Origin of the sequence: Bacillus sp. MYb56 (assembly GCF_002976445.1) — a bacterium.
GTDB classification, from domain to species: domain Bacteria; phylum Bacillota; class Bacilli; order Bacillales; family Bacillaceae_G; genus Bacillus_A; species Bacillus_A mycoides.
The window spans coordinates 1-57,671 of the sequence record NZ_PCOH01000015.1 but is presented as its reverse complement, the minus strand read 5'-3'; the positions used below and the strand labels follow the sequence as shown (position 1 = coordinate 57,671).

General features: G+C 36.9%; 51 protein-coding genes, 1 rRNA gene and 3 riboswitches (1 of these 55 running past the window's edge). Of the genes, 13 read left to right on the top strand and 39 right to left on the bottom strand.

Translation table 11 applies throughout. The features are described 5' to 3' along the window. Positions 1–835, bottom strand: the 5' portion of a protein-coding gene (locus tag CQ058_RS18185) for a hypothetical protein (protein WP_002191785.1). It extends 443 nt beyond the left edge of the window; 835 of the gene's 1,278 nt are visible here — the first part of the coding sequence; its start codon is at positions 833–835; its stop codon lies off the left edge, out of view. Between the two features lie 93 nt (positions 836–928). On the opposite strand from CQ058_RS18185, the gene CQ058_RS18180 reads away from it, so the two are divergent. Both CQ058_RS18180 and CQ058_RS18175 read left to right on the top strand, forming a co-directional pair. Further along, positions 929–2,038: a mandelate racemase/muconate lactonizing enzyme family protein gene (locus tag CQ058_RS18180; RefSeq protein WP_002191784.1), complete on the top strand. Its 1,110-nt coding sequence runs from the start codon at positions 929–931 to the stop codon at positions 2,036–2,038. A 14-nt stretch (positions 2,039–2,052) separates the two neighbouring features. Next, the gene (locus tag CQ058_RS18175) at positions 2,053–2,748 is read left to right on the top strand and encodes a hypothetical protein (RefSeq protein WP_002193403.1); all 696 of its coding nucleotides are present in this window, start codon (positions 2,053–2,055) and stop codon (positions 2,746–2,748) included. Positions 2,749–2,817: 69 nt separating this feature from the next. On the opposite strand, the gene CQ058_RS18170 is transcribed toward CQ058_RS18175, so the two are convergent. From CQ058_RS18170 to rlmD, 5 genes are all read right to left on the bottom strand, one after another. Next, complete coding sequence (locus CQ058_RS18170) at positions 2,818–3,525, bottom strand: M48 family metallopeptidase (RefSeq protein WP_002191782.1); 708 nt, start codon at positions 3,523–3,525, stop codon at positions 2,818–2,820. Positions 3,526–3,619: 94 nt separating this feature from the next. Next, complete coding sequence (locus tag CQ058_RS18165) at positions 3,620–4,138, bottom strand: YehS family protein (protein ID WP_002191781.1); 519 nt, start codon at positions 4,136–4,138, stop codon at positions 3,620–3,622. Positions 4,139–4,513: 375 nt separating this feature from the next. Then, positions 4,514–6,532 (bottom strand): GAF domain-containing sensor histidine kinase, encoded by a 2,019-nt coding sequence (locus CQ058_RS18160; protein WP_002191780.1) that lies wholly within the window; start codon positions 6,530–6,532, stop codon positions 4,514–4,516. A gap of 213 nt (positions 6,533–6,745) precedes the next feature. Beyond that, entirely contained in the window at positions 6,746–7,735 is a 990-nt protein-coding gene (locus CQ058_RS18155; protein ID WP_002091313.1) for a tRNA dihydrouridine synthase, read from the bottom strand. A gap of 201 nt (positions 7,736–7,936) precedes the next feature. Then, positions 7,937–9,313, bottom strand: a complete 1,377-nt coding sequence (gene rlmD, locus CQ058_RS18150; protein ID WP_002124913.1) for a 23S rRNA (uracil(1939)-C(5))-methyltransferase RlmD — start codon at positions 9,311–9,313, stop codon at positions 7,937–7,939. A gap of 120 nt (positions 9,314–9,433) precedes the next feature. Then, positions 9,434–9,535, top strand: a riboswitch (purine riboswitch). A 197-nt stretch (positions 9,536–9,732) separates the two neighbouring features. On the opposite strand from rlmD, the gene CQ058_RS18145 reads away from it, so the two are divergent. Next, on the top strand, positions 9,733–10,929 hold the full coding sequence (locus CQ058_RS18145) for a NupC/NupG family nucleoside CNT transporter (RefSeq protein WP_002191779.1): 1,197 nt from the start codon (positions 9,733–9,735) through the stop codon (positions 10,927–10,929). A gap of 46 nt (positions 10,930–10,975) precedes the next feature. Here the strand turns inward: CQ058_RS18145 and CQ058_RS18140 are convergent, their stop codons facing one another. Next, positions 10,976–11,683, bottom strand: coding sequence for a hypothetical protein (locus CQ058_RS18140; RefSeq protein ID WP_002191778.1), 708 nt, complete (start codon positions 11,681–11,683; stop codon positions 10,976–10,978). A 505-nt stretch (positions 11,684–12,188) separates the two neighbouring features. Here CQ058_RS18140 and CQ058_RS18135 point away from each other — a divergent pair. Together CQ058_RS18135 and CQ058_RS18130 are read left to right on the top strand one after the other, a co-directional pair. After that, positions 12,189–13,271, top strand: coding sequence for a polysaccharide deacetylase family protein (locus CQ058_RS18135; RefSeq protein ID WP_002167040.1), 1,083 nt, complete (start codon positions 12,189–12,191; stop codon positions 13,269–13,271). A 116-nt stretch (positions 13,272–13,387) separates the two neighbouring features. Continuing rightward, positions 13,388–14,617, top strand: coding sequence for an aminopeptidase (locus tag CQ058_RS18130; protein ID WP_002010058.1), 1,230 nt, complete (start codon positions 13,388–13,390; stop codon positions 14,615–14,617). Positions 14,618–14,657: 40 nt separating this feature from the next. Here the strand turns inward: CQ058_RS18130 and CQ058_RS18125 are convergent, their stop codons facing one another. From CQ058_RS18125 to CQ058_RS18080, 10 genes are all read right to left on the bottom strand, one after another. After that, complete coding sequence (locus CQ058_RS18125) at positions 14,658–14,981, bottom strand: DMT family transporter (protein WP_002029495.1); 324 nt, start codon at positions 14,979–14,981, stop codon at positions 14,658–14,660. 47 nt (positions 14,982–15,028) lie between these two features. Continuing rightward, positions 15,029–16,480 (bottom strand): NADP-dependent succinate-semialdehyde dehydrogenase, encoded by a 1,452-nt coding sequence (gene gabD / locus CQ058_RS18120; RefSeq protein WP_002191777.1) that lies wholly within the window; start codon positions 16,478–16,480, stop codon positions 15,029–15,031. Beyond that, positions 16,473–17,840 (bottom strand): sigma-54 interaction domain-containing protein, encoded by a 1,368-nt coding sequence (locus tag CQ058_RS18115; RefSeq protein ID WP_002029493.1) that lies wholly within the window; start codon positions 17,838–17,840, stop codon positions 16,473–16,475. Before CQ058_RS18115 ends, gabD begins: the two co-directional genes overlap by 8 nt. 307 nt (positions 17,841–18,147) lie before the next feature. Continuing rightward, positions 18,148–19,512 carry a 4-aminobutyrate--2-oxoglutarate transaminase gene (gabT, locus tag CQ058_RS18110; protein ID WP_002191776.1) on the bottom strand — a complete coding sequence of 455 codons (1,365 nt, stop codon included), beginning with the start codon at positions 19,510–19,512 and terminating at the stop codon, positions 18,148–18,150. Between the two features lie 155 nt (positions 19,513–19,667). After that, positions 19,668–20,414: an HAD family hydrolase gene (locus CQ058_RS18105; protein WP_002191775.1), complete on the bottom strand. Its 747-nt coding sequence runs from the start codon at positions 20,412–20,414 to the stop codon at positions 19,668–19,670. Between the two features lie 193 nt (positions 20,415–20,607). Further along, positions 20,608–21,513, bottom strand: a complete 906-nt coding sequence (locus CQ058_RS18100; protein ID WP_002010051.1) for a diacylglycerol kinase — start codon at positions 21,511–21,513, stop codon at positions 20,608–20,610. Between the two features lie 559 nt (positions 21,514–22,072). Further along, positions 22,073–23,500, bottom strand: a complete 1,428-nt coding sequence (gatB, locus tag CQ058_RS18095; protein WP_002191774.1) for an Asp-tRNA(Asn)/Glu-tRNA(Gln) amidotransferase subunit GatB — start codon at positions 23,498–23,500, stop codon at positions 22,073–22,075. A 14-nt stretch (positions 23,501–23,514) separates the two neighbouring features. Further along, positions 23,515–24,972, bottom strand: a complete 1,458-nt coding sequence (gene gatA / locus CQ058_RS18090; RefSeq protein WP_002010048.1) for an Asp-tRNA(Asn)/Glu-tRNA(Gln) amidotransferase subunit GatA — start codon at positions 24,970–24,972, stop codon at positions 23,515–23,517. 14 nt (positions 24,973–24,986) lie between these two features. Then, the gene (gene gatC / locus CQ058_RS18085; protein WP_000086999.1) at positions 24,987–25,277 is read right to left on the bottom strand and encodes an Asp-tRNA(Asn)/Glu-tRNA(Gln) amidotransferase subunit GatC; all 291 of its coding nucleotides are present in this window, start codon (positions 25,275–25,277) and stop codon (positions 24,987–24,989) included. A gap of 141 nt (positions 25,278–25,418) precedes the next feature. Continuing rightward, positions 25,419–25,655 (bottom strand): YiaA/YiaB family inner membrane protein, encoded by a 237-nt coding sequence (locus CQ058_RS18080; protein WP_002029490.1) that lies wholly within the window; start codon positions 25,653–25,655, stop codon positions 25,419–25,421. A 230-nt stretch (positions 25,656–25,885) separates the two neighbouring features. Between CQ058_RS18080 and CQ058_RS18075 the strand changes: the two genes are divergently transcribed. From CQ058_RS18075 to CQ058_RS18060, 4 genes are all read left to right on the top strand, one after another. Beyond that, positions 25,886–26,368, top strand: a complete 483-nt coding sequence (locus tag CQ058_RS18075; protein WP_000942491.1) for a MarR family winged helix-turn-helix transcriptional regulator — start codon at positions 25,886–25,888, stop codon at positions 26,366–26,368. Between the two features lie 76 nt (positions 26,369–26,444). Next, a complete protein-coding gene (locus tag CQ058_RS18070) occupies positions 26,445–27,626 on the top strand; it encodes an ArsA family ATPase (RefSeq protein WP_002140199.1) in 1,182 nt (393 codons plus the stop codon). After that, complete coding sequence (locus tag CQ058_RS18065) at positions 27,619–27,810, top strand: DUF3926 domain-containing protein (protein ID WP_002091335.1); 192 nt, start codon at positions 27,619–27,621, stop codon at positions 27,808–27,810. Before CQ058_RS18070 ends, CQ058_RS18065 begins: the two co-directional genes overlap by 8 nt. A gap of 63 nt (positions 27,811–27,873) precedes the next feature. Continuing rightward, on the top strand, positions 27,874–28,356 hold the full coding sequence (locus CQ058_RS18060; RefSeq protein WP_002091337.1) for an HXXEE domain-containing protein: 483 nt from the start codon (positions 27,874–27,876) through the stop codon (positions 28,354–28,356). A 167-nt stretch (positions 28,357–28,523) separates the two neighbouring features. On the opposite strand, the gene CQ058_RS18055 is transcribed toward CQ058_RS18060, so the two are convergent. From CQ058_RS18055 to CQ058_RS18045, 3 genes are read right to left on the bottom strand one after another with little or no spacing between them, the layout of a single operon-like run. After that, a complete protein-coding gene (locus CQ058_RS18055; RefSeq protein ID WP_002029488.1) occupies positions 28,524–29,378 on the bottom strand; it encodes a MetQ/NlpA family ABC transporter substrate-binding protein in 855 nt (284 codons plus the stop codon). Positions 29,379–29,399: 21 nt separating this feature from the next. Continuing rightward, positions 29,400–30,065, bottom strand: coding sequence for a methionine ABC transporter permease (locus CQ058_RS18050; protein WP_002091343.1), 666 nt, complete (start codon positions 30,063–30,065; stop codon positions 29,400–29,402). Next, positions 30,055–31,074 (bottom strand): methionine ABC transporter ATP-binding protein, encoded by a 1,020-nt coding sequence (locus CQ058_RS18045; RefSeq protein ID WP_002029486.1) that lies wholly within the window; start codon positions 31,072–31,074, stop codon positions 30,055–30,057. The genes CQ058_RS18050 and CQ058_RS18045 overlap by 11 nt, the downstream gene beginning before the upstream one ends. A gap of 126 nt (positions 31,075–31,200) precedes the next feature. Next, positions 31,201–31,305, bottom strand: a riboswitch (SAM riboswitch). A gap of 240 nt (positions 31,306–31,545) precedes the next feature. On the opposite strand from CQ058_RS18045, the gene CQ058_RS18040 reads away from it, so the two are divergent. Beyond that, positions 31,546–32,091: a cysteine hydrolase family protein gene (locus CQ058_RS18040; protein ID WP_002191773.1), complete on the top strand. Its 546-nt coding sequence runs from the start codon at positions 31,546–31,548 to the stop codon at positions 32,089–32,091. Between the two features lie 312 nt (positions 32,092–32,403). Here the strand turns inward: CQ058_RS18040 and pruA are convergent, their stop codons facing one another. The 6 genes from pruA to pcrB all read right to left on the bottom strand — a co-directional run bounded on the left by pruA (position 32,404) and on the right by pcrB (position 41,141). Further along, on the bottom strand, positions 32,404–33,951 hold the full coding sequence (gene pruA, locus CQ058_RS18035) for an L-glutamate gamma-semialdehyde dehydrogenase (RefSeq protein ID WP_002029484.1): 1,548 nt from the start codon (positions 33,949–33,951) through the stop codon (positions 32,404–32,406). A 153-nt stretch (positions 33,952–34,104) separates the two neighbouring features. Then, entirely contained in the window at positions 34,105–34,875 is a 771-nt protein-coding gene (locus tag CQ058_RS18030) for a TSUP family transporter (RefSeq protein ID WP_002191771.1), read from the bottom strand. A 94-nt stretch (positions 34,876–34,969) separates the two neighbouring features. Then, on the bottom strand, positions 34,970–36,166 hold the full coding sequence (locus CQ058_RS18025) for a CamS family sex pheromone protein (protein WP_105589919.1): 1,197 nt from the start codon (positions 36,164–36,166) through the stop codon (positions 34,970–34,972). Positions 36,167–36,182: 16 nt separating this feature from the next. After that, a complete protein-coding gene (gene ligA / locus CQ058_RS18020) occupies positions 36,183–38,192 on the bottom strand; it encodes an NAD-dependent DNA ligase LigA (protein WP_105589918.1) in 2,010 nt (669 codons plus the stop codon). Between the two features lie 15 nt (positions 38,193–38,207). Continuing rightward, positions 38,208–40,439 (bottom strand): DNA helicase PcrA, encoded by a 2,232-nt coding sequence (pcrA, locus tag CQ058_RS18015; protein ID WP_002010031.1) that lies wholly within the window; start codon positions 40,437–40,439, stop codon positions 38,208–38,210. A gap of 12 nt (positions 40,440–40,451) precedes the next feature. Beyond that, positions 40,452–41,141, bottom strand: a complete 690-nt coding sequence (gene pcrB, locus CQ058_RS18010; RefSeq protein ID WP_002124878.1) for a heptaprenylglyceryl phosphate synthase — start codon at positions 41,139–41,141, stop codon at positions 40,452–40,454. A 482-nt stretch (positions 41,142–41,623) separates the two neighbouring features. On the opposite strand from pcrB, the gene CQ058_RS18005 reads away from it, so the two are divergent. From CQ058_RS18005 to CQ058_RS17995, 3 genes are all read left to right on the top strand, one after another. Further along, positions 41,624–42,007: a YgaP family membrane protein gene (locus CQ058_RS18005; RefSeq protein ID WP_002167052.1), complete on the top strand. Its 384-nt coding sequence runs from the start codon at positions 41,624–41,626 to the stop codon at positions 42,005–42,007. 220 nt (positions 42,008–42,227) lie between these two features. After that, complete coding sequence (locus CQ058_RS18000; RefSeq protein WP_002063557.1) at positions 42,228–43,073, top strand: SPFH domain-containing protein; 846 nt, start codon at positions 42,228–42,230, stop codon at positions 43,071–43,073. A 15-nt stretch (positions 43,074–43,088) separates the two neighbouring features. Then, complete coding sequence (locus tag CQ058_RS17995) at positions 43,089–43,253, top strand: type II toxin-antitoxin system antitoxin (RefSeq protein ID WP_001085171.1); 165 nt, start codon at positions 43,089–43,091, stop codon at positions 43,251–43,253. A 37-nt stretch (positions 43,254–43,290) separates the two neighbouring features. On the opposite strand, the gene purD is transcribed toward CQ058_RS17995, so the two are convergent. The 13 genes from purD to rrf all read right to left on the bottom strand — a co-directional run bounded on the left by purD (position 43,291) and on the right by rrf (position 57,579). Continuing rightward, the gene (gene purD / locus CQ058_RS17990; protein WP_078175978.1) at positions 43,291–44,562 is read right to left on the bottom strand and encodes a phosphoribosylamine--glycine ligase; all 1,272 of its coding nucleotides are present in this window, start codon (positions 44,560–44,562) and stop codon (positions 43,291–43,293) included. Between the two features lie 535 nt (positions 44,563–45,097). Next, entirely contained in the window at positions 45,098–46,633 is a 1,536-nt protein-coding gene (gene purH / locus CQ058_RS17980) for a bifunctional phosphoribosylaminoimidazolecarboxamide formyltransferase/IMP cyclohydrolase (RefSeq protein WP_002167054.1), read from the bottom strand. Positions 46,634–46,657: 24 nt separating this feature from the next. Further along, positions 46,658–47,245 carry a phosphoribosylglycinamide formyltransferase gene (gene purN / locus CQ058_RS17975; protein ID WP_002124872.1) on the bottom strand — a complete coding sequence of 196 codons (588 nt, stop codon included), beginning with the start codon at positions 47,243–47,245 and terminating at the stop codon, positions 46,658–46,660. Next, entirely contained in the window at positions 47,242–48,282 is a 1,041-nt protein-coding gene (gene purM / locus CQ058_RS17970; protein WP_002010019.1) for a phosphoribosylformylglycinamidine cyclo-ligase, read from the bottom strand. Before purM ends, purN begins: the two co-directional genes overlap by 4 nt. Before the next feature lie 100 nt (positions 48,283–48,382). After that, complete coding sequence (purF, locus tag CQ058_RS17965) at positions 48,383–49,798, bottom strand: amidophosphoribosyltransferase (protein WP_002124870.1); 1,416 nt, start codon at positions 49,796–49,798, stop codon at positions 48,383–48,385. Beyond that, positions 49,783–52,002 carry a phosphoribosylformylglycinamidine synthase II gene (gene purL, locus CQ058_RS17960; protein ID WP_002191767.1) on the bottom strand — a complete coding sequence of 740 codons (2,220 nt, stop codon included), beginning with the start codon at positions 52,000–52,002 and terminating at the stop codon, positions 49,783–49,785. Before purL ends, purF begins: the two co-directional genes overlap by 16 nt. Continuing rightward, the gene (purQ, locus tag CQ058_RS17955) at positions 51,986–52,669 is read right to left on the bottom strand and encodes a phosphoribosylformylglycinamidine synthase subunit PurQ (RefSeq protein WP_002140189.1); all 684 of its coding nucleotides are present in this window, start codon (positions 52,667–52,669) and stop codon (positions 51,986–51,988) included. Before purQ ends, purL begins: the two co-directional genes overlap by 17 nt. Further along, positions 52,666–52,920, bottom strand: coding sequence for a phosphoribosylformylglycinamidine synthase subunit PurS (purS, locus tag CQ058_RS17950; RefSeq protein ID WP_000278823.1), 255 nt, complete (start codon positions 52,918–52,920; stop codon positions 52,666–52,668). Before purS ends, purQ begins: the two co-directional genes overlap by 4 nt. Next, a complete protein-coding gene (gene purC, locus CQ058_RS17945; protein WP_002029482.1) occupies positions 52,913–53,632 on the bottom strand; it encodes a phosphoribosylaminoimidazolesuccinocarboxamide synthase in 720 nt (239 codons plus the stop codon). The genes purS and purC overlap by 8 nt, the downstream gene beginning before the upstream one ends. Positions 53,633–53,720: 88 nt before the next feature. Beyond that, positions 53,721–55,028, bottom strand: a complete 1,308-nt coding sequence (purB, locus tag CQ058_RS17940) for an adenylosuccinate lyase (RefSeq protein ID WP_002124866.1) — start codon at positions 55,026–55,028, stop codon at positions 53,721–53,723. Further along, on the bottom strand, positions 55,025–56,176 hold the full coding sequence (gene purK, locus CQ058_RS17935) for a 5-(carboxyamino)imidazole ribonucleotide synthase (RefSeq protein WP_002191766.1): 1,152 nt from the start codon (positions 56,174–56,176) through the stop codon (positions 55,025–55,027). The genes purB and purK overlap by 4 nt, the downstream gene beginning before the upstream one ends. Next, positions 56,173–56,658 carry a 5-(carboxyamino)imidazole ribonucleotide mutase gene (gene purE, locus CQ058_RS17930; RefSeq protein ID WP_002010008.1) on the bottom strand — a complete coding sequence of 162 codons (486 nt, stop codon included), beginning with the start codon at positions 56,656–56,658 and terminating at the stop codon, positions 56,173–56,175. The genes purK and purE overlap by 4 nt, the downstream gene beginning before the upstream one ends. Positions 56,659–56,768: 110 nt before the next feature. Then, a riboswitch (purine riboswitch) is annotated at positions 56,769–56,870 on the bottom strand. A 593-nt stretch (positions 56,871–57,463) separates the two neighbouring features. After that, positions 57,464–57,579: ribosomal RNA gene (rrf, locus tag CQ058_RS17925) — 5S ribosomal RNA — on the bottom strand. Between the last annotated feature and the right edge of the window lie 92 nt (positions 57,580–57,671).

Here is a 57,671-nt window from a genome sequence, read left to right as displayed (position 1 = left end):
ATCCAATAGATACTGCGCCTTCTATATTCATAAATAAACGATATATCGTATTTGTTTTTATACTCAATTCAATATCACCACGAGTTGTATACAAAATAAAAGTCATTTCATCAACTTGTTTAAATGAACCACGTAATTTTTTTGAAATTACATTTAATTGTTCAAGCGAGCTTTCTTGTAACTCTATAAAGGATATAATACAAGCACCAACAGTAGCTGAATGGCTTTTTGCTAACTCAGCTTTTATTTTTGCATCTTTTAACCCATGTATAATTGATTGCGTTGGATCTATCATACGCTCTGAAGGAATCCCTATTTTTTGAAGTTCATCGTAGACAGCGTGAATACTAGTTAAAGCTAAATCAACCTCTCCAGATTGATATTTAGCTAAATGAAAATCAATGATTCTCTTAATTTCATCATTACTCCATAACATATTTTCATAATCCATCACTTGCGGCGTTTCTTTCAGACCGATGTCATGGAACACATTTGTAATAAACGAACGATCTACTAAATCAATTGAAATTTTATGAGGTTGAATACTTTGATGGTATATTATAGAAAGGAGTGAAGATGCGACAGTTGTCTCGTCTTGCTGCAAATATACACTTGGAATTGGTAATTGTTCTCTTATTTCTTTTGCCATATAATAAGGTAGGGCACCCGAGAAAAAGATAGCATCACAAGGTTTTAAACGCTTTAATAGTTCAGAAGATTCTGCCGGATGAAGGTAAATATATGGATCAATCTCTATTTCTTCTAGTTTATGAGCAATAGGTAAAAGATTCTCCATAAACTCTTTTGAACCGACAACTGCAATTTTTATCATCATTTTCTCTAACTCCTTATCATTAATTAACGACTATTTAACGTCAACTATATCAAATGTACAAAACCATTGTAAACAGGAAGGGGTCTTTATTCAATGAAAATTACAGCTATTCATCTTTACGCAATTCGTTTACCACTTCGCGATCCGTTTGTTATTAGTTATGGTTCTTATTCTGATATGCCTTCTATTATCGTCAAAATGGAAACAGATGAAGGCATTATCGGTTACGGTGAAGGCGTTGCTGATGATCACGTTACAGGTGAATCATGGGAAAGTACTTTCCATGTTTTAAAACATACACTAGCTCCTGCTCTAATTGGGAAAAATCCAATGAATATCGAAAAAATACACGATATGATGGACAATACAATTTACGGTATTCCTACTGCGAAAGCTGCGATTGATATCGCTTGTTTTGATATACTGGGTAAAAAACTAAATCAACCTGTATATCAATTAATTGGAGGACGCTACCATGAAGACTTTCCTGTCACTCACGTCTTAAGTATCGCCGATCCAGAAGACATGGCTGAAGAAGCTGCTTCCATGATTCAAAAAGGTTACCAATCTTTCAAAATGAAAGTCGGTACGAATGTAAAAGAAGATGTAAAAAGAATTGAAGCGGTACGTGAACGTGTAGGAAATGATATTGCGATTCGCGTTGATGTAAACCAAGGATGGAAAAATAGCGCCAACACATTAACGGCACTTCGTTCATTAGGTCATTTAAACATCGATTGGATTGAGCAACCTGTTGTCGCAGACGATATTGACGCAATGGCTCACATTCGTTCGAAAACAGATCTTCCGCTTATGATTGATGAAGGACTAAAAGGCTCTCGTGAAATGCGCCAAATTATTAAATTAGACGCAGCTGATAAAGTGAATATAAAACTAATGAAATGCGGCGGCATATATCCAGCTGTAAAACTCGCTCATCAAGCTGAAATGGCAGGCATTGAATGCCAAGTTGGATCCATGGTCGAATCATCTGTTGCCTCTTCCGCAGGATTCCATGTCGCTTTCTCAAAAAAAATCATTACTAGCGTCGAGCTAACAGGACCATTAAAATTCACGAAAGACATCGGAAACTTACATTACGACGTACCATTTATTCGCTTAAACGAAAAGCCGGGACTCGGCATTGAAATAAACGAAAATACATTACAAGAATTAACCGTCTTTCAAGACGTTGTACGCTAAAGGAGGACTAACGCATGACGATTCTTTACGAAGGAAAATTAAAACAAAACAACGATTCATTTCACGTTACATTACTATCTTTAGAACATATGGAACAAATTTTATCATTACAAAACGTTATAGTTGAAGCGCTAGAAGATAAAGGTCGTTTACAACCACTCTTGCTAGAAGAATTTCAATACATTCTAGAAGGAAATGGCATGATGATCGGTGCGTTTATACAAAACGAGCTCATCGCATTTCGTGCCCTACTAGTCCCTCCTATCGACGATGAACATTTAGGGCTTGATATTGGTCTACCAGAAAGTCAGCTACACCGCGTCATCTATCAAGAAATCTCAAACGTTCATCCAAACTGCCGAGGAAATGGCATGCAAAAAATATTAGCCACAGTTATCATGGATGAATTACAAAAAGAAGACAGCCAGTACGACTATGTTTGCTGCACCGTTGCACCTTTTAACATTCCTAGTTTAAAGGATAAGTTCGCGCAAGGTATGGAAATTGTTGCATTGAAGGAGAAGTATGGCGGGAGTATGCGGTATGTTTTTGTGAAGGAATTGCGTGGGGATAAGAAAAGAGATTGGTCCGATGTTAAGAGCGTTCCGATGAGTGATGCTGGTGGACAGCAGGCGTTGCTTTCGGAGGGGTATCGTGGGTATGCGATGGAGAGAATAGACGATACTTTCACTGTGAAGTTTGGACGATAATCTATGTACAAAGAGAACCCTAATTCATTAGGGTTCTACTTTATTTCATTCCACAATCTAAAGTAATAACTAAACCATCATCTTCCAACTAGATAACGCTAACCAGTTTTCCATTTCCTTATAATCAGGCATTATCTTCCCAACAAGACGCCAAAAAGAACGATCATGATTTAAATGAACCATATGACACATTTCATGAACAACTACATAATCAATTACCCTCTGAGGTGCCATTGCTAACTTCCAATTGAATGTTAACTGTAAATTCGAATCACAAGTTCCCCACGTACGACTACTATCTGTAATACGAATAGAACGCGGCTTTGTTTTAAAGTTACTTTGATGTGCTTTAATACTCTTCTCTACTAATGCTTTGCACTGCTTATAGTAAAATCGTTTTAAAGCTTGTTGTATTTTCTCATCCTTAAGCTCATTCACATAAATATGTAGCTTATCCCCTTCAAAAACTGCATTGTCCTGTGTAATACTTGCATCTTGAGAAATCTGTATCGGATACGTATTCCCTAAATACAGAAAGCCCTCGCCTTGATCATAATCCTTTTCCTGTGGACCAAGCGCTCGCTCCTGCATTTCCTTACGTGTTTTCTGAATCCAATCCCATTTCTCCTCTAACAATTGGACTAAGTATTCAACAGGCGTTCCCTTTGGAGCTTGCACTTCCACATTTCCGTACGAATCTACAAAAAGACGCACCGACTTTTTCTTCTTATAAGTTATATGAAAATTAATTGTCTCACCTAAATATGTATGTACCATTTCATCACCTAGTGTATTATTTTACAAATAAAAAAGAATAGGACACAAACGCCCTACTCTACCTATTATATCATTTACTGCTTTAACAAACTTATTACCCTCTATACTTTACAGCCAATCCCTTAATGAAATTCCTTGCGTATCTATCGCCGCACTCTTTGTAATGCTTATGGCCTTTCTTTCTTAATAAAGCGCCTAATTCTCCTTTTGTTACGATAACTCCTACGCTGTCTAATATATCAAGCACATCTTCACTCGTTAAAGATAGTGCTATTTTCATTTTCTTTAAAAGAAGGTTATTGGCACTCTCCTTGCTCTGTACAGGTGCCGGTTGCCCTGGTTTCGGATCTTGCTTCCCTCTTTTTAAAGTAATAAATCCATTTAAAAATGCCTCTAGCATCATCATGTCGCATGTTAATACGTACTCATCTTCGATTACATCATCATTTTCAGCCTCATGCTGAGGAGATTTCTTTATTTTTGTAAGCATATCAACTACGTCTTCTTTCGTTACTTCCATCCCGCCAAGTTTAAAGATTTCCACCATATCTATATCTTTTATATCTAAAGCGTATCTTACTCTTTTTAATATATCGTTGTTGCTCATTGCCATTGTATTTCCTCCTGAAATGTTGATTATAGTAATGCTTTTAGCATGTATAAATTAATATCGTTAAGTTACTACTTTAACATTTTAGAGGTAGGTTTTGTAGTCTTAGGTGGATTAATGCTTTTGGGGATGATTTTAAAACAGCAAAAAGGATGGGATAATCGCGCAAAATTACGGATGGGGATTTACTATTAATTAACACACTTAAAAATGGACTAACCTGATATAGGTTAGTCCATTTCTTTTTATGCAACTCTACTTTAGTGGGCAACTCAAACATGAATGTTACGCAAAATTCAGGTGAAATATATTGATTGTGTTTACTTAGGTTTTCCTTTTTATTTGTGGTACGGTTCACCGTAACTAATCTAAATGAGGTTATTGTTCATTATTTTCATAATTAAATTTAACAAAAAAGGTAGTGCCTTCCGAGCCTGTTTGAATTTCTATTTTCGCATTATGCCGGGCAGCAATGGCATAACATATGCCTAATCCCAATCCAGTTCCATTATCTTTGGTCGTGTAAAATGGAGTACCCAGTTTCTCTAATACTTCAGGCCTGATACCTTTTCCTTGATCCCGCACTGCAAGCACCACACAATTTTGACATTCCTTGTAGGTGCTAATGGTTAGAATTTTCCCTGTGCTCATCGCTTCTAAGCCATTACGGTATAGGTTTATTAATAATTGCCGTATCTCATTACGATTTAAAAGTAATTCCGGAATGTCATTTGTATCGACTTGAATATATTTATTTTGATTATACGTATCAATCTTTATTAAAGGAATAATATCGTGGATAATTGAATTTAAATCTAACATCTGCAAATCCGATTTCCTTGTATTACCGATTGAGAGAAATTCAGTAATAATAGAATTGGCACGGTCAAGTTCTTCAATCATTAATTTAAAGTACTTATTATGTTTCTCATAGGTGTGCTCTTCTTTTAATAACTGCAAAAACCCTCGTACTGTTGTCATTGGATTTCTGATCTCATGGCTGATACCTGCTGCCATTTGTCCTATTAAATCTATGTTGGATAACCTTTTCAATTCCTGCTCATATTGCTTTTTTTCCGTTATGTTTTTAAAAATACAACAAATACCATCATCATACGGGTATGCAATAACTTCGTGCCAATATTCATCAGAGATAGAAAAAAATTCGAAATGAACTGTAATTCGCTCTGACATTGCACGATGAAATTCCTTATACATAACTGCGTCGACGCTACTCGGGAAAACCTCCCATATATTCTTACCTAATACATCTTTTGCTGTTTTTCTTTGTGGAAAATATTGATGCTTATTTACGTACGTGAATTCCCATTTATTATTCAAAGTAAAGAATCCATCCGTAATAATTTCAATCACACTTGTAACTTTTTCACTAGCAGTAGCTAGTTCTCTCGTTCGCTCTTCCACCATGCTTTCAAGTTGATCCATATATAACAAGTTTGAAAACGTAGGAGCTGTGGCATCAACGATAGATTTTGCCAGTTGAATTTGGGAATTATCGTAATTGTGAGCTTTTCCCTCTTTGTCCACGACGATTACCCCTAATACTTCTCCCATTGAAACCAATGGAATCATCAGTAGACCCTTACTATCTATATTTTTTGCTTGAATAACCTCTTGGATCTTGGCTTCATAGCTTTTCTCCATCCAATCCGCTTCTGTCCAATCACAGTCCTTGCTTAACTTCGTTGTTTTAATCGTTGTTTTGTCTATCGGGTCTAAAAGGTGGGCAGCCATGTTTTTACTCTCTAAAATCTGTCCTAAGTAAAAAAAACATTTATCAAAACTCTCCTGTATCGAGGAACACATTGATAAATCACGGGTAACATCTAGTAACAGCTGCTTCTCGGCAATAAGGTTTTCCTTTTGTGTTAAATTATTTGCGTTTTGAATTGCGACCGCAGCCATATTTACATAAGCTTCAACACTTTGAATTTCTGAATCTGTTAAGTTCATTGGAGCTCCATAATCAAATAAAAAAACCAGACCAAATAACTCTTGCCCAAATGAGATAGGCAAGGCTAATAAGGACTTAATTTTGAACGCATCAACTGGTCTCGGATCCGGCCGATGATCCTTTGAGGTATCAGGGATATAGATGGTTTTTTTTGTTTCAATAACTTCTTTTGCCAGTAAGTCTATTTCAGGATCAATTACCTGAGTATCGAGCGTTACGCCATTTATGGTCTCTGGTTTCCCTGCAAACCCTCTAAATGTTCCATCTTCCTGGGGTAAATAAATTCCAACAGCGTTGCACCTAACAATCTCCTCTGATATCGCCATTGTTACACGCTGCAATACTTCACGTAGTTCTAATTTTGTATTTATTATTTTTGTTATATTCGCGAGCCTAGAATATCTCGTCTGATCACTTAACATTCACATAGCCTCCAAGTTATAGGCATAATAAAATAAACATGATAATATCAGTGAAAATCAAGACCAACCTGCCATTTTCAATTTTCTCCTGTATTCTTTTCTTACCCGTGTTTTACATAGAATACCTCACTTACTTATGATACGGTTCACCTTAATTAAAATGGAACAAACACTCATAAAATCGCTACACCCTATCCCTCTAACTTTCAAAAGTTACACTGTTTCACTATCTCCATCCTTATCAACACTCGCCTCAAACTTATCAAGCAACGCACGCACTTCATCAGTTGATTTCGTGTTCATCAATTGATTTCTTAGTTCAGCAGCTCCAGGGAATCCTTTTACATAAATTTTGAAGAAGCGATGAAGCCCTGTGATTGAGCGTGGTAGTACTTCTGCATATTGATCTTGAAGATCAAGCTGTAGTCTTAGAAGATCAAGGTGTTCTTTACTGCTATGTTCTCTTGGCTCTTTTTCAAAAGCAAATGGATTTTTAAAGATACCTCGTCCAATCATAACGCCATCAATACCGTATTTTTCAGCAAGTTCCATTCCAGTTTGACGATCAGGAATGTCTCCATTGATTGTTATTAGCGTATTTGGTGCGATACGGTCACGTAATTTTTTAATTTCCGGAATTAGTTCCCAGTGCGCATCTACTTGACTCATTTCTTCTCTTGTACGTAAGTGAATAGAAAGGTTCGCAATATCTTGTTTGAAAATGTGCGTTAGCCAATCCTCCCACTCACTTAACTCTTTAAAGCCAAGTCGTGTTTTTACGCTGACAGGTAGTCCGCCCGCTTTTGCTGCTTGAATAAGTTCTGCCGCAACGTCTGGACGTAGAATAAGGCCACTACCTTTTCCTCTTGATGCTACATTCGGTACAGGGCAGCCCATATTAATATCGATACCTTTAAATCCTAGCTCTGCCATACCAATACTCATTTGGCGGAAATATTCAGGAGTATCTCCCCAAATATGCGCGACTATCGGCTGTTCATCTTCTGTAAAAATTAAACGGCCACGTACACTTTTCATACCTTCTGGATGACAATAGCTATCCGAGTTTGTAAACTCTGTGAAAAATACATCTGGGCAACCAGCTTCACTTACTACGTGACGAAAAACAACATCTGTCACATCTTCCATTGGTGCAAGTACGAAAAACGGTCGTGGTAAATCATTCCAAAAATTATCTATCATTTCAAATTCAAATCCTCTCAATATGAATACAATTTCAAACTCTCAATTTAAAAATATAAAGCCAAATAGCAAAAGTACATTTGGACATTTATATTTTGTGAAAATCAGCAATATTCATTTTAACTAAAATCGTTGCTGAATGGTATTTTTATAAACCAAAAAGCAGATGGTATAGATTTTTCTATATCAACTGCTTTTTTATTATACCAACTTAAGCCAAGTCACACACTCTACATGAGTCGTATGCGGGAACATATCAACAGGCTGTACTTCCTGTGTTTTATATCCGCCTTCTTCTAGCACTTTTAAGTCGCGTGCTAATGTTGCTGGGTTACACGATACATATACGACGCGCTTTGGCTTCATGTCGATGATTGTGTTTAGTAATGCTTCATCACAGCCTTTACGCGGTGGGTCTACGACCATTGTGTCGGCGATTACGCCTTCTTTGTACCATTTTGGAATGACTACTTCTGCTTCTCCTACGCCAAATTCAGCGTTTGTCATGTTGTTTAGTGCTGCGTTTCGGTTTGCGTCTTCGATTGCTTCTGGGACGATTTCAACGCCGTACACTTTTTTCGCTTTTTGTGCTAGGAATAAGGAGATTGATCCAATTCCGCAATAGGCATCAATTACTGTTTCGTTACCATTTAATTTTGCGTATTCTAACGTTTTATCGTATAGCACTTTCGTTTGTTCTGGGTTTACTTGATAGAATGAACGTGCTGAAATCGCGAATTTAATGTCACCGATAAAGTCATAAATATATTCTGATCCGTACAGTACTGTCGTTTTGTCTCCGAAAATAACGTTTGTACGTTTCGTGTTTACGTTTTGAACGATTGATTTTACTTCTGGGAATTTCGCTGCGATTTCTTCAATGATTGCTTCTTTATTTGGCAATTCAGCTGTACGTGTAATAAAGACAAGCATAATTTCCCCTGTTACTTGTCCGTAGCGAGCCATTACGTGGCGAAGTGTTCCTTTGTTACGCTCTTCATTGTAAGCCGAAATACCGTGCTTTTCACAAATACGTTTTACTTCTTGAATTAATGTATCGTTTTCTTCCGCCTGAATTAAGCATGATTCCATATTAATGATGTCATGCGTTCCTTGACGATAGAAACCAGCTACAAGTCCACCTTCACGTTCTCCAATTGGCACTTGTGCTTTATTGCGGTATACCCACGGGTTTTTCATTCCAAGTACAGGATGAACAGGAACATCACTTAATCCACCGATGCGCTGCATAACGTCACGTACTTGTTTTTCTTTCGCTTTTAATTGTCCTTCATATGTTAAGTGCTGAAGTTGACAACCTCCGCACTCGTTGTACACGGGGCATTCTGCATCTTTACGATATGGACTTTCTTGATGAAGCTTCATTAAACGACCAAACGCGAAATTTTTCTTCACTTTAATAATTTTAATTTGCGCTTCCTCACCTGGTAATCCGTTTTTTACGAAAATAGGATATCCCTTCACTTTCGCAACACCGGCACCATCATGTGTTAAATCTTCAAACACTACATCTATAAACTCGTTTTTTTCAACTGGTGGCGTCATTTTTATACTCATTTTCCGACCTCTCTTTTTCATAACACTGCGTTACATTTTATCATACTTATATGGTCTATTTCTATTGGAAGAAAAAAAGCTATTGACGATAGTTCTCTAGTAATGTTACGCTACTACTAATTTAATACGGACGATGTACCTCATATATAGTCGATAATATGGATCGAGAGTTTCTACCCGGCAACCTTAAATTGCTGGACTATGGGGAAAACTAATGAATATTAGCCTATGTATAAAAAAGACTCCTATTGATTAGCTTTCTCTCATAGATGAAAGTGAATCCATAGGGGTCTTTTTTTTATTTTTCAAAAAGGTCAGACATCTTACGTATGACATGAAACTTCCATTACTTTATTTTTAGTAATATAACGAGCGTTTTATGTAAAAACTTTATACGAACTTCTGAAAGGGGCAACTACATGCAATATGTAATGAGCATTATCGGTATTCTTGTCGTTTTAGGTTTATGCTTTGCTTTGTCAAACAATAGAAGTAAAATCAACTTCCGTGCAATTGCTATTATGATTGGTTTCCAAATTTTAATCGGTTGGTTTATGTTTGGCACAAAGATCGGACAGCAAATTATCATCTTCATTAGTAAAGTTTTCAACAAACTAATTAAACTTGGTACGACAGGTGTCGATTTTCTCTTTAATGGAATTCAAAGAGATTTTGTTTTTTTCTTAAACGTATTACTAATTATCGTATTTTTCTCAGCACTACTTTCTATCTTTAGTTATTTAGGTGTTTTACCATTCATCGTTCGTATTGTCGGCGGTGCACTTTCAAAAATTACTGGTTTACCACGCGTTGAATCATTCCACGCAGTAAATTCTGTATTCTTTGGTTCAAGTGAAGCGTTAATCGTTATTAAAAATGATTTACAACATTTTAATAAAAACCGTATGTTTATCATTTGTTGTTCTGCAATGAGCTCAGTTTCTGCCTCTGTTACAGCATCATACGTTATGATGTTAGATGCGAAATATGTATTAGCGGCTCTTCCGCTAAACTTATTCTCAAGCTTAATCGTTTGTTCATTATTAACACCAGTTGATACGAAAAAAGAAGACGAAGTGGTTCAAAAATTTGATAGAAACCTATTCGGAGATAGCCTTATCGGCGCTATGATTAACGGTGCGCTTGATGGTTTAAAAGTAGCTGGTATCGTTGCTGCGTTAATGATTGCCTTTATCGGTGTTATGGAAGTTGTAAACTACGTAATTAGCGCTGCTTCAGGTGCAATGGGATATGCTGTTACTTTACAACAAATCTTCGGTTATATACTTTCTCCATTCGCATTCTTAATGGGTATTCCAACTCAAGATATTATCCCAGCTGGTGGTATTATGGGTACGAAGATTGTATTAAACGAGTTTGTAGCAATCCTTGATTTAAAAGGCGCTACTGCAACATTAGCTCCACGTACAGTTGGAATCGTTACAGTATTCTTAATTAGCTTCGCAAGTATTAGCCAAATTGGTGCGATTGTTGGTACAATCCGTGCCCTTTCTGAAAAACAAGGAAGCATCGTATCAAAATTCGGTTGGAAAATGCTATTTGCATCAACACTTGCTTCTATTTTATCTGCAACAATCGCTGGATTGTTTATTTAATAAAAAATCACCTTACGCTTTTAAGTAAGGTGATTTTTTTGATTCCTTATGAAATAGAACGGAATTCAATTACTTCCTCTTTACTAATAAGTTTTCCTTCGTGTATACCTTTTACTGAAATATCAATAATGGTTTTATCCTCTCCTTCAAGCTTACCCAAAGAAAATATATAAATTAAATTTTCTTCTTTTAGCATCCATTGCTTGCCATGCCAGGGCCCCGTTATCTTTTGTTCCAAAGATGTTTTTTCTTCTCCAACATACTGACATTCTCCAAATGAAGTTTTTACTATATTTTTCTCCGTATCAATTACTATATTTCGAAATAGCTCTAAGTTTTTGCTTGAAACAATTTCTATCTCATGGTTACTTTTTTGTTTAAATTGCAGTTTTCCATCACTTGTATTAGATAAACTACTATTCTCAACGGCGTTCCTAAAAAAGTTATATTCTTCTTCTGTAATACCAAAATTAGGATGATATGGCTTCACCTGTTTATCTATATGCCCCGATATGTAGTTTACATACCACTCTTTATCATTTTTCACATGATCACTCATTTTTTTAGCAATAACCTCTACTTTTTTTAAGGTATCACGATCCATTTCAATCGTCATAATATCCGCCGTTACTTCCGCATTCATAAGGTGCGGTGGAATATACTCCTCCACACCATTCGCTTTACTCACTTCACTTTGACAACCGACTATGAATAGCGATATGAAAAGGATATATACTAGTTTTTTATATTTCATTTCTGTTCTCCACTCCGTACATCATTCTTACTTACATTTATAGCGGTTCTTATTATAGTCCAAGATCCTGATATTTTAATAGAAACTACTCTACATATGCAAAATTGCATATTAATAAACCTTTCTCTTACTTTAAAATCAACTTAAATTTTTTACCAAAATATACAAATTAAAAATGAACAATGTTATAATTTGTAAAAAATATATTGGAGGATATTATGAAAGCTCACGCCCTTTTCGACTTCTTACACTTACTAGTTTTAAGCATGAAAAGCTATTATGTATGGGGAATGCCAATCTATGTATTCATTATCCCTCTTATTTTTGTAGTAGGTTATATCATTATCAAATCAAATAAGAAACGCAAGAATACCTCTATTCAAAGTCACTAACCTACCATTCACCTAAAAATGATATGATGAACAAGGGTATATCCCCACCTCTCTTATAGCGGTGGGGATTTTAATGTAAGCATGCAACATAATACACAATAGAAGGTGATTTTATGAGAAAATACGCAGCGATTGCTTTATGTACATCTGCTATTCTAGTAGGCTGTAATACTAGCAATGTAAGCCAAGAACCTAAAAAAGAGAAAAAGGTACAAGAGGTCAAAAAACAAGAAGAGACGGTGCGGGAACAAGGTAAAATTTCTTATAATCCAATTACGCACGAATCTACAAACGCAAATATTCATATTACAGACATAAAAGATTCTTTAACCGAAGTACAATATAAAATTTGGCGCACTGCTGATGGAAAGGAAAGTGCTAAATCCTTTTCTTCTAAAGAGAAAAATCAACAATTTACACTTCCCTTTGATATAAAAGAATTTGAAGGAAAACGCGGTGAATATCAAATTGAAGCTACAGGAACAACAGAGGGCGGAAAAACTATTCCACTTACGAAATCTACTATTACTTTCGAGCAAAAAGTTCCTGTTCTTATGTACCACGCAATTGATGATTATCATGGACAAGGTATTAAAGATTTATTCGTATCGCCTGCTAACTTTGAAGCACAAATGAAGTATTTAAAAGAAAATGGTTATACTTTGTTAACGTTTGAACGCTGGGGCGATATAAATAAAGTAAACAAGCCGATTTTCGTTACATTTGATGACGGTATGAAAAATAATATGAATGCATTTCATGTTTTACAAAAACTAAAAGACGATACATTTAAACCAGCGGCAACAGAATATATGATTGTTGATAACGTTGATGTAGAAGGAGCTCTTTCTACATCTGAAATAAAAGAAATGGTTGATTCAGGTATTTTTTCTGTACAATCTCACACAGCAACACACGCAGACTTGCCGAAAATTACAAACTATGATGAAGAGTTAAAAGGATCAAAAGAAAAGCTAGAGAAAATAACAGGTAAGCCTGTTATCGCAATTGCTTATCCTTTCGGTCATGTAGATGATAAAGTTGTCGCAGAAACAAAGAAACACTATCAATTTGCAACAACAACGAAGCCTGGACAATTCATTACGAAGGGTGAACCTGATGAGCTGTTAAAAATGAAGCGTGTTCGCATACACCATACAACGACTGTAGAACAATTTGCTTCTTCGATTAAATAACTATTAGAGCTCAATACATTTTGAGCTCTCTTTTTACGTTATATTTATATATATTTTTAGAATTTTCTTGTATTATATATAGTAAGAAATCTTTCAAACTAAAGGAGATTATACATATGTCATTTGAACAAACGTTAGAGAAATATGCTGCCCTTGCAGTCAATGTTGGTGTTAATATTCAACCCGGACAAACTTTATCAATCAGTGCACCTCTTGAGGCTGTACAGTTTGTACGCCTAGTTACAGAAAAAGCATATAAATCTGGTGCAAAACACGTATATGTTGATTGGAATGATGAGACGTTAACACGCTTAAAGTTCGATCTAGCTCCTGAAGAAGCTTTCTCTGAATTCCCTTCTTGGAAAGCACATGCTCGTGAAGAATTAGCAAAAGAAGGCGCTGCATTTATGTCCATCTATGCAGAGAATCCTGATCTATTAAAAGGTGTAGAACCAAAGAAAATTGCAACAGCTCATAAAGTAGCTGGAGAAGCGATGAAAGTATACCGTGATTATGTACAAGCAGATAAAGTAAGCTGGTGCGTAATTTCTGTTCCTACGAAAGAATGGGCTGCAAAAGTATTCCCTGACGTAGCGCCAGAAGAACAAGAAACAAAACTATGGGATGCTATCTTCAAAGCTACTCGTGCTGATTTAGAAAATCCTGTGGAAGCATGGAAAGAACATGATGAAACACTACATACAAAAGTAGATTACTTAAACGAAAAACATTATAAAGCTCTTCACTATACAGGCCCTGGAACAGACTTAACAATCGAACTTCCAGAGAAGCATGTATGGGCTGGTGCTGGTAGCTTAAATGAAAAGAACGTAGCATTTATGGCTAACATTCCAACTGAAGAAGTATTTACAATGCCTCTTAAAACAGGTGTGAACGGCCAAGTATCTAGCACAAAACCGTTAGCATTTGCAGGTAACATTATTGATAACTTCACGTTAACATTTGAAAACGGACGTATCGTAGACTATAAAGCTGAATCTGGTGAAGAGGCTTTAAAACATTTAGTAGAAACAGATGAAGGTTCTCACTTCTTAGGCGAAGTAGCTTTAGTACCTCATGATTCACCAATTTCAAACACAAATATTTTATTCTACAATACGCTATTTGATGAAAATGCATCTTGCCACCTTGCAATCGGAAATGCTTATGCATTTAACTTAGTTGGCGGAAAAACAATGTCTAAAGAAGAACTTGCCGAAAATGGCGCAAACGCTAGTATTACACACGAAGACTTCATGATTGGATCAGCTGAGCTTGATATCGACGGCATTACAGCTGATGGAAGACATGAGCCGATCTTCCGTAAAGGTAACTGGGCGTTTTAATAAAAATAAAAGGCTATCTTCCACGCCGGAAGATAGCCTTTTATGATGCCGATGACACTTTCAGTCCAATTACTCCTAAAACAATAAAGAGAATACAAAATGCTTGGAATAAATTAATATGCTCTTTAAAAAAGTACACACTAATGATTGTAATAAGTAGCGTTCCCACACCAGACCAAATTGCATAAGCAATGCTTAAATTAATCTTTTTAACAACGATAGCAAACACGCTGAAACAAATTCCATAGAATACGAAAATAAGTACACTTGGAACAAGCTTTGTTAAACCGTTCGATAACTTCATCGCAATCGTTCCAGCTACTTCAAAAATAATTGTTACGAGTAATAATAGCCAATATACCATACTAGAATCTCCTTCTCTGTTACCTTATAGAGATTCTAGTATACTACTTATAGTCCTAACGAAATATATTTAATTTCTAAATATTCCTCGATACCGAAATGGCCTCCTTCACGGCCGATACCACTTTCTTTAAAGCCTCCAAATGGTGCTTGTGCAACTGATGGAAGGCCATCGTTTAAGCCGATAATTCCGTACTCTAACGCTTCACTAATTTGGAATGCTTGGCTAATATCTTTTGTGAAAATATAAGCAGCCAAGCCATATGGTGTATTATTTGCTCGTTCGATTACTTCTTCAACTGTTTTAAATTTCGCAACTGGTGCAACCGGTCCAAATGTTTCTTCATTCATACAAAGCATCTTGTCATTTGCCAATCCAATTACTGTTGGCTGAATGAAATAACCATCTAACTCTGCAAATTTATGGCCACCGTATAAAACTTCTCCGCCCTTTTGAATTGCATCTTCAATATGTTCTTGTACTTTCGAAACTGCATTCGCATCAATAAGTGGACCTACAGTTGTTCCTTCGCCGAATCCATCTCCGACTTTAAGCTGCTCTACAGCTGTTGTGAACTTCCCTGCAAATTCTTCATACACTTCTTCTTGAACAAAGATGCGGTTTGTACATATACACGTTTGTCCTGCGTTACGGAATTTCGAACCAATTACCGCTTCTACCGCCTTATCTAAATCAGCATCATTCATAACAATAAATGGAGCGTGACCACCTAATTCAAGCGAAACCTTTTTCATCGTTTGCGCAGCGCTAGCCATTAATTCTTTTCCAATTTCAGTTGATCCTGTAAAGGAAACTTTTCGAACGCGCTCATCTTCCATCCACGTATCAGCAATTGCTTTTGCACTACCTGTTACAATATTTATTACACCTTTTGGAATATCTGCTTCATGTGCTAATTCAACTAACTTCAATGCAGTTAATGGCGTTTGACTCGCTGGTTTCACAACTGCCGTACAGCCTGCTGCAAGTGCTGGAGCTACCTTTCTCGTAATCATAGCAGCCGGGAAATTCCAAGGCGTAATAGCTGCCATAACCCCAACTGGTTGCTTCATAACTAAAATACGCTTATTCGGATGAGAAGCAGGAATCATTTCACCGTATATTCGCTTTCCTTCTTCTGCGTACCATTCAACAAAACTATTTGCATAATTCACTTCACCAAGTGCTTCTGCAAACGGCTTCCCTTGCTCTCTCGTCATGATTGCTGCAATTTCTTCTTTATTTTCATCAATGAGCGTGAACCATTTTTTCAACTTTACTGCGCGATCCGCTGCCGTTAATTTTGACCATAATTTAAAAGCCTCATGTGCAGCATCAACTGCTTGCTTTGCCTCTGTAATCCCGCCCTTTGGTACAGTTGCAAATACTTCCTTTGTCGCTGGATTATTCACTTCGATTTGTTCTTGCAGTGTAATCCACTCACCATTTATATACATCGCTTTTTTCTCTAAGTTTACGAACGTCGCTTTTTTATCCAATGTTTTCTTCCTCCTCTATGAACTTCTTAATCTTCCTAGTGGCAGCAGATTGACTTATTTGTAAAAACTCAGCCACTTTATAACTTGATCCATACGTTTTATACGCTTTAAGAATAATATTTCTCTCTACCTCTTCCAGCATTCTATAAAGACTTTGTCCGGATTGTTCAACTGTGGCCTCTTGCATAGATAGTGGCAAATCTTCTACCGTTACAAAATCATCAGCAGTGATAACAATTCGTTCAATTACATTTTCAATCTCTCTATTATTTCCTTCCCAAGGGTACCCTACAAACATTTGTAACGTACTAGGAGCTAACTTTACATCCCGTCCGTACTTTTTATTAAAATGCTGTAAATAATGATAGATGAGCGGCAAAATGTCTTCTGTTCTCTCCCGAAGTGGCGGAATTGAAATTGGAATGACATTCAGACGATAGTATAAATCTTTCCGGAATGTTCCTTGTTTCACCATCGTACTTAAATCTCTATTTGTTGCCGCTACAATTCTAACGTCCACCTTTTTTAATTCTCTTCCGCCTATAGGACGAAACGTTTTTTCTTGCAATACTTGCAAAAGCTTCGCTTGAATTTCAAGCGGCATTTCACCAATTTCATCTAAGAAAAGAGTTCCTTTATGCGCTGATTCTAATAGCCCCTTTTTCCCTTCACGATTTGCACCTGTAAAAGACCCACCTGAATATCCAAAAAGCTCAGATTCGATTAAATTCGTCGGCAATGCCGCACAATTAATTTCATAGAAACTTTCATTCTTCCGGTGACTCACTTCATGCAAATGGCGTACTAATCGGCTTTTCCCCACTCCAGTCTCACCTAATACGAGAACAGTACTATCTACTACTGATACTTTTTTTATTGTTTCGATTATTTTTTGCATAGCGATACTTTTAAAAATAAGTCCTTCGTGTTCATATGTTTCTCTTAATTCTTTTTTATATGTTTTTAACTGATTATCCATTTCCTCTACCTTTTGACGTAATTGATAGAGTTCTGTAAGATCACGAGAATAACTAATCACTCTTCTTAAATTTCCCTCATCATCAAAAACAGGCCTTGTACGAACATGCAAATACTCTCCTGATTTCGTTGTTTGAACAAGTTCAACTGGCCTTTTCTTTTCAATTACTTCTAACGTTGCAGACGGATAAAAAATCCCTTCTTTTTGTAGTTCTTTTACATGCTTTCCTACTAATTCCTTAGCAGAGAGCTGGTAATGTCTTTCACACATGCTATTTACACGTACAACGATCCCTTTATCATCCGTAACAAAAATTTCGTCAAATGCATATTCAAATACATCTTGTAAATCCATCAACACTCGTTCCTTTTCTGCAACCATCCTAGCCACCCCTTACTTTAAATCCATCGATTCACTTCACTACCTTTATTATAAAGTGAATTTTCTGCATTTTATATAGAGTAAGCTAGAATGTTTTCAATTTGTTATTTATACAAATCTATTTATATTTTTTCAACACATAATTCGCTGCCTTGAAAAATACAGAATGCCATCGCAACCACACCCTCACTTTGTTTTAGCTTGGCATGGGGCAGGAAAAGGGGCTGATCGATTCTATATATGACCAGATGCTCTCTTCCGCCTAAAAAGAAAAGCTTTATGCCCTTTTTTAAGTTATCCCAATTCTTTAAACACGAGCGATATTTGCTTGCTCATAACAAGCTTGCAATGATTCTTCAATTATTGTTAAACCTTCCTCAAGTTGCTCATCTGTAATCACTAATGGCATTAAAACACGAATAACATTTCCATATGTTCCTGCTGATAGTAGAAGTAATCCATGCTTATTTGCTTCTGCACATAAATTAGACGCTAGTGTTTTATCAGGCACTTTCGTCTTGCGATCTTGAACGAGCTCGAATGCACACATTGCCCCTAAGCCGCGCACATCACCGATGCAATTATATTTGTTTTTCATCTCTTGGAATCGGTTCATTACGACTTTCCCTACTTCTATCGCTCTATCATTTAATTTCTCTTTTTCTATTACATCAAGCACAGCTAATGCAGCCGCACATCCTAGTGGGCTTCCTGCATATGTTCCGCCCAGTTCTCCCGGTGCAGACTCATTCATAATTTCTTTACGTCCAATCACGCCACTTATCGGTACACCAGCACCTAATGATTTAGATACCGTAATTAAGTCTGGAACGACATCATAATGATCAATTGCAAAGTACTTTCCGGTACGACTAAAGCCTGTTTGAATTTCATCAGCTACAAATAAAATACCGTGCTCTGAACAAATGCTGCGTACTTCTTGAACGAATTTCTTACTTGGAACGATAAATCCGCCTTCCCCTTGAACAGGTTCCATTACAACTGCTGCAATTGTTTCTGGTGCTACTTCTGATATGAAGAAGTTCTTAAACTCTTCAATGATAAAGTCATCATACTGCTCTTCTGTTAACCCCTCTGGGCGACGGTATTCATATGGGAATGGCGCTTTATATACTTCTGGAGCAAATGGGCCAAATCCAAATTTATATGGTTTTACTTTACTTGTCATCGTCATTGTCATTAATGTGCGCCCATGAAATCCTTTAGAAAATGCGATAATTCCAGGTCTCTTCGTATATTTACGAGCAATCTTCACTGCATTTTCAACCGCTTCTGCCCCACTATTTAAAAACAGCACTTGTTTATCGAAATTACCTGGCGCTAATGCGGCCAGCTTTTCTGCCAATTCAATATACGGCTCATACATCATCACATTAAATCCAGTATGAATATATTGATCTACTTGTTTATGAAGCGCTTCTTTAACAGCTGGATGACAGTGTCCTACATTAATTGTCCCAATTGCTCCTGCGAAATCAATGTACTGATTTCCATCCACATCTGTTACGAGTGCACCATTTGCAGACTGTACAAATGTTGGAATACCATTACTTACTCCTTTTGGTACTATATTTTGGCGGCGTTCTAATAAAGACGCTGCTTTCGGTCCTGGAATTTGTTCATTTACTTTAGCAAATTTTTTTGTGTTCATTGTGTACCCCATCCTTTTCTATACAATGTTTTCTCTTTATATTGCAAGATGTATGCCAACTTCCTCTTTCTAGTATTCATCCCATTCTCTTACTATCTCGGCATAAAAAAATAAGTCTATAAAGACTCATATAGAGTCCTTATAGACTTATTCATTTATACATTAGACTTTCCTTGTTCCCAAATAAACTCACCTGAATGAGAAATTAAATCTTCAACAGATTGTAATACTAAATCTGCAAGTGGTTCTAACGTTTGACGATCACCCGTACCAGATAGTACGCCAATCGCATAACAGTCGCCACCATTTTTCGCTAAATGTAAATCCGTCGGTGTATCCCCGATGACTGCTACTTCACATGTCTCTAAATTAAATCTCTCACAAAACGATTCTACAATTTTTTTATCTGGCTTCTGTGCTGGAAATGTATCTGAAGCTATAACACAATCAAAAAAAGCTTCCAATTGATATTGCTTTAAAAATAATTCTGTCGGCGCGAAATCATCAGCTGTAACGACACCTAGAATAAACCCTCTATCCTTTAACGCTTGTAAAACTTTCGGTAAATCTGCCGTCATTCTCATATGTGAACGATGCTCGTACATAAGAGCAAACAACTTTTCACTCACCCATTGATGCATCTCTTCTTCTCTAGATGATGCAATATACTTACAAAGCCCCTTGGCCACATCAAGACTCGTTCCAGCAGCGAGCGCACTACGCGGATGAACAAATGCTCCATCTACGCCAATCTCTTTTAATAAAGCCTGCTGCATTGATTCTGGTAATTGATATAAATTTATACATTCTGCAACAAGCTCTTCAGCTACTTTTATCCAAATTGAATAAAAATCCATTAATGTCCCATCTTTATCAAATAGTATTGCTTTTACCTTCTCCATAGCATCCTACCTCTCATTTCTTATCTCTTCCAGTGTATCAATAAAATATGGATATAAAATAAACGGATTGTAAAAATACCATAAAAATCAAACTAACTTACAATTTACAATTCATCTGCACATAGAGAAACTTTAATCAGTGGGGGAATCTTATTGCTCGCAAATAGTGAGGTGAAAGCAAAAAAAGATGCCTTTACAGGGCATCCTCTTGATGTTCAGGAACAAATAGTTCCAGACAATGATATATATTTTCAAATTCCATTGGTGCATCTCCGCCATATTCACCATCTAAGTTGATCATTAATTTATCAGGTGAATGCACTTTAATACGATTCGCTTGTGTATATAGTACTTTCGGATTGTTAATATGTTCCCCACGCTGCGCTTGTGTTGCTGCTTTAATTAAATCAGCGATAGAACCTTTTTTCAGTACTAATAAATCAAATAATCCATCGTTAATAGATGCATATGGTGCTACTTTTTCGAATCCACCAACTGAACGAGTATTCGTAATTAAAAACATCGTAATTTCTTCTTGTAGCAACTTCCCATCATACTCAATTTCAACATATGTTGGATGTAATGATGGTAACATTTCGATTCCTTTTAAATAGTAAGCAAGTTGGCCTAATACCGTTTTTAGCTTGCTTGGTACTTCATATGTTAATTCTGTAATACGGCCGCCACCAGCGATATTAATGAAATATGTATCATTCGCTCTACCAAGATCTAACGGTACCGTTGTTCCTTCACAAATAATATCCGCAGCCTCTTCAATAACACGAGGTACACCGATCGCACGCGCAAAATCATTTGTCGTTCCAACTGGAATAATTCCAAACTTTGGACGATGCTCATGTCCTACTAAACCGTTCACTACTTCATTTAACGTACCATCACCACCAGCTGCGATAACAACATCAAACTTACGATCCGCAGCTTGCCTCGCTGCCACAGTCGCATCTCCAGGACCAGTTGTCGCATGACAAGACGCTTCATATCCAGCTTGTTCTAATTTTTGTAATACTTCTGGTAAGCTCTTCTTAAATAGCTCGCGCCCAGAAGTAGGATTATAAATAATTCTTGCTCGCTTCATCATTTATTAGCACAGGAAATTCCTTATTCATTGAAAAACGAATACACCGAACCCTTATTCAGTATCCCTATGCTTACCTCCTCTCATCTTCCTATCCTTCTTTAATTCCGCTCAAACAGGCAGTAAGAACCCGATTCGTGTAGCCCATCAAAAGTAACTATTCACTCCTGATAGTTTTGCTTTATTTAACCAAGAAATTTATCCCGCTATTTGCAGGCAGTAAAACTCCCACTGATTAAAGTTTCACTTTATGTCTATCCATTCTCTCACATCAATTTACATATAATGAATAATAATTATCTATTATTTCATGAGATGAAAAAACTCTCTATGTCTAGATTTATCATTATTCCCACCTTTTTGCAACTATCATACCATAGTTGCTATACAAACATTTTTTCACTTTTGACAGTTAATCAAACGTTTGTTTAAATTATTTTTCACCATTTAAACAAACGTTTGATTAACTCAGAAAAAACACCCAAATACGGGTGTTTTTTCTTTTTAATCTTTAAGAACCTATACTATTTTAGCGTTCAAAAATAAGAATTCTTCTCTTTTTTTAGCGCTTATTAATCTCTTCAAGTAAGATTTTATTAACAAGCGGTGGATTTGCTTGTCCTTTTGTAGCTTTCATAATTTGACCAACTAAGAAGCCAATTGCACGGTCTTTACCGTTTTTAAAGTCTTCAATAGATTGCTCATTATTATCAAGAATTTCTGTTACAACCTTACGAAGTGTTCCTTCGTCAGAAATTTGAACAAGACCTTTCGCTTTAACGATTTCTTCTGGGTCTCCACCTTTTTCAATTAATTCATTAAATACTTTCTTCGCGATTTTAGAAGAAATTGTACCTTTTTCAATTAATTGAACCATTTTAGCTAAGCCAGCTGGCGTTAATGCAACGTCTTTTAATTCTTTTTGTTGTTTGTTTAAGTATGCAAGTACTTCACCCATTAACCAGTTTGATGTTAATTTCGCATCAGCACCGTCTGCAACTGTTGCTTCAAAGAAATCAGACATCTCTTTCGTTAATGTCAATACATGCGCATCATAAGCTGGTAAGCCAACTTCTTCAACATAGCGAGCTTTACGTGCATCTGGAAGTTCTGGAATAGAAGCACGAATTTCTTCTTTCCACTCATCGTCGATGTAAAGTTCAACTAAGTCTGGCTCTGGGAAGTAACGGTAATCGTCAGATCCTTCTTTTATACGCATTAAGATTGTTTTCTTCGTTGCTTCGTCATAACGACGTGTTTCTTGTTGGATGATACCACCAGATAATAATTCTTTTTCTTGGCGCACTTGCTCATGCTCAAGACCTTTTTGCACGTAAGTGAAAGAGTTTAAGTTTTTCAGTTCTGCTTTTGTACCGAACTTCTCTTGTCCAACTGGACGAAGTGAAATATTCGCATCACAACGAAGAGAACCTTCTTCCATCTTACAATCAGATACACCTGTATATTGAATGATTGATTTTAACTTCTCTAAGTACGCATATGCTTCTTCTGGAGTACGCATATCTGGCTCAGATACGATCTCGATTAAAGGCATACCTTGACGGTTGTAGTCTACTAATGAACCGTCAGCTGCATGCGTTGATTTACCAGCATCTTCTTCTAAATGAAGACGTGTAATACCGATACGTTTCTTTTTACCTTCTACTTCGATTTCAATCCAACCATTTTCACCAATTGGCTTATCAAATTGAGAGATTTGGTAAGCTTTCGGATTATCTGGGTAGAAATAGTTTTTACGGTCGAACTTCGTTTCCGTTGCGATTTCACAGTTTAATGCCATTGCAGCTTTCATTGCAAAGTTAACTGCTTCCTTATTTAAAGTAGGAAGTACCCCTGGGTATCCTAAGTCAATTACACTTGTTTGTGTATTTGGCTCCGCTCCGAATTCTGTTGGACTCGCAGAGAAAATTTTCGAATTTGTTTTTAACTCAACGTGAACCTCTAAACCAATAATTGTTTCTAAATTCATCTATGCTCGCCTCCTTACAGACTTGCTTTTTTTGTATGATAGTCTGTTGCTTGCTCAAACGCATGTGCAACGCGGTAAATCGTCGTTTCATCGAAGTGTTTACCAATGATTTGTAGACCAAGTGGCATGTTGTTAGCACCGAATCCACATGGAACAGAAATCGCTGGAACACCCGCTAAGTTTACTGGAATTGTTAAAATGTCATTTGCATACATTGTCATTGGATCGTCCACTTTTTCGCCCACTTTAAATGCTGGAGTTGGCGTTGTTGGTCCAATAATAACATCGTAGTTAGCAAATACATTTTCAAAGTCATTTTTAATTAATGTACGTACTTGTTGTGCTTTTTTGTAATATGCATCATAGTAACCAGAGCTAAGAGCAAATGTACCAAGCATAATACGACGTTTTACTTCATCACCGAAACCTTCGCTACGTGTATTTTTGTAAAGATCTAATAAGTTATTTACATTATCAGAACGAACACCGTAACGTACGCCATCAAAGCGTGAAAGGTTCGCAGATGCTTCAGAAGAAGATAATAAGTAATACGTTGCTAGAGCGTATTTAGAGTGCGGAAGAGATACTTCCTCCCAAGTTGCGCCCATACCTTCTAACACTTTTAAAGCAGCTAGTACTGACTCACGAGCTTCTTCGCCAACACCTTCGCCTAAGTATTCTTTCGGTACAGCAATACGTAAACCTTTAACATCGCCTGTTAAACCAGCTAAGTAGTTTCCTACTTCAACGTTTGCAGAAGTTGCATCCATACGGTCAATACCTGAAATAGCTTGTAATAAGTATGCATTGTCTTCTACTGTACGTGTAATCGGTCCGATTTGGTCAAGTGAAGATGCGAATGCTACTAATCCGTAACGAGATACGCGTCCGTAAGTTGGTTTTAAACCTACAACGCCGCAATATGCAGCTGGCTGACGGATAGAACCACCCGTATCAGAACCTAGAGAGAATAATACTTCTCCTGCTGCTACTGCTGCTGCAGAACCACCACTAGATCCGCCTGGAACGTAATCTAAGTTCCATGGATTTTTTGTAGCGTAGAAGCCTGAGTTTTCATTTGAAGAACCCATTGCGAACTCATCCATATTTAATTTACCGATTGTAACTGTGTCAGCAGCTTTTAGCTTTTGTACAACTGTCGCATCGTAAATTGGATCGAAGTTTGCTAATATTTTGCTCGCACAAGTTGTACGAAGACCGTTAGTTACAATGTTATCTTTTACACCAATTGGCATACCGAATAATAAACCATTATCCTCAGCACCAATCTTTGCATCTAATTCTTTCGCTTTCGCGCGTGCATTTTCTTCATCTAATGTAAGAAAAGCTTTTACGTTATCTTCAACATCCGAAATACGTTTGTAAGATTCTTCTACTAAATCCGTAACGGAAATTTCTTTGTTGTTTAACTTCTTATGTAACTCTGATACAGAATGATCAAATAATGACATCGAAATTCCCTCCTCTATTCTAATACTGCTGGAACACGGATTTGATTATCTTTGTGATCCGGTGCATTTTTTAATACTTCTTCTACTGGTAAACCTTTTTCTGGCACATCTTCACGCATAACATTTTTCATAGTTAATACATGAGTTGTTGGTTTTACATCAGTTGTATCTAATTCATTTAACTGTTCTGCAAATGTAACAATTGCATCTAGTTGTTTTTGAAATTTTTCTGCTTCTTGATCAGTAATTGCAAGACGTGCTAAATGTGCTACGTGCTTTACATTCTCAACGGAAATTCTTGACACGGCTAGGCCACCTCCATAATATATCGTTCAATCTACAATACTATTGATGATACCAAATTTTCAGTACTTCAAGCAAGTCAACACACGGCACTTACGGTATTTTTACATAAAAAAAGAAAGGCAAATGCCTTTCTTTACAATTTACTCTTTATCTAACGATTTATTTTTCGGAAATCTCTCGTTATCTTCTTCATTATCACGAATTGTTTTTTGTAATACAAAACAAGACATCGTTAGAAATAATGTTCCGATTAAATAGTATCCTTTTACACTAAGCGTTTCATCTAGCGTATAAATCCCAATTAGCATTCCTGAAAGCGCACAAACAAATGAAGTCCATGCTAAAAACGTGAACGCTTGCGTATTTCGTCTTCTCATCGTTCTCCCCCTCGTTAGCTGTACACCTATTATAGATAAATATATTTATCACAATGGGTTTTTATGTAAAATCATTTTTCTATTTATTAATCTATCACAAAAAATTTCTATTTTGAAGATAATTTTCTTTCTAATCTGAAAAAACAGTTAAAAATATTGACATTTATTTCAATTCCACATAAAATAAAAACAAATATTACGAACCTCGAAATATACGGGAGTGGAAATAATTGTTACAATATGAACATTTTTTAGACTTACTGCTAGATAACGCCAAGAAACTTTTCTATCCAGAAGAATGGGTAAGCCTTGATTTAACACTTTCCAAGACAGAAGTATTTTGTTTACTTTGGATGGAGCGAAATACGGATATTACAATGACAAAAATTGCTGATCTTCTTGATATACCGATGAGTACAACAACGGGCGTTGTAAATCGCCTTGTAAAAAAGGGATATATTGAACGCTACCGGAATGAAAGCGATCGACGCATTGTATTAATTCGTTTAACAGAAAACGGCGTAATGCTCGTTCAAGAAGTAAAACAAAATGCGGCCCATTACTTTAGCCTAGTGACAGATGCATTGTCAGAAGAAGAAAAAGCATTCTTACTACAAATATTCCAAAAGATCATGAATCACATTGCTACGTCACAGCAAAAAACAGAAGAAAAGGTTTCTACACCTAAAATGAAAAACATTCCGATTGAATAAGACCCTAGTTGGGTTTTTATTCAATTAAATATTTCGACACTCGTAATATTCGACATTCGAAACAAAGGGGATATTAATGATGAGAATTATTCTGTATACAGGTAAAGGCGGCGTAGGAAAAACTAGCATTTCAGCAGCAACAGCAATCCAAAGTGCAAAACAAGGATTAAAAACATTAGTAATGAGTACAGATCCCGCTCATAGTTTAGGGGATTCATTTGGCATAAAACTATCTTCTGAGCCACTAGAAATTCGCGAAAACTTGTGGGCACAAGAAATTAACACTATTTATGAAATGGAAAAAGGCTGGGGGAAATTGCAGAAATATATTACACTACTCTTCACTTCAAAAGCAGCTGATGATATTACAACAGAAGAATTAACGATGTTCCCTGGTATGGAAGATTTAATTAGCTTACTTCGAGTACTCGATTACTATAAACACAACACTTACGACGTCATCATTATTGATTGCGCACCGACTGGAGAAACTTTAGCAATGCTTAGCTTTCCAGACATGCTCGGCTGGTGGATGGAAAAACTCTTTCCTATTAAAAGGAAGATTTTAAAAGTTGTTCGTCCTGTAGCTCAACCACTTCTTGGTGTCCCCCTTCCAACTGATGATATTATGGACGAATTAACGAATACGCTTGAACAGCTCGGAGAAATGAGAGATATTTTATCAAACCGAAAAGTAACGAGTATTCGCGTTGTTGTAAATCCTGAAAAAATGGTCATTAAAGAAGCTCAGCGTAGTTTTACTTATTTAAACTTATACGATTATAACGTAGATGCCATTATGATTAACCGCGTCATCCCTAACACTGTTACCGACCCTTACTTTCAGGCATGGAAAGATACACAAAAGAAATATAAGGCGTTAATTAAAGATAGTTTTCAGCCACTTCCTATTTACGAAGCTCCCATGTTTGAACAAGAAGTTGTTGGTTTAGCTATGTTAGAGCGTGTAGGAAATGCTTTATTTAAATCAGACCCTTCTCCTACTGAAGTGAAATTTAATGGCCGCACACAATATGTAAAAAAAGATGGCGATGAGTATATTTTCGTTCTGTCCATTCCCTTCTCAAACAAAAGTGAACTTTCATTAAATCAAAAAGGTGATGAACTTATTATTCGAGCCGGCTCTATGAAGCGAAATATCACCTTACCAAAAACATTAACACACCTTTCTATTCAAGGAGCTAAGTTTGAAGATGATGTACTAAACATTCGGTTTGGAGGTGTAGTACATGCATGATGAATTACTAAGAAAGGTAATTCGTACAAAAATAAAAATCGGTATGCGTATATTAGAAGAGCTACCGAATCCGATTCAGCAATCAGCTAAGCACGCACTAAATATTTTGCAAGAGGAGCTCTCCTCCTATGCTGAAGAACAACCGCAACCTGAGAGTAATTTAAAAAGCATCATAATTGAATAACTATACCCTTGTAGAAAGCCTTTTCTTATAGGCTTTCTATCCCTTTATTGGAGCTGATATAAGTTGATAAAAACATCTTCAACAAGACATTTCACCACTAATACAATCTGGCTAATCCCCCTTCTATTCTTTTTTCATAACCTTGAAGAAGCTTTCCAAATGCCACAATATATCGCTAATCGATTTTCGATCCATTTTATAACTAACAAACAATTTTTCATTGCAATTTCCATATTAACAACCTTCGTCTTACTCATAGTCATTCTATATCAATTAAGCATCATATCTTCTATTTATTTGATCATTTTTATACAGGGCTGTATCTTCTTTAACGCCGTTCAGCATATTATCTTGTATTTCATTTATCGTTCTTATAATCCAGGAGTAATCTCAGCATCTATCATTATCCTATTTTCTCTTTTCTTATTTTCATCAAAGAAACTATTAATCCCTAAAAAGAAATTAGCAAGTACACTCATTTTTAGTTTAATCTCTTACCCAATCATAATTTGGATTTCCTTATTATTAGCCAGCTGCTTTAATTAAAAAAAGACCAGGAAAACTCCTGGTCCATCACTCTACTTAACAAACATTGGATTCTATGTTATACAAAATTAGAAGGTACAGAATTAGGGTTTTGTTTGTTAAGTAGATTATATGTTGAACGAGCTAACAGCGGAGGGGTTCCTACTGTTAGTCGTTAAACTCAATAATTATTTTACGATTTTTTCAAGCTCATCAAGTGAAAGATCTACTGAAATTGAACCATCATTTGTTTCTTTCTTAATTGCATCTGTTACTTCTTTTGAATGGTATAACTCAATTACTTTTTTCAGTGTTGGATCATTTTTATCTTTCGTACGAGCTGCGAAAATATTAATATAGGCCTTTGCATTTTCATTATTTGGATCTTCTAAGAAAATTGGATCCTTCGCTGGGTCTAATCCAGCTTGACCAGCAACACCGTTATTAATAACTGAAGCCGCTACATCTTTTAACACACGAGGTGTTTGCTGTGCGATAACCGGTGTAACTTTTAGCTTCTTCGGATTTTCAGCGATACCGCTTGGATCCCCAAATAGACCAAAATCTTTCTTAAGCTTTAATAATCCAGCTGCATCAAGAAGTTTTAATGCACGTGCTTGGTTCGTTGGATCATTCGGAATAGCAATTTCCGAACCATCTGGGATTTCATTTGCTTTCTTATATTTTTCAGAGTATAAGCCCATCGGTGCAATTTGCGTTGTACCAACAGCTGTAATATCTAACTTATGCTCCTTTTTAAATTGCTCTAAGAAAGCAATGTGCTGGAATGAGTTTAGTTCAATATCTCCATCAGCTAACGCTTTGTTGGGTGTTGTGTAATCAGAGAACTCAACCAGTTTAATTTTAATCCCTTCTTTTTCAGCTTTTTTCTTTAAAATTTCCCAAACGTCTCCATCTGTTCCAGTTACACCGACGCGAACTACTTTCTCTTTCGCTCCTGCACCTGTGTCTCCACCTGAGCAGCCGCTTAATGCTGTAATTCCTACGATCGCTGATAATGCAAATGCTAAAATTTTCTTCATTTTCTTTTCCCCTCTTCCTTTTTATGATCTGCGTAAAAAGACTTTCGCAAAGTAGTTCCCTAAATTTTGAGCCACCTGTACAAGAATAATAAGTAAAACGACCGTTACAAACATAACTGACGTATCAAAGCGTTGATAACCATATGTCATTGCTAAGTCACCAAGACCGCCACCACCGACAAGTCCTGCGACTGCAGAAAATTCAATTAAACCGACCGTCATAAACGTGACACCTAGGATCAATGGTGCTAAAGCTTCTGGTACGAGGATTTCAAAAACAATTCTAAGTGGTGAAGCGCCCATTGCTTGTGCTGCTTCAATTACTCCTTTCGGAACAGAAACAAGATTGGTTTCAACCATTCTAGCAATACCAATTGATGCAACTAACGTCATTGGGAAGATTGCTGCAGCCGTTCCAATCGTCGTTCCAATAACACTTCTTGTTAGTGGGCTTAAAGCTACTAAAAAGATAATGAATGGAACCGGACGAATTGTATTAATTATGATATTAAGAATAGAAAAGACCCATTTATTTTCTAAAAAATTCCCTTTTCTCGTTACATACAATAGTAAACCTAGAGGTATACCAAGAATTGTAGCGAATATAAGGGTTACAATTACCATTAAGAGGGTATCCCCCGTCGCATCTAATATGCGAGGCCAAAATATACTCCAATCAACTCGCATGAGCTTCTACCTCCTTCAGCTGCACTTGCAGTCTTAGATGTTGTAATGCTTTTTGAATTTCTTTCTGTTCACCTTGTAGTTCTACAAGAAGATTTCCAAATAGCACATTTTGGAGTTCAATAATATTTCCATAAAGAACATTTACATCGACGTTATAGTTTTTCGCAATATATGATAGTACAGGCTGCCCTGTCTCTTCCCCAGTAAAAGTCAGGCGATAAATCTGACCTCCGTTTTGAATTTTCGCTAGAACACTTTCTGGTAAGTGATCATTAATAACAGAGCGTACAAAATTTTGAGTGGTCTTTGTTTTTGGTTGTGTGAAAACGTCAAACAGTTTTCCTTCCTCAATTACTTTTCCTTTTTCCATAACGGCTACACGGTGACAAATTTCTTTCACAACGTGCATTTCATGTGTAATAAGTAGGATCGTTAAATTGTACTCTCTATTTACTTTCTTTAATAAATTTAAGATTTCTGTTGTTGTTTCCGGATCTAAAGCTGATGTTGCCTCATCACATATGAGAATATCCGGTGATGTCGCAAGTGCTCTTGCAATCCCAACACGCTGCTTTTGTCCACCTGATAACTGTTCTGGATAATAGTTCGCTTTATCTTCTAAACCAACAAATTTTAGTAGTTCATTCACTCTTTCTTTTATCTCATTCTTCGGCAATTTCGCTAACCTTAATGGATAAGCAATGTTCCCAAACACCGTTCTTGAATTAAATAGATTAAAACTTTGGAAAATCATACCAATTCTTTGTCTTAGTTTCCGTAATTCTTTCGCCGATAATGATGTAATATCTTTATCATCTATTGAAATTGTTCCTGCAGTTGGTCTTTCTAACATATTTACTAAACGTAATAGCGTACTCTTTCCGGCACCACTAAATCCGATAATGCCAAAAATTTCGCCCTTTTCAACTGACAGCGTTACATCCTCAACCGCATGAACAGATTGCCCACCTGATTCATATACTTTACTTACATTGTTAAAAGAAATCATTTTCTTCCCTCCTATATGCTGTAAAAACTTGAAGTAGAGCTTTCGAGGTAAAATAAAAAGTGCTCTCCTTCTTATCAGTAATAAAAGATAAGAAGGAGAGCACTTTTATATGTACTCATTCACATCTTCTCATCTTCCAAGCCTTTATAGGCTTGCTGGAGTTAGCACGGTATTAAAAAACCCGTTGCTGAGGTATCGTAGGGCCAGTCCCTCCACCTCTCTGGATAAGAGTGTATCGATTTAATTGTCGTTTAATTAAGTCTTATTATAGAACTCAGAATAATGAGAGTCAATACATTTTTCGGAAAAAATTAATTATTTCTTTATTTAAATTTTCAAATAAGAAGTAACAATACAATAGTGATTTTTAAAGTTATGTAAAATCCTTCTCACTCATACTTTTAAAAAGGAGAATCTTCTCTACTCATTGAATAACATTATTTGAATATGAAATCGGAGGAAGATAGATATATGAAAACAGCTCTTTTGCTCGTCGACATTCAAAATGATTATTTTCCAAGCGGAATGATGGAATTACGTAATCCAGTAGAAGCAAGTGAATATGCTAGTCAGCTACTACAACATTTTAGAATAAGAAACGAACTTATTTTTCATATCCAACATGTAGCTATAAAAGATAGCGCTACTTTTTTCCTACCCAATACAGAAGGTGTCCATATTCACGAAAATGTCCGTCCACTTAGAGAGGAAACCGTGATCCTTAAACATTATCCAAATAGCTTCCGAGAAACTGATCTTCTAGAACAATTACAACGTTCAGGAGTTGAGCACGTCGTAATATGCGGGATGATGACCCATATGTGTATTGATGCTACAGTAAGAGCTGCTTTTGATTTTGGCCTTCACTGTACCGTAATACACGATGCTTGTGCTACAAAAGATCTTTCATTTAAGAATGCTACTATACCAGCTGTTTATATTCATAATACAATTTTGGCGAGTTTAAATGGAGTATACGCAAATATAATGAGTACAGAAGAGTTTTTAGCGACCTAAAAAAACACTCCTTTCAGTTAGCAAAGCCGAAAGGAGTGTTCTCTTGTCTAACCATAGATTTTCTTTCAAATTGTATTATACAGGAAATCCTCAAAATGAATACTAAAAAATATGACTAATAAGTCAATTTTTCTCGCTGTTTTGTTTCTATTTTCATGTTTATCCCGATATTAATAGGGTTTAACTAATTCAAAAGAACAAATAGTAATATTTGGCAAACTTTTCTTGATTGAAATTAACTAGCTTCTATTATAGAGAGTTTCTCAAAAAGAAAAGATCTTCACAGTCTGTGAAGATCTTTTCTACTATTTCTTATAAAGTTTCAGAAGTAGTTTTTGCTTGCATGTGAAGTGCTAAGTAGTCAGGGCCACCAGCTTTAGAGTCTGTACCAGACATGTTAAAGCCACCGAATGGTTGGTAACCTACGATTGCACCAGTACATCCACGGTTGAAGTATAAGTTACCAACGTGGAAGTCTTCACGTGCTTTTTCAATATGGTCACGGTTGTTAGAAAGAACTGCTCCTGTTAAACCGTATTCTGTATTATTTGCAATTGCAAGTGCATGATCAAAGTCTTTTGCTTTACAGAATGCTACTACTGGTCCAAAGATTTCTTCTTTCATTAAACGAGCATCTTCTGCAACGTCAGCAACGATTGTTGGTTGGATGAACCAGCCTTTAGAATCGTCTCCTTCGCCACCTGATACGATTTTACCTTCTTCTTTACCAATTGCAACATAGCTCATTACTTTATCGAATGCAGCTTGGTCATTAACAGGTCCCATGTTAATATCTTTTGCATCTGGGTTACCTACTGTTAATTCTTTTGTTAATTCAACAGCACGATTTAATACATGATCGTATACATCTTCATGGATTACTGCACGAGAACATGCAGAACATTTTTGTCCTGAGAATCCGAATGCTGATGCAACGATAGATTTAGCTGCTAATTCAAGATCTGCCTCTTTATCAACAACGATTGTATCTTTACCGCCCATTTCAGCGATAACACGTTTTAACCAAATTTGTCCCGGGTTTACTTTTGCTGCACGTTCGTAAATACGAATACCTACATCGCGAGATCCAGTAAAGCTAACGAAACGTGTACGAGGGTGATCTACTAAGTAGTCACCAACTTCAGAGCCATTACCTGGAACGAAGTTTACTACGCCAGCTGGTAAACCAGCTTCTTCTAATACTTCCATAAATTTCGCTGCTACTACAGGAGTTGTACTAGCTGGTTTTAGTAATACTGTGTTACCAGAAACTACAGCAGCTGTTGTCATACCTGCCATAATTGCGAATGGGAAGTTCCAAGGAGAAATGATAACACCTACTCCTAATGGAATGTAAGAGAAACGATTATATTCAATTGGACGGCTTTCTACTGGAATACCGTCTTTTAATTTCAACATTTGACGAGCATAATATTCCATAAAGTCGATTGCTTCTGCTGTATCAGCATCTGCCTCATTCCATGGTTTACCTGCTTCTTTTACAAGAATAGCAGAGAACTCATGTTTTCTACGACGAACGATTGCTGCAGCACGGAATAAAATATCTGCACGCATTTCTGGTTTTGACTTTCTCCAAGTTTGGAATGTTGCATCCGCTACTTGCATTGCTTTTTCAGCTAATTCACGGCTTGCTTTTGAAACACGACCAACAAGTTCCTCTTTATTTGCAGGGTTTACAGAAACAATTTTGTCTTCTGTAGTGATTTTTTCTCCCCCGATAATTAATGGATAGTCTTGTCCAAGATAAGATTCTACTTTCTTTAAACCCTCTTCAAACGCTAATTTGTTAGCCTCTACTGAAAAATCTGTAAATGGCTCATGTTTGTATGCTACTACCATCTTTTTAGCCTCCCCTTAGAAAAACGTTTACATTTTACAACATTATTCTACACGATAATTTAGATTTATTCAAATATTCCTAGACTTATATTTTAAAAATTAATAAATTTTTAAAATATAATAAAAAAAAGAGATTCATACATACGTATGAATCTACAAAATATGAGTATATTCCAAAACATTTTTCCCGATTAATAAAATAGTAACTAATAAAAATAAAGTCCTTACATATCCAACACCTTTTTGAACCGCAAACTTCGATCCAAAATAAGCACCTAAAATCATTGATAAGCCCATAATTATACCGTATTCAAAATGAATCACATCTAAAAATAAAAAAGTAATTAAAGATACGATATTACTAACGAAGTTCAAAAGTTTTCCAGATGCTGCCGCTTGAATAAAATCCAAACCAATTAATAAAAATGCAAAAATTAAAAAGGATCCTGTCCCTGGTCCAAAAAATCCATCATAAAACCCTATCATTAAAATAACAAAGAAAAATATTAATGTTTTCCCTTTTGTCATCTTTTTATAGGTAGATGCACTTCCCCAATCTTTTTTCGCAATAATATAAATGGCAATAAAAACCAACATCACGAGCACTAGTGGACGCAAAATATCAGGCGGAATAAACTTTACTACTAAAGCCCCTGCGACTGCTCCAATAATAGTTAACGGGATTAACTTTCCTACAATCCGAAAATTCACCTTACCTGATCGAATAAAATAAATTGTGCTCGTAAGCGTCCCCATCGTTGCAGCTAATTTATTCGTTGCGATTGCCGAAGCTGGTGATAAACCAACAAACATAAGTGCAGGAAGCGAAATTAATCCTCCCCCTCCAACAACCGAATCAATAAAAGCAGCTAAAAACCCGAATGCAATTAATAAAATAATGACTTGAAAGCTTAGTTCTTCCATGACTTTGCCCCTTACCCCTTTATTTGTAACATTTAAAATTATAACAAAATTTTTCAAGAAAAAAAGCTGTTCCTTTATGGAACAGCTCTCATCTTTAATCTAAAATTTTCACAAATGGTTCATCTTGCTTCGCTTCACGTATAATAATTGCTTCTGGACGTTCTACAGATTTAATTGTTACTTGTACTTTCATATAATTCGGGAAGTATTCCATAACAAGTCCAGCTACATATTGTGTAAAACCAATTACTTCAGCTTTCCCATTGAATTGGACAGGAATATCGAGCTTCATTTCTTTTAATTCATCATCTCTATACATTCCAGTACCGATAACAGCTGTATAATCGCCTTGGAAATACTCACTTAACTTCGCTTTAAAGTTTGACACCCTTGCAAGGTCTTCACGTTTATTATCCGATTTCGCTTGTTCAGACGGGAATAAATAGTATTTCTCATTGATCGACTTCCAATCCTCAACTGTTTCACTGCCTTTTTCTACCTTAGCATAAGAAACAAAATTCCCTGGTACAAGCGAAGACTTTGGACCTTGACGATAAATCGCAAATGTAACCGGAATATTTTTTATTTCAGGCTTTTTTTGCTGCATTACTTTCAAGATTTCTTGGGCCATCCTTTTCCCTTCAGCTAACATTTTTACATCTGGAATTGCAGCCTCACGCGGATAACCATGCTCTTCCTCATAATATTGAACAGAATTCATCGCTAATCCAACTACAATGCCACCACGTTCAACATCGTTCTCACCTTTTCTTACATAATAATCATGCTCTAAAATATTTGAGATATACATTGGACTTTTTTTATTCTTTACTTCTAGCGATTCTGATCCTTCACTTAAGGCTGGATTCAACCCTACATTCGGAAATTTAACTGCATCTTTTTTCAACTTATCCTCTAGCTCTTTTTGTTCAGCGTCTGTACGCTTTCTTTTTACAAGCATTTGAACACTTTGAGTATCTAAAACGTCTCCGCCTTTAAAGAAATAATCTTTCGTGCTAAATGATTCTTTGGCAATACGCATTAATCCTGTTTCAAATTCATCTACATCTAGACGACTATTTAAACCTTGCACAACTAAACCACGTGCAGATCCTGCATTAAATGGAACCGTTGTCTTATAATATTCATCCGAAATGGAGTATTTCGGGATAACTGCTTGTTCTTTCGCTTTCCCCGATTTCTCAACTGCTTTTTCATCTTTATTAGAACCAATGCTACACCCACTTACAAGTAGGCTAAGACTTAATACCGCTAACGCTATTTTTTTCATCGTAAGTTTGCACCTCTTACTTATTCAGCTCTTGTAAGAACCTCTCTTCATTCCAAACTTCAACATTGTGCTTCTCTGCTTGCGCTAATTTCGAGCCTGCAGCTTCACCAGCAACAAGTAAATCCGTACTTTTACTAACACTTCCTGTTACTTTTCCACCTAATGCCTCAATTTTCTTCTTCGCTTCACTGCGGCCCATAACTTCTAATTTCCCTGTTAAGACGACAGTTTTTCCTGCGAAGTACGATTCAACATTTTGTAAATCAGCAATTTTTATACCTTTGTATGCCATGTTCACGCCATACTCTTTAAATTGTTGTAATAGCTCTAATACGTCTTCATTATCGAAATACGTTACAACGGATTGAGCCATTTTTTCACCAATCTCATTAATTGTTTTTAATTCTTCTTCCGTCGCTTTCACAAGCTCATCCATAGTTTCGAAATGCTCAGCAAATGTACGTGCCGCTTTCGCACCGACATGACGAATACCAAGACCGAATAATAATCGCTCTAATGAGTTTTCCTTAGAATTCTCAATTGCTTGGACTAAATTTGTTGCTGATTTTTCACCGAAACGTTCTAGTTCTAATAATTGCTCTTTCGTCAATGAATATAAATCAGCAAACGTACGAATATAATCCGCATCAAAGAGTTGTGTAATTACACGTTCTCCAAGTCCATCAATATTCATTGCATTTCTTGAAACGAAATGGATTAATCCTTCACGAATTTGAGCTGGGCAAGTCGGATTTATACATCGAAGTGCTACTTCTTCTTCTAAACGAACAAGTTCACTCTTACATGCTGGACAATGCGTTGGCATATGATATTCTTCTTCCTCACCAGTACGCTTATCAAAAATAACGTTCACAACTTCAGGAATGATATCTCCAGCCTTTTTCACAACAACGTAGTCACCAATTCGAATATCCTTTTCACGAATTAAATCTTCGTTATGTAAAGAAGCACGACGGACAATAGTTCCGGCTACTCGCACTTGCTCCAGCTCTGCAGTTGGTGTTACAACTCCTGTGCGGCCGACACTTAATTCAATCCCTGTTAATCTCGTCACAACTTCTTCAGCTGGGAATTTATAAGCTATTGCCCATCTTGGACTCTTCGCTGTAGTTCCTAAGCTTTCTTGAATAGCAACATCGTCTACTTTTATAACGATTCCGTCAATCTCATAATCAAGATGCGGGCGTTTTTCTTGCCACTCTTCTACATAGGCTATTACGTCTTCAATTGTTTCACATGTACGACGATTTGGATTCGTCTTAAATCCAAGCTCACCTAAGAAATCCAGTGATTCACTGTGGGATGGAATTGTTTTTTCTTCTACATTAGCAAGACCATACACAAACATAGATAAGTTACGCTTCGCTGCAATTTTCGGATCAAGTTGGCGTATCGATCCTGCTGCCGCATTACGTGGATTCGCAAATACATCTTCACCATTTTGTTCTTTCTCTTCATTCAATTTAACGAATGAACGCTTCGGCATATAAGCCTCGCCTCGTGCTTCTAACGTTACTTCTTCATTTAAACGCAGCGGGATAGCTTTAATCGTTTTTAAGTTTTGGGTAATATCTTCACCCGTTATACCATCACCACGTGTTGCTCCTTGAATGAAGCGTCCTTTTTCATAATGAAGTGAAACAGCAAGTCCGTCAATTTTTAATTCGCATATATATCTTACATTCGCATCATCAATTCCCTGATGTACTCTTCGATCAAAATCACGCAAATCTCCTTCATTAAACGCGTTTCCTAAACTTAACATTGGTGATTTATGCGTTACCTTTTCAAATATATCAAGAACAGTCCCCCCAACGCGAATGGAGGGCGAGTCTTCACTCATAAACTCTGGGTTCTCTGCTTCTAATTTTATAAGCTCCTGCATATCACGGTCATATTCCGCATCAGAAACAGAAGGATTGTCTAATACGTGATATTGATAGTTAAATGTATTTAACAAATCACGCAATTCTTCTATACGTTTTTTGGCTATCTCTTTTGACATATCCTCAGTCCTTTCCTATTGTTTCGTCACAGGTGCAAATTTTGCTAATAAACGTTTAATACCAATTGGGCTTGGGAATGCAATATCTAATTCTTTTGAATCACCTTCACCCTTTACACTTACAACTGTACCGACTCCCCACTTCTGGTGAGCTGCTTTATCGCCTATTCCCCAGCCAATTTGCTCGCCACCTGTCGTCTTAACAGCCGGACGCGCGAAAGCTGAACGAGAACGTGTTGTAGTTGCGCTTGTCGTTCTTCCTTTTGCACCAAACGAAGTTTCACGCTTCGGTGCTGTTTCGTTTAATGGTTCTACTAATTCTGCTGGAATTTCTGTAATAAATCGAGATGCTGCATTCATACTTGTTCTACCAAATAAAGTACGCATTTGAGCATTGGATAAGTATAGCTCTTCTTCTGCACGAGTAATACCTACATAGGCAAGACGACGCTCTTCTTGCATTTCATCCTCTTCCATAAGAGAACGAGTATGCGGGAATATCCCTTCCTCTAAGCCAACAATAAAGACAACTGGGAACTCTAATCCTTTTGCTGAGTGCATCGTCATTAAAATAACTTCTTCACCAGCAGTTGGATCTTCATCTACACGATCAATATCAGCAACAAGAGCTAAGTCTGTTAAGAATGCAACAAGGCTCTTATCTTCGCTTTGGGATTCAAATGTTTGTGTAACAGATAAAAACTCGTCTAAGTTTTCTAAACGACCTTCTGCTTCTAAAGAACGCTCATTTTTCAACATATCACGATAGCCTGTCTTCTCAATAACTTCTTCTACTAATTCTGTAACAGATAAATACTCTTGCATATTTACCCAGTTGTGTAATAAACTTGCGAATTCTTTTACTGCTTTTGTTATTTTTGCACTTACACCAACATGCTCAATCTCATCAAATACAGCAGTTAATGAGATTCCGTTTTGCACACCATAATTAATAATTTTATCGATAGAAGTCGCACCAATCCCGCGCTTTGGCATGTTTATAATACGTCCAAAACTAATCTCATCATCTGGATTCCCAATTAAACGTAAGTACGCCAAAATGTCTTTAATCTCTTTACGGTCGTAGAACTTAGTACCTCCGACAATTTTGTAAGGGATATTAGATTTTAGGAAAATCTCCTCAATCATACGAGACTGGGCATTTGTACGATATAACACTGCAAAATCAGTATATTTTCGGTTCCCCATTTGAATATCGTCACGAATTTTTTTCGCAACAAAATACGCTTCGTCCTTTTCGGTTGCAGCACGATAATACGAGATTTTGCTTCCAATTTGATTTTCTGTCCATAATTTCTTCGGTTTACGGTTTGAATTTTTTTCAATTACAGCATTAGCTGCATTTAAAATATTTTGTGATGAACGATAGTTTTGTTCTAACAGAATAACTTGTGCATTCTCATAGTCTTTTTCGAATGACAAAATGTTAGAAATGTCAGCCCCGCGCCAGCGGTAAATAGACTGATCCGAATCACCAACAACACAAAGGTTTTTAAAACGTGATGCCAAATGTTTAACAAGAAGGTACTGAGCTTTGTTCGTATCTTGATACTCATCAACGTGAATATATTGGAATTTACGCTGATAAAACTCTAGTACTTCTGGAACACGTTCAAATAGCTGAATCGTCGTCATAATTAAATCATCAAAGTCTAATGAGTTATTTTTCAAAAGACGTTTTTGATATTCTGTATATACATCGCTCGTTAATTTTTCATATGGATCAGCGGTTGTAATTTTTTTTGCATATTTATCTGCAGATAACAGTTCATTTTTCGCATTGCTAATACCCGCTAAAATAGAGCGCGGCTCAAACTTCTTCGGGTCAATATTGCGCTCCTTCATAATTTTTTTTACTACAGTTAACTGATCACCTGAATCTAAGATTGTAAAGTTACGATTAATACCAATGCGGTCAATATCACGTCGTAAAATACGTACGCACATAGAGTGGAACGTAGAAATCCAAATATCTTCTGCTTCTGGTCCAACAAGTTTATCAATACGCTCACGCATTTCACGAGCAGCTTTATTTGTAAAGGTAATTGCTAGTACATTCCATGGCGCCACACCTTTTTCACCAAGTAAATATGCAATACGGTGTGTTAACACACGTGTTTTCCCACTACCTGCGCCTGCCATTAATAGAAGTGCTCCATTTGTTGTTTGTACTGCTTTTTGTTGCTGCGGATTTAAACCATTTAATAACTTATCTGTCGTACTCATATGTGCCTGCACCTACTCTCCTTTTACTGCTTTAACTGTTTTTAATGCCGATTTTATATCATCATAAATAATATTTCCAACAACTACTGTATCAGCATACTGCGCCATTTCTTTCGCTTGTTCTGCATTAGAAATACCACCGCCATAATATAGCTTAGCTTGTTTCAATTCTGCTTTTACATTTTTAACAAGCTCAATGTCTCCATACGTCCCGCTATATTCTAAATAGAATATCGGTAAATGTAATAGCTTGTCTGCTAAACGCGCATATGCAATAACATCATCTTCTGTTAAATCACATTTTGCATCTGTAAGCTGGGCTACTTTCGCTTCTGGGTTTAAAACACAATACCCTTCCATGTAAATTTCGTCCCAGTCCATAATATCCCCAAATTCTTTCAATGCCTCATGATGAACACCTGTTACCCATTCTACTTTTCGGCTATTTAAAACACTTGGGATGTAATAAAAATCAAATCCTGGTGTAATTGCCTCCACATCAGAAACCTCTAACACACAAGGCACTGCATATCTACGAATGCTAACTAGCATGTGTAATACGTTATCAATTGTCACTCCATCACTTCCGCCTACAATAACAGCATCCGTTCCAGATTCACAAATCATTTCTAAATGTTCGTCACTTAACTCCTTATTTGGATCAAGCTTAAATACATGTTTCCATTTGGAAATATCGTACATGAAAACACCCTTTCTTTTCTCTAGTTATATAATTTCTGTTCAAAATAACAGTTAATTTTTATCAAGATTTTTTACATTCCTTGCTATATCTTTACCAGACTGGCGTATGCAACGATGAAATGCGACAGCTATCTTTACCGGACTTTTTGAACTTCCCTACTATATTTGTTCAAAAAGGAGGATATAGAGAGCCGAGCAGATCGAGGCGCATTCGCCAGGAGGAACGGAATGTAGTTTTTCCTACATGAGTACCGGACTGGCGTATGCAACGATGAAATGCGGCAGCTATCTTTACCGGACTTTTTGAACTTCCTTTTACGCATTCTTTCATTATAACAAAAAAAGCTACCTACACACACGCCCAATCCAACATCTTTTTCAACGTCAAATGTTGGATTACATATCAAAAAACTTATACGGAATACTAACAAATGAAATAGTATTTTCTATTTCGAAGTTAATTAAAAAGGAGTGTTTTTCTAATGAAGCAAAACATCGGCACAATTAGTGCTCTAATTCGAATTACACTCGGACTCATCCTCTTCGGTTGTAGTACAGCTAAACTCGTACGTAAACCTTGGTGCACTTGGTCTAAAGTTTTGCTATGGATTGGTGCCATGAAAATTGCGGAGGGGATCGTTCGTTTCTGCCCTATTGTTGAAGCCTGTAAGTTTGGAAAATATATGAATATGAGCGCATTTAAAATGCCTAGCATGAATTTCACTGAAAAAGGACATAATAAAGAAGAAGTTAATTCAGCTTCCAGTCATGACAAGCCAAAGGCAAAGTCAGATGGAAGTTATGACACTTCTGACAAAGAGATTGAGTCAGCGATTGAAGAATTAATCCTGGCAAAACCGCTTTGAATCATTTGTCACGATGCAAGATGCTCTCAAAGGGACTTAGCTGCTGCAGTGGGCAGCTAAGTCTTCTTTATTTTACCACGAAACAGAACGTACATTCTTGTTTTTGCCCTTAAAACGCACATAAAAGATATCAAACAATAAAATTCAGAAAATTAGGTGTAACCCTCTTGCATGTAATGATATAAAAGTGATATCATTTTTATATCAAGGAGGCGATCATATGAAAGAAAAACAAGTATTTTATGTTAATGGATTTCTCGGCGTTATTGGAATTTTAGTTTTAGCCGCTATCGGTGTATTTTGCCTTGTACAAGAAATGTTTGTAATAGCTATTTTAGCTCTCATATTAGCATCTGTTTTAGCTACAGGTATCGGTATCGTTCAACCGAATCAAGCGAAAGTTATTACGTTCTTCGGTAGTTATTTAGGAACAATTCGTCAAAATGGTTTATTTTTAACAATTCCATTCGCTTTTCGTCAAACTGTATCTTTACGTGTTGAAAACTTTAACAGTAAGAAATTAAAAGTAAACGATGTTGAGGGCAATCCAATTGAAATTGCAGCCGTTATCGTATATAAAGTTGTTGATTCCGCAAAAGCAATGTTTGGTGTTGAGCATTACGATCGATTCGTAGAAATTCAAAGTGAAACAGCAATCCGCCACGTTGCTACAAAATATCCTTATGATAATTTCCAAGATGAAACTTGCATCACGTTACGAGGAAATACTGAAGAGATCTCTGAAGAATTAAAGCGTGAGTTAGAAGCACGACTTGAAATCGCTGGCGTAGAAGTATTAGAAACTCGTTTAACACATTTAGCTTACGCAACAGAAATTGCCCATGCAATGCTCCAGCGTCAACAAGCAAAAGCAGTATTAGCTGCTAGAAAAGAGATTGTTGAAGGTGCTGTGAAGATGGCGAAAGATTCAATCCATATGTTAGATGAAGAAGGCGTACTGGAACTCGATGACGAGCGTAAAGCAAATATGGTGAACAATTTATTAGTTGCCATCGTTTCAGATAAAGGTGCGCAACCAGTTATTAATACAGGAAGCCTATACTAAAGGTTGTAAGTGATTATGGCCAAAAAGAAAAGCTTTCCATTACGTATTGATCCTGAATTACACGCAGTCATCGAAAAATGGGCGAATGATGAGTTTCGTAGCGTCAATGCACACATCGAGTATTTACTTCGAGAAATGGCAAAGCAAAAAGGGAAATTAAAAAAAGATAAAGATGCATAAAAAATCCCGCTGAGAAATCAGCGGGATTTTTTATATATTAGCTTCTCGTCATCTCATGCCCAATTGCACGATATCCTATATCACTTCGGTAAAATAAACCATCACTCTCAATTTTACCGATTTCTTTATAGACCTTATCTTTCGCTTCTTGTAAATTATTCGCCTTACAAGCAACAAATAATACACGGCCACCGTTTGTTACAAAGTCACCATGTTTCATCGCTGTACCCGCATGGAAAACTATTACATCTTGCAGTGCATCTAATCCGTTAATAATTTCACCTTTTTTATATGCTTCTGGATATCCTTTCGAAGCAAGTACGACACCAATAACTGCTTCCTTTGACCATTGTAACGTTAATTCACTTTCATCTAATACAGCGTTACATACATCAACTAAATCATTTTCTAAGCGTGGTAATACAACTTCCGTTTCAGGATCGCCAAAGCGTGCATTGAACTCAATTACCTTTGGACCATCATTCGTTAAAATAAGCCCCGCATATAAAATTCCTGTAAACGAACGATTTTCTTGGATCATCGCTTTAGCAGTTGGATGTAATACTGTTTGAATCGCTTCTTGAACCGCTGATTCCGGAATTTGTGGTACTGGGGAATATGCACCCATTCCGCCTGTATTAGGACCTTTATCAGCATCAAAAGCTCGTTTATGATCTTGAGCAATTACCATTGGATGTACGGTTGTTCCATTTACGAATGCCATTAATGAAAATTCTTGTCCATCTAGAAACTCCTCAATAACGACCTTCTTGCTTGCTTCACCGAATTTCACATCTTGCAGCATTTCTTTCACAGCTTGCAATGCCTCTTCAAGCGTCATTGCTACGGTTACACCTTTACCAGCAGCTAACCCATCTGCCTTAATTACGATCGGTGCACCAACTTTCTGAATGTACTTTACTGCCTCTTCATAGTCTGTAAAAGTTTCATATGCCGCAGTTGGAATATCATACTTTTTCATCAATTCTTTTGTAAAAGCTTTACTACCTTCAATAACAGCAGCCGCTTTATTAGGTCCAAATACACGAAGCCCCTCTTCCTTAAAGCGATCAACGATTCCATTCATAAGTGGAATTTCTGGTCCAACGAAAGTTAAGCCTACATTGTTTTCTTTTGCGAATAAGACTAATGCATCAAAATCATTCTCATCAATATCAACTGGTGTTGCAACATCTCGCATACCTTCATTACCTGGCGCTACATATACTTTTTCTACCTTTTCAGATTGTGCAAATTTCCAAACTAAAGCATGCTCACGTCCACCACGGCCGATTACTAAAACATTCATATTTCATCCCCCAATAATTAAATAAGTACAAACTAGAAGCTATGCTCCTAGTTTGTTTTCATATCAATAAAAGTTTAAAAAGGAGGATCAAGAGAACCGAGCAGGTCAAGGCGCATTTGCCAGGAGGATACGGAGTGTAGCTTTCCTACATGAGTACCGCACTGGCATTGCAACGACGACATGCGACAGTTATCTTGACCGGACTTTTTAAACAACCGTATCAATAGAAAGTTAAAAAGGAGGATCAAGAGAACCGAGCAGGTCAAGGCGCATTTGCCAGGAGGATACGGAGTGTAGCTTTCCTACATGAGTACCGCACTGGCATTGCAACGACGACATGCGACAGTTATCTTGACCGGACTTTTTAAACAACCGTATCAATAGAAAGTTAAAAAGGAGGATCAAGAGAACCGAGCAGGTCAAGGCGCATTTGCCAGGAGGATACGGAGTGTAGCTTTCCTACATGAGTACCGCACTGGCATTGCAACGACGACATGCGACAGTTATCTTGACCGGACTTTTTTAACATCCTCTATTAGTGTTTGAAATGACGTACGCCAGTGAACACCATAGTAATCCCATACGCATCTGCCATTTTAATAGAATCTTCATCACGAATCGATCCGCCTGGTTGGATGATTGCTGTAATTCCAGCTTTTGCTGCTTCTTCTACTGTATCTGGCATTGGGAAGAAAGCATCAGATGCAAGTGCGCTACCTTGTGCTTTTTCGCCAGCTTGTGTAATTGCGATTTTTGCAGAACCTACACGGTTCATCTGTCCCGCGCCTACACCAACTGTCATGTTATCATTCGCTAAAACAATTGCATTTGATTTCACATGTTTTACAACTTTCCAAGCTAGTTTTAAATCTTTCCATTCTTGCTCTGATGGTTCACGTTTCGTTGGAATTGAAATTGCGTCCTCATCTAATGATAACGTATCTTCTTCTTGAACAAGAAGACCACCTTGTACAGAAGTTAGTTTTTTGCTTGCACTTGTCGCTTTTTCAATATTTACAGTTAGTAAGCGTAAGTTCTTCTTACTTTGCAACACTTCTAAAGCTTCTTGCGAGAACGAAGGAGCGATAACAATTTCTAAGAAAATTTCGTGTAACTTTTCTGCTGTAGCTTTATCAATTTCACGATTTGCTGCAATAATACCGCCGAAGATTGATACTGGATCCGCTTCATAAGCACGAGTATATGCTTCGTGAATATCAGTTCCTACTCCAACACCACATGGATTCATATGTTTTACCGCTACTACTGCTGGTTCTGTAAATTCTTTCACGATGCTAAGTGCTGCATCCGCATCGTTGATATTGTTATAAGATAATTCTTTACCGTGTAATTGTTCTGCGTATGCAACAGAAGAAGTTGCTGCGAATGGCGCTTTATAGAATGTCGCTTTTTGATGTGGATTTTCGCCATAGCGTAAATCTTGTTTTTTCTCAAATGTCACCGTTACTGTTTCAGGGCTTTCTTCGCCCATTTGCTCTGTTAAGTAGTTAGAAATTAACGCATCATATGCCGCTGTATGACGGAATACTTTCGCTGCTAATTTACGTTTCGTTTCCTCTGTTACTTCACCGTTCTCTTTCAGTTCTGCTAATACAACATCATAATCTACTGGATCTACAATTACCGATACAAATTTATGATTTTTCGCAGCAGAGCGAATCATTGTTGGGCCACCGATATCAATATTTTCAATTGCATCAGCAAATGTTACATCAGGCTTAGCGATTGTTTCTTTAAATGGGTATAAGTTAACAACAACAAAATCAATTGGTTGAATACCTAATTCATTCATTTGCGCTACATGCATTTCATTATCACGAACTGCTAATAGACCACCATGAATATTTGGATGTAATGTTTTTACACGACCATCCATAATTTCTGGGAAACCAGTTACTTCAGAAATACCAATTACTTGCAAGCCGTTTTCTTCTAATAATTTTTTCGTACCGCCTGTTGAAATAACTTCAATCCCTTGTTCAAGTAAACCTTTAACAAATTCTACTACTCCTGTTTTATCTGAAACACTTACTAATGCACGCTTTTTCATTTATCCTTCACCCCTGGTTGTATGTTAGTTAACAGTTGGTTTTTTCACAGACTGAACAATTTGATTCACTGTATTTACGTATAATTTATGTTCAACTTGTTGAATTTTCTTTTGTAAGCTTTCTCTCGTATCCCCTTCAGAAACAACTACTGCTTCTTGCGCAATAATTGGACCTGTATCCATACCTGCATCTACATAGTGAATCGTTACTCCGGTTACTTTCACACCCGCTTCTAACGCTTGACCAACAGCATCTTTCCCTGGAAAACTCGGTAGTAGTGATGGATGAATATTAATAATTTTCCCGCCGTACGCTTCTAGTAAAGTCGTTCCAATTAAACGCATATATCCAGCTAAAATAACATAATCAATTTCATACTCTTCTAGCTTTTTTAATATCTCTTTTTCAAATGCTTCTTTTGACTCATATGCTTTCGCTGAAAAGGAAAAACACGGAATATGGTGATAATGTGCCCGTCCAATAGCGCGTGCCTCTGGTTTATCACATACTAATAAACTAATATCTGCATCCAATATTTTGTCTTCTACCGCATTAATGAGAGATTGAAAGTTAGAGCCGCTCCCAGAAGCAAAAACTGCTAATCTACTCATACTTCTGTTCCCTCAATAAAGGTAACACCAGACCCTTGTACAGTGTGTCCAATAATATGAGCTTTCTCGCCTTGTTCCTCAAGAAGACGAACAATATCTTTTGCCTCTTCTTCCTTTACTGCTACTACCATACCAATACCCATGTTAAAAATATTGAACATTTCTTTCTCTTCTAGTTTTCCAACTTCTTGAAGTAAACTGAAGATCGGTTGAACTTGCCAAGATCCTAATTCAATTTCCGCACCGATTCCTTCTGGCAACATACGTGGAATATTTTCAATGAACCCGCCACCTGTAATATGCGCCATACCGTATACTTCATGTTTCTTCAATAGTTCTAAAATAGGTTTGACATAAATTTTCGTTGGTTTTAATAATTCTTCACCAAGAGGTAGTTCTAGGCGGCCGTAAATACGGTCTAAAGATAGTTCTCCATCTTCTAGTAATACTTTTCGTACTAAAGAATAACCGTTACTATGAATACCGCTAGATGCTAAGCCAATTAATACGTGACCAGCTTCAATTTTTTCACCTGTTACAATTTTCTTTTTATCAACAATTCCAACTGTAAAACCAGCTAAATCGTATTCTTCCGTAGAATACATTCCTGGCATTTCAGCTGTTTCTCCACCAATTAATGCACAACCAGCTTGGCGACAGCCCTCTGATATACCTTTGACGATGTTTTCAATTTTACTAGGTTCAGCTTTACCACAAGCAATATAATCAAGGAAGAAAAGCGGCTCTGCTCCTTGGACAACAATATCATTTACACACATTGCTACTGCATCAATACCAATTGTGTCATGTTTATCTGCCATAAAAGCGAGCATCAATTTCGTTCCCACGCCATCTGTTCCAGATACTAATACAGGTTCTTCTAATGCAAATTTTGATAGATCAAACATACCTCCAAAACCGCCTAAACCGCCTAGCACTTCTTTTCTCATTGTTGTTTGTACGTGTTTTTTCATGCGAGATACCGCTTCATATCCAGCTTCAATATCTACTCCTGCTTGCTTATATGCATTCGCCATCGTTATTTACACCTCGTCTTTTAATTTCTCCCCATCCAGGGCGGCCGTTTTAAGAAAGAAGCTAGCTTCTACATCAAAAGAAGTAGAAGCTTTTTTCTTCTTATTTCATACTTTCTAAAAGCTCTTGCTCATAATCATAAAGAGCTGTTGGATAGTCTCCATTGAAGTAAGCCATACATAGACCACCGTATTTCCCTTCATATGGGCGTCCAATTGCATCTACTAATCCATCTTCACTTAAAAATGTTAGTGAATCTGCTCCGATGATTTGACGGATTTCTTCTATTGAATTATTTGCTGCGATTAATTCTTTTCTCGTTTGAATATCAATGCCATAGAAACATGGATACTTAAGAGGTGGTGAAGCAATTCTTACATGGACTTCTGTCGCTCCAGCCTCGCGAAGCATACGAACAATTCGTTTACTTGTCGTTCCTCTTACGATAGAATCGTCAATCATAACAACTCGTTTTCCTTCAACTACGCCTCTTACTGCTGAAAGCTTCATCTTAACCCCTTGCTCACGCAGTTCTTGAGAAGGTTGAATAAACGTACGTCCAACGTAACGATTTTTAATTAACCCTAACTCATATGGAATTCCTGTCGCCTCCGCATAACCAATTGCTGCTGAAATACTAGAGTCTGGTACACCAGTAACAACATCAGCTTCAATAGGAGCTTCCGCCGCTAAACGTTTCCCCATGTTTTTACGTGCTGCATGAACATTAATACCAGCTATATTAGAATCTGGACGTGCAAAGTAAATGTATTCCATACTGCAAATCGCGTGGTCTACTTCATTTGTAAAACGATCTACGTGAATTCCTTCATCATTGATAATAAGCAATTCACCAGGTTCTACATCACGAATGTATGTTGCACCAACTACATCGAAAGCACATGTTTCCGATGCTACAACGTAAGCATCCCCCATCTTTCCAATTGAAAGAGGACGGAATCCATTTGGATCTAGCGCAACGATCATTTCATTTCCAGTTAGTAAAAGATATGCAAACGCACCTTTCACTTTATTTAGAGCCTCTTTTACACTATCAATTAAAGAATCTTTTGTACTACGCTTAATGAGGTGTAAAAGTACTTCTGTATCTGAACTTGTTTGAAAAATACTTCCCTCTGCCTCTAATTCACGACGAAGCATTTTTGCATTAATTAAATTTCCGTTATGAGCTAAAGCCATGCTATGATCGGAAAAACGGAATAATAATGGTTGAACGTTAGCAACTTCACTTCCACCAGCTGTTGCATATCGTACGTGTCCAATTGCTGATTTCCCGTTTAATCCCTCTAGCTCACCTCTTGAAAACACTTCTGATATTAAACCTAACCCCTTGTGACCGATGATTTTTTCCCCATTATTTACTACAATGCCTGCGCCCTCTTGCCCACGGTGCTGCAAACTGTGCAATCCGTAGTACGAAACTTGTGCTGCATTTTCATGCCCCCAAATTCCAAAAACGCCACATTCTTCATTTAACCCCTTTATTTCAGCAAGCATGGGATTGCCCCTTTCCAAGCCTTTCTCATTTCATCTACATTTGCTGTAAGTAATACTTCATTTTCTTCATTATGAATTGTTACTTCATTTGTATTTGTCACTTCTCCAACTTGAATTGCTTCAACCACTTTCTCAAGTGCTTCTTTATTTTCACGTTTTACAGTTATAACGAAACGCGATTGTGATTCTGCAAATAATACTGCTGTTGCTTCTCCGTCTAATTTCACAGTAGCACCTAAACCGTTAGCACCAATTGCACTTTCAGTAATTGCAACTGCTAAACCACCTTCTGCAACATCATGTGCAGATTGAACAAGGCCAGCTTGAATTGCTGCTAGTACTTGCTTTTGGCGTTTTAATTCTACATCTAGATCGATGCTTGGTGATTGACCGAAAATTTTTCCGTAGATCATTTTCTGTAATTCACTTCCACCAAACTCAGCTTTCGTCTCTCCAATTACATAAACTAAATCGCCAGCTTGTTTAAATTCTTGTGTTGTTACGTGTTTTAAATCGTGTACAAGTCCAACCATCCCAACAGTTGGTGTTGGATATACAGCTTCACCACTACGCTCGTTATACATTGATACATTCCCGCCGATAACTGGCGTTTGTAACTTGCGGCAAGCTTCACTCATACCGTCTACTGATTTCTCAATTTGCCAGAAGATCTCTGGTTTTTCTGGGTTACCGAAGTTTAAGCAATCTGTAATTGCAAGTGGCTCCCCGCCAGAACATACGATATTACGTGCTGCCTCTGCTACTGCAATTTTACCGCCCACTTCTGGATCTAAATAAATGTAGCGAGAGTTACAATCTGTCGTCATTGCTAATCCTTTTTCTGTACCGCGTACACGTATAACCGCTGCATCTGAACCTGGTGTAACGATTGTGCTAGTGCGCACTTGATAATCATATTGATCATATACCCACTCTTTACTTGCAATCGTTGGTTGTTGTAATAAAGATAATAACGTTTCTTTATAATCTTCTACTTTTGGTGTTTCCATTTTCATCTGCTGGAACTCAGCAAAGTATGCTGCTTCTTTTGACGGTTTATGATAAATTGGTGCTTCTTCTGCAAGAGCATCCGCTGGTACTTCAGCTACCATTTCGTCTTTATGGAATAGGCGAAGCATTTTATCTTCAGTTACTTTCCCCATCGTAACTGCTGCAAGACCATACTTTTCAAATAAATCTACTATTTCTTGCTCTCTACCTTTTTTCACAACGATTAACATACGCTCTTGTGATTCAGATAACATCATTTCATATGGAGTCATTCCAGTTTCACGCTGCGGTACATCATCTAAGTACATTTCAATACCCATACCTGCTTTACTTGCCATTTCTGCAGAAGATGATGTTAAACCAGCAGCTCCCATATCTTGAATTCCAACAAGTGCATCAGACTGAATAAGTTCTAAACATGCTTCAATAAGAAGTTTCTCCATAAATGGATCCCCTACTTGAACTGCCGGACGCTTCGCTTCTGAGCTTTCAGATAACTCTTCAGATGCGAATGTTGCACCGTGAATACCATCACGACCAGTTGATGCTCCTACGTACATTACTGTATTACCAGCACCATGTGCTTGCCCTTTTTTTATATCTTCATGATTAATTAGGCCTACACACATTGCATTTACAAGTGGATTTCCTTCATAACATGGATCAAACTGCACTTCTCCACCAACAGTAGGAATACCAATGCAGTTACCGTATCCTGCGATTCCTGCTACTACTTCTTCAAATAAATATTTCACGCGTGGTGATTGTAATTCACCGAAGCGAAGTGAGTTTAATAGAGCTACCGGACGTGCTCCCATAGAGAATACATCGCGAATAATACCACCGACACCTGTCGCTGCCCCTTGATATGGCTCAATTGCAGAAGGATGGTTATGACTTTCCATTTTAAATACAACCGCTTGATTATCACCGATATCTACAATTCCAGCGCCTTCTCCAGGTCCTTGTAAGACACGCTCACCTGTCGTTGGAAACTTACGAAGAACTGGCTTTGAATTTTTATAACTACAATGTTCAGACCACATAACAGAGAATAGTCCCGTTTCTGTATAATTCGGCAAACGGCCTAAAATCTTTTCAACCATGGCAAACTCTTCGTCTGTTAGCCCCATTTCCGCATATATACGTTCTTCTTTAATTTGTGTTGGATTTGGCTCAAGCATTAACGACATATGTTTCCCTCCACTGTTTTAAGATAGATTGAAAGACTTTTAACCCTTCAGCACCGCCAAGTAATTCATCTACAGCACGCTCTGGGTGTGGCATCATACCAAGAACATTTCCTTTTTCATTTACAATACCTGCAATATCTGAAACGCTTCCATTCGGATTTTCTACGTAACGGAATGCGATTTGATTATTCTCTTCTAATTGTTTAAGAGTTGCTTCATCACAATAGTAATTCCCCTCACCATGTGCAATTGGAATATTGATTACTTCATTTTTTTCATATTGTGATGTAAACATAGTTTCATTATTTTCAACACGTAACTGAACCGTACGGCACATAAACTTTAAGTTTTCGTTTCTCATTAATGCTCCTGGTAGTAATCCTGATTCAACAAGAATCTGGAATCCATTACACACTCCTAAAATTGGCTTTCCTTGCTCAGCAGCTTTTTGCACTGCTTTCATTGCGTTAGCAAAGCGAGAAATAGCACCACAACGTAAATAGTCACCGTAAGAGAATCCACCTGGTAGTAAAATTGCATCATATTCATCTAAATTCTCTCTATCGTGCCAAACGTAATCTACTTCTTCACCAAGCTCATCTTTAATTGCATGGAACATATCGACATCACAGTTCGAACCTGGGAATACTATGACTGCAAATTTCACTGTGCGACAACCTCCTCAACTTCATAACGGAAGTCTTCCATTACAACGTTTGCTAATAATTTTTCACACATTTCTTTTACCTTGCTATCCAGATCAGATACTGATTTATCAATTGTTAATTCCATATATTTTCCGATTCGAACGTCTTGTACTTCTGTAAATGAAAGACTATGAAGCGCTCCCTTTACCGCAGTTCCTTGTGGATCTAATACACTTTCTCTTAACGTTACATATACCTTAACTTTATACATGTGAAGCTCCCCCTAAACGTTTTAAAATTTCTTCATATGCTTCTGTTAAATTCCCAAGATCACGACGGAATACATCTTTATCAAATTTTTCATTGCTCGTTTCATCCCATAAACGGCAAGTATCTGGTGAAATTTCATCTGCTAATATGATTTCCCCTTCTTCTGTTACGCCAAACTCTAATTTAAAATCTACTAATCTTACACGACAGCTTGCGAAATGCTCAATCATCACTTGATTGATTTGTAGAGCTGCATCTCGTAATACGCTTACTTGCTCTGGTGTTGCAACATTTAACAAACGAATATGATCTTCCGTTACAAGTGGATCTCCTAAATCATCATCTTTGTAGTAAAATTCTACGATTGGTGTTGTAAGAGCAGTTCCTTCTTCCATTCCTAGTCTTTTTGAAAGACTACCTGCAATTACGTTTCTTGTGACAACTTCTAATGGAATAATACTCACCTTTTTGACAAGTTGTTCTGTATCAGATAACTTCTCCACAAAGTGTGTTTTAATTCCAACTTCTTGTAACTTTCTGAACAATAAAGTTGTAATCTCATTGTTCAAACGACCTTTTCCTGTAATTGTCGCTTTTTTCTCCCCATTGAAAGCAGTCGCACTATCTTTGTACTCTACCCAAACCATATCTGCTGCTTCTGTACGATAAATTCTTTTTGCCTTACCTTCATACAGCAATTCTAGCTTTTGCATTTCGCAAGCCCCCTGTAGTTTGAAAAATGTGAATAATATTTTTATAAAGAATGGCACAGAATGACTCTATTCTGTGCCATATGAAATTTTACGCTTCGTTTAATCCAAGGCGTTCAAAGATTGTATCAACGTGTTGCATATGATGTTCATAATTGAAACATTCGTTAATTTCTTCTTGCGTTAACTTACTTGTAATACGCTCGTCAGATTCTACAAGCTCTTTAAATTGTACTTGTGTTTCCCAAGCTTCCATTGCTTTAGGCTGTACGATATCATAAGCTTCTTCACGTACCAGACCTTTGTCAATTAGTGTAAGCATTACGCGCTGAGAGTAAATTAAGCCGTATGTTCTTGTCATATTGCGTTTCATATTCTCTGGGAATACAGTTAAGTTTTTAACGATATTACCAAAGCGATTTAACATGTAATTTAACGCGATTGTAGCATCTGGTAAAATTACGCGTTCTGCAGAAGAGTGAGAGATATCACGCTCATGCCATAACGGAACATTCTCGTAAGCTGTCATCATATAACCGCGGATAACACGAGCTAAACCAGTCATATTTTCAGATCCAATTGGATTACGTTTATGCGGCATTGCAGAAGAACCTTTTTGACCTTTTGCGAAAGCCTCTTCAACTTCACGTGTTTCACTCTTTTGTAAACCACGAATCTCAACTGCCATCTTTTCAACAGATGTTGCGATTAGTGCAAGTGTTGACATGTAATGTGCATGACGATCACGTTGCAATGTTTGTGTTGAAATTGGTGCTGCTTCTAATCCTAAGTTTTCACAAACATACTTTTCTACGAATGGATCAATATTTGCATATGTACCAACCGCACCAGATAACTTACCAACGCGAACTGTATCAGCAGCTTGTTTGAAACGCTCTACGTTACGTTTCATTTCTTCATACCAAAGACCAAGTTTTAAACCAAATGTTGTTGGCTCTGCATGTACACCGTGTGTTCTTCCCATCATAATCGTGTATTTATGCTCTTTCGCTTTATTAGCTAAAATGCTAACAAAGTTTTCTAAGTCTTTTAACAAGATTTCATTTGCTTGTTTTAAGATATAAGATAACGCTGTATCTACTACGTCTGTAGATGTTAAACCGTAATGAACCCATTTACGTTCCTCGCCTAATGTTGGTGTTTCTGATACAGCACGAGTGAAAGCAACTACGTCATGACGTGTTTCTTTTTCAATTTCATAAATACGATCAATATCAAATGTTGCATGTTCACGAATTTTTTTCACATCTTCTTTTGGAATATCGCCAAGCTCAGCCCATGCTTCACACGCTAAAATCTCAACTTCTAACCACGCTTTAAATTTGTTCTCTTCCGTCCAAATCGCACCCATTTCAGGGCGTGTATAACGATTAATCATCTTTTTCCCTCCAACAGTTGTTCTTGATGGTCCCAAATATGCAAACTCTTCGCTTTTTCTAGAGCGACTTCAATATTATCATTTAAAATATTAACATGCCCCATTTTTCGCTGCGCTTTTGCTTCTTCTTTTCCATACATGTGTAAATAGCACCCGGTTAGTCTATTCACTTGTCCTAGGACCCCTTCTATATGTTCGCCTAAAATGTTTACCATGACAACTGGTTTTAACAAATTTGTTTCTCCAAGAGGTAAATTACAGATTGCTCGAATATGTTGACCAAATTGACTCGTTTCACATGCATCCTGTGTATAGTGTCCTGAATTGTGAGGTCTTGGTGCTAATTCATTAATGTAAATCTCACCATCAGCTGTAGCAAACATCTCTACCGCTAGTGTTCCCACAAGTTCTAGTTCATCCGCAAGTACCTTTGCGTAAGCAATTGCTTTTTGAGAAAGTTCTTCTGTAATGCGGGCTGGAACGATAGATTCATGCAAAATGTTATTTACATGAATATTTTCCGCTACCGGAAATACTTTCGTTTCACCACTTACACTACGAATTACAATAACTGATACTTCTTTTTCAAAAGGCACCCATTTTTCTAGAATGCACTCTGCTTTATTAGTAAGTTCTTTTGCTCTCACAACATCAGCTTCACTCTTTAAAACCACTTGCCCTTTACCATCGTATCCACCTGTCGTTGTTTTTAAGACAGAAGGGAAAGATAACTCTTTAATTGCTTCTGTAAGTTGATCTTGATTTTGAACCAATCTATACGATGCTACTGGTAACCCAGCTTTTTCAATTGCATTCTTTTCTGTAAAACGATTTTGCGTTTGATTTAACAACTGACTACCTTGTGGTAAGTAAGCATGTTTTTCAAGCCATTGTAAACATCTATAATCAATATTCTCAAATTCATATGTGACAACGTCGCTTATCTCTGCTAAATGCTGAATTGCTTTTAGATCGTCATATGGTGCAATAACTTCAACATCAGCAACTTGTGCACATGGTGAATGCTTTGTAGGATCTAAAACAGCAATTTTATAGCCCATCTCCTTAGCTGCCAGCGCCATCATTCTTCCAAGCTGGCCGCCTCCAATAATGCCGATTGTTTTTCCAGGTAAGATGATTCTCGTCATACTAGCTCACTACCTTCACGCACAGTTTTCTCAATAGCTTCTCGTCTCAACTCTAATGCATCATGTATGTCATCATGAAATGATCCAAGTATTTGTGCAGCAAGCAATCCAGCATTTGTTGAACCAGCCTTACCAATTGCAACAGTTGCGACTGGAACCCCTCCTGGCATTTGGACAATGGATAATAATGAATCTAGGCCGTTTAACGCTTTTGATTGAACTGGGACACCGATTACAGGAAGATTTGTCTTCGCTGCAACCATTCCTGGTAAATGCGCTGCTCCACCGGCTCCAGCAATAATAACTTTTAATCCACGTTCACGAGCTGTTTCTGCATATTCAAACATATAATCCGGAGTCCGATGAGCGGATACAACTTTTTTCTCATACGGTATATTTAATTCATCTAAAATGTCACAAGCATATTTCATTGTTTCCCAGTCTGACGTGCTTCCCATTATGACTCCAACTAGTGATTTCATATTAGAATCCCCCCGATTCAAATAAAAAAAGCCTGAAATAGAACAGTTTCTCTTTTACTATGAGAGAAAGTGCTCTACTCAGGCATACGTATCCCTTGTGAATAGAAAAATACCGAGTGACTTTCCCTCATAGTCTAACGAATAACGGTCGTTAGGTAGAGACTTGCAGGCCATATCCCCGCGATTATATGAGGTCTTATATATTATTGTTTCTATGGCTATATTAACAATATTTCATAAACAATGTCAATAAATAATCGAATGTTTTTTTATTAGTCATTGATAACGTTCGTGTTTTAGTTATATTCAAAAGAAGAATTGCAACTATATGCAAGAAGGAAAGGGAATTAGAATATATATTTCTAGAGATCTATTTTACGTATAACTATTTATATAATACTTCAGTATGTTTTAATCAATATGTATACTCTCTTGTGTTCTATACATCGATAGAACCTATATTATAACGATTTAATTTCAAAGGAGGAATAACCGTGAAAAAAAATAACTGTGCTATTATCCTATTTTTTTCTCTATCGCAGTAATTGCTGTAATTATTGAATGCTTATTTCTATCATCCCATTTTTTCTACTCTCATTATTATGATAGAAATAATCTTTTCTATTCTTAGGGATTATTTTAGGAGCATTCGAAAAATCCGGAGCACAAAAAATCATTACCATTATTTTAAACTGCCTCTATTTCATTCTTTCTTCGTCTTTAGGATTATTAAATTTATGGATTTTAACCTTCGGTAAATAAAAATAAACACAAAAAAACCTAAGTCGAAACGACTTAGGTTTTTGCTTGGCGACGTCCTACTCTCACAGGGACAAGGTCCCAACTACCATCGGCGCTAGAGAGCTTAACTTCCGTGTTCGGTATGGGAACGGGTGTGACCTCTCTGCCATCATCACCAAACTATGAAGGTATATTCCTTCAAAACTAGATAACATTTGCTTCATATTATATGGTTAAGTCCTCGATCTATTAGTATTCGTCAGCTCCACATG

Bases quoted from the DNA above. Each gene is read 5' to 3' on its own strand.
- CQ058_RS18055 (WP_002029488.1), bottom strand. From the start codon at position 29,378: ATGAAGAAAATTTTAGCATTTGCATTATCAGCGATCGTAGGAATTACA.
- purH (WP_002167054.1), bottom strand. From the start codon at position 46,633: ATGAAAAAGCGTGCATTAGTAAGTGTTTCAGATAAAACAGGAGTAGTA.
- CQ058_RS18160 (WP_002191780.1), bottom strand. From the start codon at position 6,532: ATGTTAAGTGATCAGACGAGATATTCTAGGCTCGCGAATATAACAAAA.
- CQ058_RS18080 (WP_002029490.1), bottom strand. From the start codon at position 25,655: ATGAGAAGACGAAATACGCAAGCGTTCACGTTTTTAGCATGGACTTCA.
- pcrB (WP_002124878.1), bottom strand. From the start codon at position 41,141: ATGTACGATATTTCCAAATGGAAACATGTATTTAAGCTTGATCCAAAT.
- gatB (WP_002191774.1), bottom strand. From the start codon at position 23,500: ATGAATTTAGAAACAATTATTGGTTTAGAGGTTCACGTTGAGTTAAAA.
- CQ058_RS18130 (WP_002010058.1), top strand. From the start codon at position 13,388: ATGTCATTTGAACAAACGTTAGAGAAATATGCTGCCCTTGCAGTCAAT.
- CQ058_RS18000 (WP_002063557.1), top strand. From the start codon at position 42,228: ATGAAAGAAAAACAAGTATTTTATGTTAATGGATTTCTCGGCGTTATT.
- purM (WP_002010019.1), bottom strand. From the start codon at position 48,282: ATGGCGAATGCATATAAGCAAGCAGGAGTAGATATTGAAGCTGGATAT.
- CQ058_RS18175 (WP_002193403.1), top strand. From the start codon at position 2,053: ATGACGATTCTTTACGAAGGAAAATTAAAACAAAACAACGATTCATTT.
- purE (WP_002010008.1), bottom strand. From the start codon at position 56,658: ATGAAATCACTAGTTGGAGTCATAATGGGAAGCACGTCAGACTGGGAA.
- CQ058_RS18140 (WP_002191778.1), bottom strand. From the start codon at position 11,683: ATGAAATATAAAAAACTAGTATATATCCTTTTCATATCGCTATTCATA.
- pruA (WP_002029484.1), bottom strand. From the start codon at position 33,951: ATGGTAGTAGCATACAAACATGAGCCATTTACAGATTTTTCAGTAGAG.
- CQ058_RS18050 (WP_002091343.1), bottom strand. From the start codon at position 30,065: ATGCGAGTTGATTGGAGTATATTTTGGCCTCGCATATTAGATGCGACG.
- purF (WP_002124870.1), bottom strand. From the start codon at position 49,798: ATGCTTGCTGAAATAAAGGGGTTAAATGAAGAATGTGGCGTTTTTGGA.
- CQ058_RS18040 (WP_002191773.1), top strand. From the start codon at position 31,546: ATGAAAACAGCTCTTTTGCTCGTCGACATTCAAAATGATTATTTTCCA.
- gatA (WP_002010048.1), bottom strand. From the start codon at position 24,972: ATGTCATTATTTGATCATTCTGTATCAGAGTTACATAAGAAGTTAAAC.
- CQ058_RS18180 (WP_002191784.1), top strand. From the start codon at position 929: ATGAAAATTACAGCTATTCATCTTTACGCAATTCGTTTACCACTTCGC.
- purD (WP_078175978.1), bottom strand. From the start codon at position 44,562: ATGAATGTTTTAGTAATCGGCCGTGGTGGACGTGAGCATGCTTTAGTT.
- CQ058_RS18105 (WP_002191775.1), bottom strand. From the start codon at position 20,414: ATGGAGAAGGTAAAAGCAATACTATTTGATAAAGATGGGACATTAATG.
- CQ058_RS18165 (WP_002191781.1), bottom strand. From the start codon at position 4,138: ATGGCAATGAGCAACAACGATATATTAAAAAGAGTAAGATACGCTTTA.
- purK (WP_002191766.1), bottom strand. From the start codon at position 56,176: ATGACGAGAATCATCTTACCTGGAAAAACAATCGGCATTATTGGAGGC.
- CQ058_RS18005 (WP_002167052.1), top strand. From the start codon at position 41,624: ATGAAGCAAAACATCGGCACAATTAGTGCTCTAATTCGAATTACACTC.
- CQ058_RS18100 (WP_002010051.1), bottom strand. From the start codon at position 21,513: ATGATGAAGCGAGCAAGAATTATTTATAATCCTACTTCTGGGCGCGAG.
- CQ058_RS18115 (WP_002029493.1), bottom strand. From the start codon at position 17,840: ATGGTTGCAGAAAAGGAACGAGTGTTGATGGATTTACAAGATGTATTT.
- purL (WP_002191767.1), bottom strand. From the start codon at position 52,002: ATGTCGTTAATGCTTGAGCCAAATCCAACACAAATTAAAGAAGAACGT.
- CQ058_RS18065 (WP_002091335.1), top strand. From the start codon at position 27,619: ATGCATGATGAATTACTAAGAAAGGTAATTCGTACAAAAATAAAAATC.
- gabT (WP_002191776.1), bottom strand. From the start codon at position 19,512: ATGAACACAAAAAAATTTGCTAAAGTAAATGAACAAATTCCAGGACCG.
- purS (WP_000278823.1), bottom strand. From the start codon at position 52,920: ATGTATAAAGTTAAGGTATATGTAACGTTAAGAGAAAGTGTATTAGAT.
- CQ058_RS18170 (WP_002191782.1), bottom strand. From the start codon at position 3,525: ATGGTACATACATATTTAGGTGAGACAATTAATTTTCATATAACTTAT.
- purN (WP_002124872.1), bottom strand. From the start codon at position 47,245: ATGAGTAGATTAGCAGTTTTTGCTTCTGGGAGCGGCTCTAACTTTCAA.
- CQ058_RS18025 (WP_105589919.1), bottom strand. From the start codon at position 36,166: ATGAAAAAAATAGCGTTAGCGGTATTAAGTCTTAGCCTACTTGTAAGT.
- CQ058_RS17995 (WP_001085171.1), top strand. From the start codon at position 43,089: ATGGCCAAAAAGAAAAGCTTTCCATTACGTATTGATCCTGAATTACAC.
- purB (WP_002124866.1), bottom strand. From the start codon at position 55,028: ATGATTAATCGTTATACACGCCCTGAAATGGGTGCGATTTGGACGGAA.
- CQ058_RS18135 (WP_002167040.1), top strand. From the start codon at position 12,189: ATGAGAAAATACGCAGCGATTGCTTTATGTACATCTGCTATTCTAGTA.
- ligA (WP_105589918.1), bottom strand. From the start codon at position 38,192: ATGTCAAAAGAGATAGCCAAAAAACGTATAGAAGAATTGCGTGATTTG.
- CQ058_RS18070 (WP_002140199.1), top strand. From the start codon at position 26,445: ATGATGAGAATTATTCTGTATACAGGTAAAGGCGGCGTAGGAAAAACT.
- CQ058_RS18155 (WP_002091313.1), bottom strand. From the start codon at position 7,735: ATGATAGATAATTTTTGGAATGATTTACCACGACCGTTTTTCGTACTT.
- purC (WP_002029482.1), bottom strand. From the start codon at position 53,632: ATGCAAAAGCTAGAATTGCTGTATGAAGGTAAGGCAAAAAGAATTTAT.
- CQ058_RS18125 (WP_002029495.1), bottom strand. From the start codon at position 14,981: ATGGTATATTGGCTATTATTACTCGTAACAATTATTTTTGAAGTAGCT.
- pcrA (WP_002010031.1), bottom strand. From the start codon at position 40,439: ATGAGTACGACAGATAAGTTATTAAATGGTTTAAATCCGCAGCAACAA.
- rlmD (WP_002124913.1), bottom strand. From the start codon at position 9,313: ATGAGTATAAAAATGACGCCACCAGTTGAAAAAAACGAGTTTATAGAT.
- CQ058_RS18045 (WP_002029486.1), bottom strand. From the start codon at position 31,074: ATGATTTCTTTTAACAATGTAAGTAAAGTATATGAATCAGGTGGGCAA.
- CQ058_RS18030 (WP_002191771.1), bottom strand. From the start codon at position 34,875: ATGGAAGAACTAAGCTTTCAAGTCATTATTTTATTAATTGCATTCGGG.
- CQ058_RS18145 (WP_002191779.1), top strand. From the start codon at position 9,733: ATGCAATATGTAATGAGCATTATCGGTATTCTTGTCGTTTTAGGTTTA.